This is a genomic window from Nocardia sp. NPDC004568, from assembly GCF_040609955.1.
Classification (GTDB): domain Bacteria; phylum Actinomycetota; class Actinomycetes; order Mycobacteriales; family Mycobacteriaceae; genus Nocardia.
The window spans coordinates 76,618-134,288 of sequence record NZ_JBEXLL010000009.1; the positions used below are offsets into that span (position 1 = coordinate 76,618).

The following is a 57,671-nucleotide window of genomic DNA, read 5'->3' on the forward strand; positions in this document are numbered from 1 at the left end:
ACCACGCAATTGCGTCTGCCCCGCCTCGAGCCGCGCCTGGCCGGCGCGCAGCTCCTGGACATCGCCGCGCAGCTTCCTCTGTCCGGCCTCGAGCCCTGCCTGCCCGGCGCGCAGCTCCTGGACATCGCCGCGCAGCTTCGTCTGTCCGGCCTCGAAACGGGCCTGGCCCGTCCGGAGATCCTGGACATCCGCGTGCAGACTGCCGAGTTCGCCGAGGACCGCATTGTGATTGCTGTCGATCCGAGCTCGAAGGGCTCGCAGCGATTCCGGCTCCCGATCCCGTTCGTTGATGATCTGCACGACCTGGGCCTCCAGGACAGCAAGGCGGTTCTCGATCGACATCTGGAGTGATCCTCTCGTTGGTCGGCAGTCTACCGATCGGCCGGTTATGTCAGGGTTCCGTCTGGTCTCACGGCACCGTTTCTTTCGGTGATCCGGCTGTTCGTCGGCCGGTGGCGCTTCATGACTCATCAGGACGCTTTCCCCCCTTGCGATAGTCGCCGCCCCCCACGCCGGGTTCCGGGCTCGCGATCTGTTTGCTGTAGCGATGCCATAAATCTGTTCCGGGCAACCGGACACCGGTTATCAGGTCCCCCCAACTATGCCGGTACCTTAACCAAACTTATTGTCAGAAGCCATTTTTCGCCATTACTCAATTGCGACACCCGAACGCGTGCGGTATGGTTGCCAGCAACGAAGGGGAGTAGCCCCCAATCACGCGGTCGACATACTGACCCGCCGCTCGTCGGTGGGTCCGGTCGTGTGAACCGGTCCTTCCGGTGGGCGAGACCTTCGGCCGAACAGCAATTTCGTTGTCGGCCGGAGGCGAACCCGTTTCCGGCCGGCGGATCGGGAGCATTCGTCAGATGATCGCCACCGTCGGGCTCGCCATCGGCATCGTTTTTCTGGCCGAATTGGGTGACAAGTCCCAGCTCATGGCCCTGACGTTCGCCCTGCGCTACCGCTGGTGGGTGGTGCTGGGCGGGATTGCCACCGCCACCGCCGCGGTGCACGTCATATCGGTCGCCATCGGGCATTTCCTCGGCGCGGCACTGCCCACCACCGCCATCGCCGCGGTGGCATCGATCACATTCCTCGCCGTGGGCCTGTGGACATTGCGCGAGCTGATCAGCGGTGCGGACGACGACGAGGAACCTGCCCCGTCACGGTTCGCCACCACGGCGCCCTTCTTGGTCGTGCTCTCGGCCTTCCTGCTGGCCGAACTCGGTGACCGCACCATGTTCGCCACCGCGGCGCTGGCCACCGACAACAACTGGGCGGCGGTCTGGCTGGGTTCGACGATCGGCATGGTCGCCGCCGATGCCCTGGCCATCGCCGCGGGCATCCTGGTGGGCAAACACCTGCCCGAACGCGCCATCGGCTTCGGGTCCGGGTTGCTCTTCCTGTTCATCGGCGCGCTCACCGGCATGAACACCGCGTTCCCCGAACTCGCGCTCGCCGGCGCGGCCGGTATCGCCCTGCTCGTACCGGCCGCGGCGGCTCTCGCACTCCGGCTGCTGTGGACGCGCCGTGCGGCCGCGGATCGACTCGCCGCCGGGGCCGCCGATACCGAGATTCCGCAGCGCCGGACCTAGGTCCTTTACTGAGTACGATCTTGCCGATCAGCGCAAGGGGACCGTCCACGAACTCTCCGCACGCACCGGTTAGGGTGCAATTGACGTTAGGCCAACTGGCTTGTCACGAACGAGAGGACCATCGTGGAGATTTCGGGTTCCGCCGCCATCGTCACCGGGGGCGCGTCCGGTCTGGGCGCCGCCACCGCCAAGCGTTTCGCCGATCTGGGCGCCACCGTCTTCGGGCTCGATGTCCCGCAGTCGATCGAGCGCGCCGGCGACAATGTCCCCGACGGGGTCACCCTGCTCGCCGCCGATGTCACCAGCCATGACGAGGTCGCCGCCGCTGTCGCCAAGGTGGTCGAATCGGGTACGCCGCTGCGTATCGTGGTCAACTGCGCCGGAGTCGGCTGGGCCGGGCGCATCCTGTCCAAGAACGGACCGCACGATCTGGAGCTGTTCCGCACCGTCATCACCGTGAACCTGCTCGGCACCTTCAACGTGATGCGCCTGGCCGCCGATGCCATCGCCAAGACCGATGCCGTGGACGAAGCCGGGCAGCGCGGTGTCGTCATCAACACCGCGTCGGTGGCCGCGTTCGAGGGCCAGATCGGCCAGATCGCGTACTCGGCGTCCAAGGGCGGCGTGCACGGTATGACCGTGCCGGCCGCCCGTGACCTCGCGCAGTTCGGTATCCGGGTCAACACCATCGCCCCCGGCATCATCGACACCCCCATGCTGGCCGGTGTCACCGAGGAATACCGGCAGGGCCTCGAGGCCGGTGTGCCGTTCCCGTCCCGGCTGGGCCGGCCGGACGAGTACGCCCAGCTCTCGCAGTACATCGTCGAACACGACTACCTCAACGGCGAGACCATTCGCATGGACGGCGCGCTGCGCATGGCGCCGCGGTAGTCCTCGGCTGTACAACGACGCCCGCTGTCCCGGAAATCCGGGGCGGCGGGCGTTCGTTCTCCGGGTGCGCGTACCGAATGCGGGTCAGCCGGCGCTGCCGGTCGGTGGGCGCTGCCGGTCGGCCAAGCGCGCCCGCCATGCATCGCAGACCGCACGGTCTGCCGACTCCCGGTCGTTGCCGTCGACACGGCAGCCCGCGCGCGTGTACCCCTCGCGGTCGAACCCGCGGCGATCGTAACCCCACAGGTCGTAGCCGTCACGGTCGTACCCGGCCCGGTCGCGCCCGAAACTGTCGAGCCCGTCCTCGTCGTAGCCGTCACGGTCGTAGCCGAAAAAGTCGAACCCGTCCTCGTCGTAGCCGTCACGGTCGTAGCCGGAATGGTTGAACCCGTCCTTGTCGTAACCGCTGCGGTCGCGACCGAACCGGTCGTAGCCGTCCTTGTCGTAACCGTCCTTGTCGTAGCCGAAGGTGTCGTTGTCCTCGGAGACAGGAGCGAAATGTGTCGTGATCCGGCCGGCACCCGTTTCCGCCGACGCCGGTATCGCCACCAGCGCGGGTGTGGCGATCAGCGCGCCGAGCAACGCGATCCGAAGCGAGGTGTGGCGCAATCCGCGGCGCGCCGCACTGGTGGTCGACATGATCGGTCTCCTATCCGGAACACGGTTCGCGTGTCCCGGACGATCAATCGCCCACAACCCTTGACGCATTACAAACCGCAGGTGAGGATGCCGGTGAAAACCTATGCGGCCAAGGCTGTTCGACGTTGCGCCCGGCAGCGCGCCGCGCTGCCGACCCGCGCCGTACACGCCCGGGCGGCGCACAACCCTTACCGGTAGCCGACCCCGAGATACGCGGTGGTGGTCAGCGGGCTGCCCGGCCGGTAATGCTCGGTCAGGTAGGAGCGCATGGCTTCGATACGCTCGGCCATCGCTCGGTCGCCGATACTGCGCCGCATCAACTCCAGGGGCGCGATACCGCGGGTGAGGCGGTCGAGCAGTGCGTCGGCATCGGCGAAGACCATCTCCACCGTATGTGGCACCACGGAGACCCGTTCGAACCCCGCCGCGCGCATCTCACGCTCGAATACCCCGGGATTCTCCAAACTTTCGGGGTTCGGCGCCGGTGGACGGATATCCGGATCGGCGGAGCCGAGCGCACGCCACGACATCTGCATCCAGGTCGACCGGTCGGCAGGCGCCCAACTCGACACCACCGCGACCCCGCCGGGCCGCAATACCCGGAAGAGTTCGGCGAAATCCGCGCGGCCGGTCCGGGAAGAACATCAGCCCGAACATGGAGAACGCGGCGTCGAATTTCGGCGTCGGCGAACGGCAACTACCTCAGCGCGTACCGGGAGACCGCGACAGCGGCCACGGTCTCCCCGCACAGCCGGGCGTCCGCCGTCCGCGCTCGCCTACTGCCGTAAACGCTCCGCGGACGGAAGAAGCCCGGCCGAACCCCTCAGAGCGTACGCGTCAGCCGGTCGGCGAGAATCTGCGCGAATTTGGCCGGATCCTTCAGTTCCCCGCCCTCGGCCAGCACCGCCGTGCCGTACAGGAGTTCGGCGGTCTCGATGAGTTCGGGAACCTTACCCGCGTCGGCGTCGTCCTTGCGGGTGTCGTAGGCGTCGCGCAGACCGGTCACCAGCGGATGGGTGGGGTTGAGTTCGAGGATCCGCTTGAACTGCGGCAGTTCCTGACCCGACGCCCGGTACATCCGCTCCAGCATCGGAGTCATATCGAACACGTCACCCACCAGGCAGACGGGCGAACTGGTCAGGCGCGAACTCAGGCGGACTTCCTTGACGCTGTCCTCGAGGGTTTTGCCCAGCCAGGTCAGCACCTCGGCGAAATCCTTGTCCTGCTGTTCGCGCAGGGCCTCGGATTCCTTCTTCTCCTCCTCCGTCTCCAGATCCACCTCGCCCTTGGCGATCGACTGGAAGGGCTTACCGTCGAAATCGGTGACCGAGCCGACCCACATCTCGTCCACCGGATCGGTGAGGATCAGCACTTCGCGGTCCTTGGCGCGGAATGCCTCCAGATGCGGCGACTTCTCCACCTGCTCCCGGGATTCACCGGTCATGTAGTAGATGGCGTCCTGCCCCTCGGGCATCCGTTCCACGTACTGCGCCAGCGTGGTCGCCTCGGTGTCGGAGTGGGTGGAGGCGAAGGACGACACCTCCAGGATGGTTTCCCGGTTGTCGAAGTCGGAGAGCAGGCCCTCCTTGAGCACCCGCCCGAATTCCTGCCAGAAGGTGCGGTACTTCGCCTGGTCCTCGGCGCCCTGCAGATCCTTGACGCTGCTCAGCACCTTCTTGACCAGACGTTTGCGGATCATCTGGATCTGCCGGTCCTGCTGCAGGATCTCCCGGGACACGTTGAGCGAGAGGTCCTGCGCGTCGACCACACCCTTGACGAAGCGCAGATACTCGGGCATCAGCTCTTCGCAGTTGTCCATGATGAACACGCGCTTCACGTAGAGCTGCACACCGCGTTTGTGTTCGCGGGTGAACAGATCGAACGGCGCCTGCGAGGGCAGGAACAACAGCGCCTGATACTCGAACGTGCCCTCGGCCTTGAGCGGGATGATCTCCAGCGGCTCATCCCAGGCGTGGCTGACGTGCTTGTAGAACTCCTGGTATTCCTCGTCGGAGACTTCGCTGCGCGGGCGGGTCCAGAGGGCCTTCATCGAGTTGAGCGTCTGCTCCTCGACGACGGTTTTCTCCTCCTTCTCCTCACCCTCGCCCTCGGTGACCGTGCGCTCGACCTGCGTCCGGATGGGCCAGGCGATGAAATCGGAGTACTTCTTGACGATCTCGCGGAGTTTGTATTCCTGGGTGTAGTCGAAGAGATGATCCTCGGGGTCCGCCGGCTTCAGGTGCAGCGTGACGGCGGTCCCCTGCGGGGCCTCGTCGAGGGTTTCGATGGTGTAGGTGCCGGATCCGGCGGTCGATTCCCAGCGGGTGCCGGTGGTCTCGCCCGCCCGGCGGGTGGTGAGCGCCACCTTGTCGGCGACCATGAAGGTCGAGTAGAAGCCGATACCGAACTGGCCGATCAGCTCCCCGGCAGCGGCCTCGGATTTCGCCTCGTTCAATTTCCGGCGCACCTCGGCGGTACCGGATTTGGCGAGGGTACCGATCAGGTCCACCACCTCGGCACGGGACATGCCGATGCCGTTGTCCCGGACGGTGAGGATCCGCTGATCCCTGTCGACCTCCAACTCGATGTGCAGGTCGTCGGTGTCTACGTGCAGATCCTTGTCCCGGTAGGACTCCAGCCGCAGCTTGTCCAGCGCGTCGGAAGCGTTCGAGATCAGCTCCCGCAGGAACGTGTCTTTGTTGGAGTAGACCGAGTGGATCATCAGCTCGAGCAGCTGATGGGTCTCGGCCTGGAACTCGAGTTGTTCGACGTGCTCTGTCACGCTGGCCAATGGTAATCAAGCCTGTGCGGCACTCGTCCACAGGCCGGGCTGTGTTCCGGGCGGCGCGGCGAAGTCGCTCAGCGCGGGGACCTCGCGTTCGGCGCTGCGCTCCCGCGGTACGCGGGGGTTCATCCACTCGCGCAGCACCGCGGTGGCCCGGACATCGTCCTCGTTGTACTCCAGCAACCGGGTGCGCTGGGTGAGGTCGGGCTCGGCGTCGTAACCGACGGCACGCCGATACCAGCTCATCGACGCCTCCCCGCCCGCCTCGGGATCGCGCCAGGCGAAACCGGCCACGGGTGCGATCTTCTTGAGTCCCTTACCGCTCGGGCAGATGAACTGATCGGTGACCGCCTGGAACATATCGACCCATTGGATCGAATCGACGAACTCGGTGACCTGGGCTTCGGTCGGCACCCCGGGACGCCCGGCGAACCGCCGCGCCGACTCGTAGAGCCATTTGTCCTCGGCGCTGCGCGAATAGCAGTACGCGGCGAAGGTCTTCCCGGCGGTCAGGGCCTGGGCCCTGACCTCCATCAGCCAGGTCCAGAATTCGCCGAAGGAGCGGCCCTCGTCCTCGGTGGGTAGCGGATCCCAGGTGACGAACGCCCGGTACCGGCCGTCGAGCAGGGTCCCCCACAGGTAGGCGCCCTCCTCCTGGTAGCTCTCCAGATCGACGTCCACCTCGACATCGGCCCGGCGCACCCAGACCTGGTCGAACCGGCGCACCAGCGGTGCCTGCACCAGCCATGCCCGGGCGGTGACCACGGCTTCCTCGAACGGCCCGTGCTGCCAGTCCTCGGGTTCGGGCCCCGACCAGGCGGCCAGTTCGTCGATGGTCCGCACCCCGTGCCCGCGCAACACCTCCGCGCGCGAGCCCGGCGCCACCACGCTCACGTCGCGATGCTCGTTCAACCAGGCCTGGCACCCGCCCTCGGCGCCCCGGGTCCACCAGATGCACTGACGGCATTCGGGCACCTTCGACGGCACGGTTTCCAGCTGCCCACGCACGACCGCGATCCGGTCGGCGAAACGGCTGTCGTAGTCGGGGAGGATCGCCGTCAGGTCGTGGACGAGGATCCGGTCGAAATGGAAACCGATGACCCCGCCGACCCGGGCGGCCGGCGCCAGCCCGTGACGCTCCAGCATCCGGTACACATGGGCCAGCCGCTGCTGGTCGCGGGGTTGCTGGCGGAGTTTGCGGGCGCGGTCCGGGACCGGATTCCAGGAGAACAGATCCGAGGTCGACGGGTGGAACTCGGCCGGATCGGGTCGGCGCGGGTCGGTCACCTTGTGGTTGACCACGATGACCGGGATATAGCCGCTGCTGCGCTCGTCGCGCAGCAGGATCTCGGCGCCACCGCGGCGCCCGGTATCGGGCTCCTGCGGCAGCAGACCACCCCAGATCCGGGGCGCTCCCGCCGCGCAGGCACGCAACGTGGCCTCGGCACGCGCGCTCGCCGGCAGTGCCGGGTCGATGATCACCCAGCCCTCGGGGTCGGCCGCGACCAGCGTGTCGCGGACCCGTTCGCGATGGGCCTGCGCCGCCGCACGGCGCTGCTGCACCCCCGTGTCCTCGCGCACCTCGGCGAGCACCTCCGGGTGCGCGGCATCCATTCCGAGCCGGTGCCGGCAGCCGATCAGACCCCGGGCGTCGAGGAACGCGAGCCGCCCCGCCCCGGCGGTGCCCCGCCCGGTGGGCGCGACGGACTCCCGCCGCTCACGATCGGCGTGGGAGGGGTCTTCGCTGTCGACACTGCCCGGTTGCACGCAAGCAGTATGGTCCCTGGCCCCGACAGTCCACCCAATCGAGCATGCGGGAACAGCGCCGCCGCACCGTCGCGGGCAGCGTCTCTCGCCGTCGCGGCCGGTAACCCGATAGGGTGTCGGCGAACCGTGTGACACGGGTGGACGGTGCGGTTTTCCGTGTCGTATCGCCGTAGCGAACCAGCATTACGGAGGGCCTTCGATGGGGTTGTTCACCAAGCGCAAACGGCGGCCGAGTCGGCGGGCCGAGGCCAAGGCTCTCAAGCACAAGGCCGCCATGGAGGCAAAGCTCGGCGCCAAGAACGATCGGAAACGCCAACGGGCGGAAGCCCGTTCCCAGCGCAAGGTCGCCAAGGCGCAGGTCGCCACCCTGCAGGCCGAGGAGAAGGCGGCCCTCAAAGCGGCCGCACGGGCGGAACGGGATCCGTTCGGCCCGGCCCAGATCAGGAAGTACATCGGGGTGGCACGGGTGCTGGTTCCGGTGCTCGCCCCACTGGCCTACCGCGGCGCGACGTATCTGCGCGGACAGCTCGACGCGCGCCGCGCCAGGCAACTCGGAGTGGGGGTGAGCCAGCTCGGCGACTACGCCGGGCACGGTGGCCGGCTACAGGCACGGATCGGCAATACCGAAGCCGCGCTGGACAAGATCGCGGACGGGCGGTCCGGTAAGGACACCCAGCAGTTCGTCGCCGACGCCCGTGACCGGCTCGACGCGCTCACCGCCGCCGTCCGCACCGCCGACCAGCTGCCCGCCGGGCGGCGGCGGTCGGTGTACGCGTCGATCACCACCGAGCTGTCCCGGATCGAGGCGGACGTCCTCGCTCGTCTCGGCGTCGCCTGACCCCGGCCTGTCATCGAGTGGGTCTCCCGGCCCGATTCCCGGGCCGGATGCGCGGGCTGTGGACCGGTCCGCGACCATGGACACAGCCCTGCCCACTTCCTCGACCAGCCGGGCCCGGTGTGGTCGGCCGAATCCGAAAGCCCGCGATGCCCAGCGCGTACCCGATCCCCGCACCACTGCGGGGCTGTGTGGTGGGCGCGACTACCGCGATCCTGGCCGTCGCCGCGCACGGCGTCGCGGGCGGCGGGTACCCGACCTCCGCCGGAACGGCGTTACTCCTGCTGACCGCTCTGGTGACCGGTGCGGCGGCCGGTTCGATCCTCGGCGGATCGGGCCGGTTCCGGGCCGGCCCGGGCACCCTGATCGCTCTCGCGGTGGGGCAGTTCGCCGGGCACTGGGCGCTGACCGGCCTCACCGGCCACCACGACACCCCCGGCGACACCGCCCCGGAAGCTCTCCCGGGGTCGACCATGATCGCCTTCCACCTGCTCGCCGTCGCGGTCTGCGCGCTGGCGATCACCGCGGCCGAACGCCTCTACCGTTGCGCCTCCTCGGCCCTGCGTGCGCTGCTCGAACCGCCACGCCCGGCCCCGGGCCGACCCCGAGTCCATACCGCCACGACCGGCCAGGTCACGGTCCACCGCTCTCCATGGGGAGGGCGGGGTCCGCGCGCACCACCCGCGCGCACCGACCCCGCGATCCCTTCCCTCGGAGAGAAAGCTTCCAATACATGTCCCACGGGATCTCCCCCGTCCTGCGTCGTGGTCTGACCGCGACCTTCGCCGCGGGTTTCGTACTGGCCGCGGCCGGTACCGCCACCGCGCACGTGAGCGTTTCCGCACCCGACGCCGAACCCGGGCACGGCGCGGTCGCCACCTTCAGCGTCCCGACCGAATCGGATACCGCCGCCACCACCTCGGTGCGGATCACCGTGCCCGGGTTCTCCACCGCGCGTACCGAGCCGGTGCCCGGCTGGACCGTGAAAATCGACCGGAACGACAAGGATCAGGTCACCGCCGTCACCTGGACCGCCGACCCCGGCTCCCCCGGTATCCGGCCGGGCGAATTCCAGCGCTTCGCGGTATCGCTGGGGCCGTTCCCCGACTCGGAGTCGGTCGCTTTCCCGGCCGAGCAGACCTACAGCGACGGCACCGTCGTGCGCTGGAACGAACCCGGCGACCACGATTCGGTCGAACACCCCGCGCCCGTCGTTACGCTGTCCGGTGCCGAAGCCCATCACGGTGACCACGGTGACCACGGTGACGAGGCGGCCGCCGCGCCCGCCGACAACGACGAGGACACCACCGCTCGCTGGCTGGGCGGTCTGGGACTGGCGCTGGGCGCACTGGCGCTGGGCGCCGGCGTCGGCGCGGTGGTCCGGAGCCGGCGATGAACCACCGCACGACCCGATGGGGCGGCCGCTTCGCGCTGGTCGCCACCCTGCTCATGGTGACCTTGGGCGCACTGGCCGGACCCGCCGCGGCCCATTCCGCGGTGGTGGGCAGCGACCCCGCGGACGGCGCGACCGTCGAGGTGGGGCCGCAGCGCGCCACCATCACCTTCAACGAACCCCTGCAGCCCGACTTCCCGGCCATGACCGTGGTGGGCCCGGACGGCAACCTGTGGTCCAAAGGTGAGCCGGTCGTCGACGGCAGGACTCTCAGCGTCGAGGTCGGCGAACTCGGCCCGGCCGGTGAATACCGGATGGCTTTCCGGGTCACCTCGGCCGACGGTCACGTGGTCAACGGTGAACGCGCTTTCACGCTGAGCAAGGCGGGTGACGGCACCCCGGGCCCGGCCGCGAACACCCGCGGCGCGAGCGGTGGCTCGGACGGCGGGATTCCGGTCTGGGTGTACATCGTGGGTGCGATAGTCCTGTTCGGCGGCGGTCTCGCCTTCGCACTGTTCGGCTCGAACCTGGGCAAGGGCAAGAACCAGCGGTGAGAAGCGCTCTCCCGAGCGGAACCGACGACCGGTTCACGCTCGGCCTCGTGATACCGGCGGGCCTGCTCGGGGTGCTGCTGGCGTGGGCACTCGCCGGGGTTCCGGCGGCCTCGGCCGTGCGTTACTGCGCCGATATCGCGGGTGCCGCGGTGCTCGGCCTGGCGGCCCTGCCCCGGCTGGCCGACCGGATCGAGCTCCCCTGGCGGATGGTGGCGGTCCTGGCCGGTCTGTGGTGCTGCCTGGAATTCGTCACCCTGGTCTTCGCCGCCGGCGAGGTGGTCGGTTCCGGGGTGACCGCCCTGAGCCCGGCCGATTTCGGCACCTACCTGACGCGGATCAGCGCGGGCCAGATCGGGCTGGCCATCCTGCTGGCCACCGGGGCGATCGCGGTGTACGCCGCGGTCGCCTTCCGGCGGCCCGGTCAGCGCACCCCGGACCTGGTGCTGGTGTTCGCCGCCGTCAGCGTGACCCTGCGGCCGATCACCGGACATATGTCGCAGCAAGTGGCCGGTTCGGTACTGGCCGGAGTACACGCGCTGGCGGCGTCGACCTGGCTGGGCCTGCTGCTGGCACTGGCCCTGGTGGTGCGTGGACGCCGCGGGTGGGCCGACGCACTGCCCAGGTACTCGGCGGTCGCGCTGCCCATGATCGCCGCCGTGGCGCTGACCGGCGTGATCAACGGCCTGGTGCGCCTGGGCGGTATCACGCCGTTCTTCACCACGGGTTACGGCCGGATCATGCTCGCCAAGACGGCGCTGCTGGCGGTCCTGCTGGCGTTGGGCTGGTGGTGGCGGCGGAGCTGGGTGGTCGCGGCGGCCCGGCACCAGATGTCGGCGGCGGGCTCGCTGCGGCGGGCGGTGATGGAGGTTGCGGTGATGGCGGTGGTGTTCGGGCTGGCAGCGTCCCTGGCCATCACGGGATAGCCTTGGGTGCATGGCTGCCGGTGCCCCGAATATGTTCCAGCGGATGGGGTACATCTGTGGTCGCGCCTTGCCCGCCGAGTACTCCGACTGGGTGCTGAACGACCTCACCGGACCGGGCGCGACCCGCCGCTATCTGGTGCGGATGCTGATGCCGCTGGTGCTGGTGCTGCTGTTGTTCCTGCTGGTTCCCGGCCCGCTGTGGATAGGAGCGTCGATGATGGCGCTGCTCCTGCTGCCGCTGATCTACTTCACCGTGGCGCTGACCTACGTCTTCCGGCGCAACAGGCTGGCCAAGCACGGCCTGGACCCGGCGCTGGCGGACGCCGACGTCCGCCGCCGGGCCGAACGCGAGCGCGCCGCCTACGAACGACGGCACGGCCGGGGCTGAGCGAAGCCCGATTCACCCTGGTGAGCGATATCACACGGGCATAGCCTGGAGCTATGGACAAGCCGACCTTCAAACAACGGATCGCCTACGATCTCGGCGGCGAACTGCCCGCGGAGCTGCACCCGTGGGTGGTCCAGGACGTCGTCGGCCGCGGGGCGATGGAGCGCTACCTGATCCGCTTCGTCGGTCCGATCATCCCCTTCTTCGTGCTGATCCTGCTGTTCCCGGGACCCATGACACTCAAGCTGGGCCTGATCGTCATGATGATCGTTCCGCTGATCATCTTCACGATCGCGCTGACCTACGTGTGGCGGCGGTACCGGCTGGTCCAGCACGGGTTGGACCCGGACCTGGTCGACCACGAGAAATGCAAGGACTGCGACCGTGAGATATACAATCTGCGCTATCGCCGGCAGAGCCACGACGCGCGAATGATGGAACCCGGTCCCGGGGGCTGATGGGCGTCGCCGGTACGCACCCGGCACAATCGGAAACGTGACCGAATCAGAGCAGCAGGTGGCCACCGCGGATCTCGCCGACGAGATCGGGCCCGATATCCGCAGTTGTGACACCCAGTTCATCCAGTTCGGCGGCCGCCAGGTCTTCTCCGGCCGGATCACCACGATCCGCTGCTTCCAGGACAACCTGCTGGTGAAACAGACACTCGGCGAACCCGGCGCGGGGCAGGTCCTGGTCGTCGACGGCGGCGCGAGCGTACACACCGCGCTGGTGGGCGATATCATCGCCGGCCGCGGCGTCGACAACGGCTGGGCCGGGGTCGTGGTGAACGGGGCGGTTCGCGACTCCGCGATCCTGCGAACCCTCGGTATCGGCGTGAAGGCGCTGGGCACCAACCCCCGCAAGAGCACCCAGACCGGGAGCGGCGAGAAGAACGTCCCGGTCGAGTTCGGTGGCGTCACCTTCGTTCCCGGCGAAATGCTCTACAGCGACCACGACGGAATCGTGGTCCGCGCCGAGTCCTGATCGCCGCCGCCCGACGCCGGCCGGGACGGGGCCTAGCCGCCGCTCACTCTGGCGGAGTGGCCGGCGATGGCGACCACATCCCCCACCTGCAACTGCCGTCCGCGGCGCAATTCGACCTCGTCGTTCACGCGCACCAGACCGGCCGCTATCACGGTTTTGGCCTCCGACCCGGATTCGATCATATTGGCCAGTTTCAGGAACTGCCCGAGCCGTATAGCGCCGTCGTCGATCGGCACATCGATGGGATCCGACATGGGTTCATGCTTACTCCCCCGGTCACGGCGCTTTCCGACCGGCCCCGCACAGCCGCCGGACAGATGACACCGGACACGGAACAACAAGACATTTCCGGCATTTCACGACTACCGCGCGCGCCACGCCCGGGACCCGGTTTCCCATATCGGCCAACCGCGCCCGCGCACAGGGAAATACATGCGTTTCCGACGCGATATACCACTAACACGCCGGGCCACAGCCATGATCCGGTGATTCCTGGCGGCAGACTGGAGCCGTGATATCCACGCAGGAACCGCGCGACCCCGCACCACCCGGCCCATCCGGCACACCCGGGCGGGTCGTGGCGATACCGCGTGTCGCGACGCTGGTGACGGGTGTCCTCACGGCCGCCTGCCTACTGTGGAGTCTTTCCCCGGCACTGTCGGCGGCGCTCGCCGGCGTCCGCCACTACCTGGACCGCTACTACCTGTACGCGCCCGATACGAACCTGCTGTGGGCCGGGCTGACCGGATTGCTGACGATCGGGCTGGTCGGGCGCAAGCGAATCGCCTGGTGGGCGCTGGTGCTCTATCTGGCGAGCTGGATCCCGGCGAACCTGGCCGAACTCGGGCGCGCGCACGACCGGCATGCCGCGGTGGCCGCGCTCGTCCACCTGGTCGCGCTGACCGTACTGATCCTGAGCCGCGCGGAATTCGCCGCCCGCGTCCGTCCCTGCGCGCTGCGCCCGGCCGCGGTGACCCTGGCCGCCGGCCTGCCGATCGCAGCCGTGGCCGGGTGGGGCGTGGTCCAGGTGCTGCCGGGAACACTGCCGTCCACCGCGCAGCGCGCGATATGGGTGGTCACCGACCTCACCGTGCGCCTGATACCCGGTTCACCGGAAACCGCGGGCATACCGTCTTTTCCGGCCCAGTTCCTGGTCGGGCTCTTCGGCGCCCTGGCGTTCGGGGCGAGCGCCGTGGTCCTGCGCCGCACCCACCGCACCGAGTACGCGATCACCGACGCCGACGAGTCGGCGCTGCGCGAACTGCTGGCGGGAGCGGATCCCGCCGGCTCTATCGACTATTTCGCGACCCGCCGGGACCGCACCCTGATCTTCACGCCGAACGGCAGAGCGGCCATCGGCTATCGAGTGGAGTACGGGATCTGCCTTGCCCTCGGCGATCCGATCGGCGCGCGCGACTCGTGGCCGCAGGCGATCGAGACATGGCAACGCCACGCCCGTACTTTCGGCTGGCGGGTCGCGGTGATCGGAGCGAGCGAATCCGCCGTACCCGTCTACCAGCGCGCTGGGCTCACCGCGGTGGCCGCCGGCGCGGAGGCCGTCCTCGACACCCGCGGCTTCTCGCTGGCCGCGCCGGAACTGGCGCCGGTACGGCAGTCGGTCACCCGGCTCCGCAAAGAAGGTGTGACAGTGCGGATCCGCCGGCACCGCGATATCGGGACCGCCGAACTCGCCGGGCTCACGGTACGTGCCGAGAACTGGCGGCACAGCGAGACCGAACGCGGTTATCCGCTGCCGCTGGGCCGGCTCGGCGACCGACGCGACGGTGACTGCCTGCTGGTGGAGGCCGTCGACGCCGACGACCGGGTGCTGGGGATACTGTCTCTGGTGCCCTGGGGAAAGTCCGGTGCCACAGTGGAATTGTTGCGTCGCGCGCCGGGCAGCACCACAGAGACGACCGACCTGCTGATCGCGGAACTGGCACTGCGCACCGAACAGCACGGTGTCCACCAGGTTTCGCTGAGTTTCACCCTGTTCCGGTCGGTGTTCGAGGCGGCGGCACGCGAGTACGTACCGGCGACATCCCGGAAGCGCGCGGCCGCGCTACACACCGCGGCCGGGTTCCTGCGCGGCGCCCGCACCCTGCCGCTGGCGTTCTCGCGCTGGTGGCAGCTGGCCCAGCTGCACCGCGCGAGTATGCGGTACCAGCCGCGCTGGGATCCCCGGTATGTGCTGTGCGATTCCGCGCGCGACCTGCCATGGATCGCCATCGCCGCGGCGCGCGCCGAAGGTCTACTGGCCCGGGCAGGCGGTAGGCCCACGGCCTTCACGCATACCGGCCGCCACCGCGCCGCACCGGAACATCCGGTCCCGGTACGCGCCGGCACGAATACCGGGCCGGCGGCGGGTGAATCGGAGCCGATCGTCATCCAGCGCCCCGAACAGGTACGGGTGCGCACCGAGAAGCTGGACCGGCTCGCCGCCGCGAATATCGACCCCTATCCCCTGCCGTTCCCGCCGACACATACGGTGGCCGCCGCCCGCCGGACACCGCGCGGCACGACGGTGCGCGTCTCGGGGCGGTTGCTGCGCCGCCGTGACTACGGCGGCGTGATCTTCGCGGTGGTCCGGGACTGGACCGGGGATATCCAGCTGCTGCTCGACCGCGACCGGCTCGGCCGGCAACGCCTCGACGAATTCGGTGAACTCGTAGACCTCGGGGATCTGGTGTCGGTCAGCGGTCAGCTGGGATACAGCCGACGCGGTGAACTCTCCCTGCTGGTCGCGGATTGGCGGATGCTCGGCAAATGCTTGCACCCGCTCCCCGACAAATGGCGCGGCCTCCACGACCCCGAGGTCCGTATGCGGCGCGGCTACCTGGATCTCATGATCGACCGGGAAGCGCGCGACCTGCTGGCCCGGCGCAGTGCCGTGCTGCGGGCCCTGCGCGATGCCCTGCACGATTGCGGGTTCCTGGAGGTCACCACGCCGGTACTGCAGCACAGCCCCGGCGGCGCGGCCGCCCGGAGTCTGCGCACCCGTATCGATACCGACAACACCGATCTGCATCTGCGGGCCGCTCCGGAGCCGGCGCTGAAACGATTGTGTGTCGGCGGTGTCGAGAAACTGTTCGAAGTGGGCCCGGGTTTCCGCAACACCCGCGCCGATACCCGCCACCTGCCCGAGTACACCGTGCTGGAGGCCTACGAGGCGCACAGTGACCATCGGCGCATGATGACGCTGTGCCGGCAGCTGGTGCAGCAGGCCGCACTGGCCGCCAACGATTCGATGACAGCCATGCGGCCGACCCCGGACGGTTCGCTGCACGCGATGGACATCTCCGGCGAATGGCGGGTGCGGTCGGTGTACGAGGCGCTGTCGGCGGAGGTCGGTGTGGATATCACGCCCCGTACCTCCCTCTCGGACCTGCGGGAGCTGTGCGAGAAGGCCGATATCGTCCAGCAACCCGGCTGGGACGAGGGCCGCACGGTCTACGCCCTCTATGAACGACTGGTGGTGGAGGCCACCGGGGAACCCACTTTCTACACCGATTTCCCGAGCTCGGTATCGCCGCTGGCCCGCCCGGCCCGCCGCGACCCCGCCCTGGCCGAACGCTGGGATCTGGTGGCGTGGGGCGTGGAACTCGGGTCGGGGTGCAGCGAGCTCACCGACCCGGTGGAACAGCGGCGGCGCCTGGCCGCCCAGTCCCGGCTCGCGGCCGACGGCGGACAGGCGGCCATGGAACTCGACGAGGAATTCCTGTGCGCTCTGGAACACGCCATGCCGCCGACCGGCGGTCTCGGGCTCGGCGTGGACCGGGTGATCATGCTGCTGACCGGGCGCGCGCTCCGGGAGACCCAGCCGTTCCCCTTGGTCAGGCCCCGATGACGAGGCGCCTCCCCAGTACAGGTCGTTTGGAATGTTTCCAGCCTGCTCCCAGGGGAACTACGGTGTAGTGACTTCGGCCCCGGGAGGAGGGGCCTTCCTTCGGAACGGGGTTAGATTTGAGTTACGTGGACCTGCTCACCCACGCCGGTCAGGTGGACTATTCGGCGTGGGCCGACACCGATACGCTGGCGTCCGCGGTCGAGTTCACCGCCCGCAAGCGGAGCAAGGGCAAAGGTGGCGGCTTCGGCCTGTTCGGCCTCATCTGCTGCGTGCTCGTGGTGGCGATCATCGTCGGTGTCATCCTGCTGGCCCGTAAGAAGAAGAACGACAACAATTCCTCGGGCCAGTTCCCCCAGCCCGGCCAGCCTCCGCAGGGTTACCCGCAGCAGGGCGGCTACCCGTCGCAAGGTGGATACCCGCAGCAGGGCGGTTACCCCTCCGACCCGAACTATCCCAATCCTCCGCAGGGCGGCCAGCCGCCGTATCCGCCCACCTGGCAGTAATCCGCTCGCACCCAGGGCCCGGTTCGCCGCGATCACGGCGCGAACCGGGCCCTGCCGCGTTGCGTGACCGCCGAAGCGTCCACCATCACCGACCTCGACCGGCTCGGCGTTCTCGACCGGCTCGGGGCCACGGAGTTCTCGAGCGGCCGGCGGGGCACCACCTCGCTGCCGATCCGCGGGTCCGATGCGGCAGAGTGGACCCGTGCAATTGATACTCGTTCGCCATGGCCAGCCGCTCCGGGTCGACAATGCCGGGCAGGCGGCCGACCCCGGCCTGGCGCCCATCGGCGCGGAACAGGCCGAACGGGTACCGGCAGCCCTGGAACCCCACCGCATCGTCCGGGTGATCAGCAGCCCGCAACGCCGGGCCCGCGAAACCGCCGCGCCGACGGCCGCGAAGCTCGGGCTGGACGTGGACATCATGGAGGACCTGGCCGAATACGATCGGGACCTGCCCTCCTATATCCCGATCGAGGACGCGAAGGTGGAGTTCCGGGACGCCTACGACCGGATCAAGGCCGGGCAGCTACCGGTACAGATCGATGCCGACGCCTTCCGCCACCGGGTGCACGACGCGATCACCGAGATCGCCTCCACCACCCCCGCCGCCGACACCGTGGTGGTGTTCGCGCACGGCGGCGTCATCAATGTCACTCTGCAGGACATTCTCGGTCTGGCCCGGCCGCTGACCTTCCCGATCGACTACTGCTCGATCACCCGGGTCCTGTTCTCCCGGACCGGTCGCCGCACCGCGGCGACCGTGAACGAGAACGGACACGTCTGGGAATTGCTGCCCCGCAATATTTCCGGCTGATCAGGCCATTCCGGCGATCCAGTTGTGCATCCACGACAGCGCCGTCTGGCCGCCGCCGACCTTGTAGCTGCCGTAGGCGACATGCGACTCGGACCGGTAGAAGGTGTCGAGATCCTTGACCCGCTGTTCGTTGGCGCCGCGGGTCAGCTGGGCCTGCAGCGTGGGCAATCCACCCTTGGAGATCAGATCGCTCACGATGGCGCCGACCTCCAGCTGGTAACGCCAGATATTGGCCGGGTTCGCGTCGGAGCTCTGCGCGAGGAAACCGGCGAACCGGGTGACGAAATCGTCGGATGCCGTGGCGCAGTAGAGGTCGTCGGGAATGCACACCGTGCGGGTGCGGTCGCTGACCCAGCCGAATCCACCGACCCGGGGGCCCCCGGCACCGGCGCCCGGCGCGGGCGGGCCGACCTGGATATCACCGGGCGCCCGCCGCGGATCGGAGATCAGCCCGACGCCCGCGATGCTCTCCGGTCGGATCGCACCGAGCCCGGTACCGATCTCCGCGGCGAGATCACCGGCGGCGTCCGCGCCCTGGCTGTAACCCACCAGCGCGACCTTGGTGCCGCCGCAGCGCTGCAGCATATTCGTGATCATGCCGCGCGCATTGGACACGGCCTCTTTCTTGGAGTCGCCGTAGATATCGCCTTCCCACGGAAAAGCAGTTGCCGCGTAGGTGACATAGTCGACCTTCGCCGAGGACGGTAGGCCATTGGTCACCCGGGCGAGCATGCCCGGAGTGGGGCGTTTGTCGTGGCCGGTTTCCCAGGTCCCCGGAATCGCCACCACGTACAGACTCGGGCATCCGGGGTCGGCCGAGGCCACCGATCCTCCGAAGACCAATCCCGACGCAACCGCCGCACAGGCACTCAGCGCCGCGGCAACCCTTTTCAACTGCATTCTGCTCCAGTCAACCCTGGCCCCTGATCGGGACGCTCCCGTTAAGCCATCGCCAAGATGCTGAACCCGGTCGATGACACCGATGTGTGTAACAGGTGAACAACAGACACGCGGTCACAATTACACGATCGGATCACGATCTCGTACCGAGACACACCGGAGATAACAATAGAGCGACGATCTTGGTATCGCCAGCCCACTCCCCCGCCGAGCACCGGATACGACCGGTCGCCGGAAATCACCGGAAATGCTGCGCGCCGAATTCCACCCACGCGCGAAATACGTCGGCGCGGTGGCCCCGGAGAAACCCGGGAACACCGCGCCGTAGCGTATTCATCTGTGCCGGAGCGCCTCCGGCTCGGCGGTTACGGACCGCCGCGCCGCGGTCAGCGCTGAGCGACAGCGGTCGGCGGGATCGGCGCGGGCAGCGCCGTCTCGCCTTCCAGGTACCGGTCCACCGACGAGGCGGCGGCCCGGCCCTCGGCGATCGCCCAGACGATCAGGGACTGACCGCGCCCCATATCACCGGCGACGAACACACCGGGGATATTGGTGGCCCAGTTCTTGTCCCGTTGGACATTGCCGCGTTGGTCGTAACCGACACCGAGGTCGGTGAGCAGACCCGGCTTGTCGGGGCCGACGAAGCCCATGGCCAGCAGCACCAGATCGGCCTCGAGGGTGAAATCGGTCCCCTCGACCTTCTCGAACCGGCCGTTGACCATCGTGACCTCGTGCGCGTCGAGCCCGGTGACCTTGCCATCCGCGCCGACGAAACGTTCGGTGTTCACCGAGAACACCCGCTCGCCGCCCTCTTCGTGCGCCGAGGACACCCGGTACATGAGCGGGTAGGTCGGCCACGGGGTGGACCCGGCCCGTTCCTCCGGCGGCCGCGGCATGATCTCGAACTGGTGCACGCTGGCCGCGCCCTGCCGGTGCGAGGTGCCCAGGCAGTCGGCTCCGGTGTCACCGCCGCCGATGATGACGACCTTCTTACCGTGCGCGTGGATCGGCGGCAGACCTTTGTCGTCGGTCACCGGGTCGCCGTGCTGGACCCGGTTGGCCCACGGCAGGAATTCCATGGCCTGGTGGATACCGTCGAGTTCCCGGCCCGGGATGGGCAGGTCACGCGCCTGGGTGGCGCCACCGGCGAGGACCACCGCGTCGAACTTCTCGCGCAGCTCGTCTGCGGTGATATCGACACCGACATCGACGCCGGCCTTGAAGATGGTGCCCTCGGCCTCCATCTGCGCCAGGCGGCGATCGATGAAGCGCTTCTCCATCTTGAATTCCGGGATGCCGTACCGCATCAGACCACCGATGCGGTCGGCCCGCTCGAACACGGTCACGGTGTGACCGGCCCGAGTGAGCTGCTGTGCGGCCGCCAGACCCGCCGGGCCGGACCCCACGACCGCGACCTTCTTGCCGGTCAGCCGGGTCGGGTAGACCGGCGCGACCCAGCCCTCGTCGAAGGCGTTCTCGATGATCTCGACCTCGACCTGCTTGATGGTCACCGGGTCCTGGTTGATCCCGAGCACGCAGGACGCCTCACACGGCGCCGGGCACAGCCGCCCGGTGAACTCCGGGAAGTTGTTGGTCGCGTGCAGCCGGTCGATACCCTCGCGCCAGCGGTCCTTGTAGACCAGGTCGTTCCATTCGGGAATCAGGTTCCCCAGCGGGCAGCCGTTGTGACAGAAGGGAATACCGCAGTCCATACAGCGGCTGGCCTGCCGCTGCAGGGTCTCGTGCGGAAAACCCTCCTGGTAGACCTCTTTCCAGTCCATCAGGCGCAGCGGCACCGGACGGCGGGCGGGTAGCTCCCGGGACGTGTGCTTCAGAAATCCTTGGGTGTCACCCACGAGCGGCCCCCGAATGGTCACAGCGCCTCATCGACGCCCTCTGCGGAATTTTCTTACTGGCCACGAGCGGCCTCGAATAGTCACAGCGCCTCATCGACGCCGCCTGCGGAATTTTCTCACTAGCCACGAGCGGCCTCCATGATCGCCTCGTCGACGTCCTTACCGCTCTTCTCGGCCTCGGAGATAGCGAGCAGCACCTTCTTGTACTCGCGCGGCATGACCTTTACAAAGTGGTTGACCTGCTGGGACCAATCGCCCAGGATCCGTTCGGCCACCGCCGAGCCGGTCTGCTCGCGGTGCTGGCCGATGATGTCGCGCAGCCAGGTGAAATCGTCACCGGACAGCGGTTCGATGGCTTCGGCCTGTTCCGGGTTGACCCGGCCGGCGAAGGTGCCGTCGGGGTCGTAGACGAACGCCAGGCCACCCGACATACCGGCGCCGAAGTTGCGTCCGGTATCGCCCAGGATGACGACCCGCCCGCCGGTCATGTACTCGCAGGCGTGGTCACCGACGCCCTCGACCACCGCGGTGGCCCCGGAGTTGCGCACGGCGAACCGTTCGCCGACCACACCGTTGATGAACGCCTGGCCGCTGGTCGCGCCGAACAGGATCACGTTGCCGGCGATGATGTTCTCCTCGGCCCGGAAATCGGCCGGGGCGTTGGGCGCCGGGCGGACCACCAGATGGCCACCCGAAAGACCCTTGCCGACATAGTCGTTGGCGTCGCCCTGCACCCGCAGGGTGATACCGGCGGGAACGAACGCGCCGAAGCTGTTACCGGCCGAGCCGGTGAGCGTGATGTCGATGGTGTCGTCGGGCAGACCGGCACCACCGTAGAGCTTGGTCACCTCGTGGCCGAGCATGGTGCCGACCGTGCGGTTCACGTTCGTGATCTTGGTGTCGATCCGGACCGGCTTGCCGAATTCGAGCGCGTCGCGGCTCTGCGCGATGAGCTCGTTGTCCAGCGCCTTGTCCAGGCCGTGGTCCTGTTCCTTGGTCCGGCGGCGGTCCTGGAACATGAACGCCGTCTCGACATCGTCGAGGATGGGCGACAGATCCAGTTTGCTCGCCTTCCAGTGCCGCTTGGCCTTGCCGGTATCGAGCAGATCGACCCGGCCGATGGCCTCGTCCAGGGTGCGGAAACCCAGTTCGGCCAGCAGTTCCCGGACTTCCTCCGCGATGTACATGAAGAAGTTCACGACGAACTCGGCCTTACCGGTGAAGCGTTCCCGCAGCACCGGGTTCTGGGTTGCCACGCCGACCGGGCAGGTGTCGAGGTGGCAGACACGCATCATGATGCAGCCCGAGACCACCAGCGGCGCGGTCGCGAAACCGTACTCCTCGGCGCCCAGCAGGGCAGCGATCATCACATCGCGGCCGGTCTTCATCTGACCGTCGACCTGCACCACGATCCGGTCGCGCAGACCGTTGAGCAGCAGGGTCTGCTGGGTTTCGGCCAAGCCGAGCTCCCAGGGTCCACCGGCGTGCTTGAGCGAGGTCAGCGGGGAGGCGCCGGTACCGCCGTCGTGGCCGGAGATGAGCACCACATCGGCGTGCGCCTTGGACACACCCGCCGCGACCGTGCCGACGCCCGGCTCGGCGACCAGCTTCACATGGATCCGCGCCTGCGGATTCGCGTTCTTCAGATCGTGGATGAGCTGCGCCAGATCCTCGATCGAGTAGATGTCGTGGTGCGGCGGCGGCGAGATCAAGCCGACACCCGGGGTGGAGTGGCGGACCTCGGCGACCCACGGGTACACCTTGTGCGCGGGCAGCTGGCCGCCCTCACCGGGCTTCGCGCCCTGGGCCATCTTGATCTGGATATCGGTGCAGTTGGTCAGGTAGTGCGCCGTGACGCCGAAGCGTCCCGAGGCCACCTGCTTGATCGCGCTGCGCCGCCAGTCGCCGTTGTCCTCCGGTTCGAAGCGGGCCGGCGATTCACCGCCCTCACCGGAGTTGGAGCGGCCGCCGAGGCGGTTCATGGCGATGGCCAGGGTTTCGTGGGCCTCGGCCGAGATGGAGCCATAGCTCATGGCGCCGGTGGAGAAGCGCTTCACGATCTCGCCGGCGGGCTCGACCTCCTCGATCGGAATCGGGGAGCGCGCGCCCTTCTTGAACTCGAACAGGCCACGCAGCGAGGCCAGCCGCTCGGACTGGTCGTCGACCAGCTTGGTGTACTCCTTGAAGATCGAGTACTGACCGCTGCGGGTGGCGTGCTGCAGTTTGAACACGGTGTCCGGGTTGAAGAGGTGGTATTCGCCCTCACGCCGCCACTGGTACTCACCGCCCACCTCGAGCTCGCGGTGGGCGCGCTCGTTGCGGTTCTCCAGGAAGGCCACGGCGTGCCGGGTCGCCACATCGGTGGCGAGCTCGTCCAGCCCGATTCCGTCCAGGTGCGAGCGCAGACCGGTGAAGTACTCGTCCACCAGTTCCTGCGACAGGCCGATCACCTGGAACAGCTGGGCGCCGTTGTAGGAGGCGACAGTGGAGATGCCCATCTTGGACATCACCTTCAGCACGCCCTTGCTGGCGGCCTTGTTGTAGTTCGCGACGGCCTTGCGATAGTCGGCGGGCAGGTCGCCGGTGCTGCCGGGAATCTCCAGCGCGCCACGCTCGAGCATGTCCTCGATCGACTCGAAGGCCATGTAGGGGTTGATCGCGGCGGCACCGAAACCGACCAGCGTGGCCATATGGTGCACCTCGCGGGCGTCACCGGCCTCGACCACCAGGCCCACCATGGTGCGGGTGCGTTCCCGGACCAGATGGTGATGCACCGACGCGGTGAGCAGCAGCGACGGGATCGGCGCGAGCTTCTCGTTGGATTCGCGGTCGGACAGCACGATGATCCGGGCGCCACCGTCGATGGCGGCCGAGACCTGGGTGTTGATCGCGTTCAGCGCCCGGCGCAGACCTTCGCCCCCGGCCGCGACCTCGTACAGGCCGCGCACGACCACCGAGCGCAGACCGGGCTGGCTGCCGTCGTCGTTGATGTGGACCAGCTTCGCCAGTTCGTCGTTGTCGATGATCGGCTGCTGGATCACGATCTGCCGGCAGGACTCCGGGCTCGGGTGCAGCAGATCGGACTCCGGGCCGATATGGCGGCGCAGGCTGGTGACGACCTCTTCGCGGATGGCGTCCAGCGGCGGGTTGGTGACCTGCGCGAACTGCTGGGAGAAGTAGTCGAACAGCAGCCGCGGGCGCGCCGAGAGCACCGCGATCGGGGTGTCGGTCCCCATCGAACCCAGCGCTTCGGCGCCGGTCCTGGCCATCGGCGAGATCAGCAGGTTCAGTTCCTCGGTGGTGTACCCGAAGATCTGCTGGCGGATCAGCACGCGATCGTGCGACATGTGGACATGCGGCCGGTCCGGGAGGTCGGACAGATGCTTGATGCCCTCGTCGAGCCATTCCCGGTAGGGATGTTCGGCGGCCAGCTGCGCCTTGATCTCGTCGTCGCCGACGATCCGGCCCTGAGCGGTGTCCACCAGGAACATGCGGCCGGGCTGCAGGCGGATCTTGCGAACGACCTTGGACTGGTCGATATCGAGGACGCCGACCTCGGAGGCCATGACCACCAGACCGTCGTCGGTGACCCAGACCCGGCTCGGGCGCAGACCGTTGCGGTCCAGAACGGCGCCGATGACAGTGCCGTCGGTGAAGCACACCGACGCGGGGCCGTCCCACGGCTCCATCAGCATCGAGTGGTACTCGTAGAACGCCCGGCGTTCCGGGTCCATGTTCTCGTTGCGTTCCCAGGCTTCGGGAATCATCATCAGCACCGCGTGCGGCAGGCTGCGGCCACCGAGGTGGAGCAACTCCAGGACCTCGTCGAAACGCGCGGTATCGCTGGCGCCCGGGGTACAGACGGGGAAGATCTTGTCCAGCCGGTTCTTGCCGGCCGCGTCCTTGCCGAAGATGTCCGAACGCAGCAGCGCCTCACGCGCCCGCATCCAGTTCTCGTTACCGGCGACAGTGTTGATCTCACCGTTGTGCGCCACCCGGCGGAACGGGTGAGCCAGGGGCCAGGACGGGAAAGTGTTGGTGGAGAACCGGGAGTGCACGATGCCCAGGGCGCTCTCCACCCGGTCATCCTGCAGGTCCAGGTAGAAGGCCCGCAGCTGCGGGGTGGTGAACATGCCCTTGTAGACGAAGGTCTGGCCGGACAGGCTCGGGAAGTACACCGACTCCCTGCCCACCGCACCCTCGCCGGCACCCGCGCGACCGAGTTCGTGCTCGACCCGCTTGCGCACGACATAGGCGCGCCGTTCGAGATCCATCCCGGACAGCGGTTCGGCCGAATCGGCGGGCGAACCGATGAACACCTGCCGGAACAGCGGCATGGCATCACGCGACAGCGCGCCGAGCGACGATTCGTCGATCGGTACCTCGCGCCAGCCCAGGACCGTCAGGCCCTCTTCCTTGACGATCTTCTCGACGCCGTAGCAAGCGCGCGCGGCTTCGCGGCGGGCCTGCGGCAGGAAGGCGATACCGGTGGCGTAGGAGCCCTCCGGCGGCAGGTCGAAGTCGACGACCGCCCGGAAGAACCGGTCGGGTACCTGGATGAGGATGCCCGCGCCGTCACCGGAGTTCGGCTCGGCGCCCGCGGCACCGCGGTGCTCCAGATTCAACAGGGCCGTAATAGCCTTGTCGACGATGTCACGACTGCGGCGGCCGTGCATATCACCGACGAAGGCGACACCGCAGGCGTCGTGTTCGTTCGCCGGGTCGTAGAGCCCGATGGGTCCGGGGGACCTGTGGCCAGGTAGTTGCGTCATGCCTCTGCCTTCGAGAAAGTCGACCTCGACGTGGTGCGGCCTTTGCGAGAACGCCCTGTCGAACGCCGGTACTGTCGAACGCTCCCTGCTTGGACTGCGTTCGTACGTTGGCCGACACCAGCCGCGCTGATGGTGTTCGGCGTGCAGTCACGTCTGAAGTTTTTCCACCTGTCGCCGCTGTGCGCAGGTACCCGCCGGTAACGAAACGCTTACGCGTTCGGAACCCGGGAGCGGGATTTCGCCCGCTAGGCTGGCCTGATCGGTGGTCGCCCGAGCATGCCCTTCGGCCGGACATGGGTATGTGCGGCGTAAGAGCAAACGATAAGCCAGGTCCGGGACCCAACCAACCAAGGTTGCCCTAATAATCGGATCTAGCTGGGCTTCTTCATTCGTTCCTCCACATATGCGCGTTTTCTAGTGTAAAGCAGCTTTCCGGGGCGAATCGATCCCGGATCGGCCCTCCGAACAGCGGCGATCCATCGATTCAGAGCCTTCCGCGATGCCGCGCCGCATCCGCCGAACCCACGCTCACCTGCATCGAAGATGAATTCCCGACAGCGCCGGAAGGCAAACCCACCAGCCTGCGGCTAACTGTTGCGCACGCCGGTGAGATGTTCGTGACAGCGTCGTGACGAGCACAGAACATGATCCGACCGTTCGGCCTGTTTTTGCCGAAAGCACTCTCAGCACATGATCAGCAAACCACTCCTCGAGTGGTTTACGACACACTTTTCCGACCGGCGCGTGCATCGCTTCTGTTGCGCGAGCGAGGGTTTCGGGGGCGCCGGCGGTACGGCCGGGAGGCCGCCCGGGAAGCGGTCACCGTATGCTGCGCGACACCCTTGTGAAGATCCCCACACCCGATCGCCAAGGGTCGATGGCAGGCGTGTGTCCTGTCACGCTGAGACAACGAATCGATGACAGCTGCAGAGGATATGGGCCCCATGAGCGTCACCGGCATGTTCATCCGGCTCGGCGGCGGCCAGCCCACCGAGACCGCCGAGGGATACGAGCGCACGGGCTATACCGTCACCGGAGCGGGTGTGGCGCTGTTCGCCCTCGTCACCGGCGCGGTCACCGCCTCCGCCATGAGCGCCGCCGATCAACCACCTGCCGCCGTCGCCGCCATCGCCCTGATGGCCGGAATTCTCACCGGCCTGCTGGGCCGGGCGCTGGCCGGGGCCGAACCCACCGCCCCCCTCGACCGGCCCGCGGGGACCCTCGATCTGCCGGCCGTCGCCGCGCGGGTGGGTATCGCGCTGCTGACCGGCGTGGTGGTGGCCGAGATGGCGGTGACCGTACTGTTCGGCGGCACCGTGGACCGGATACTCGACGACCGCGCCGCGGCCGCGGCCGCCGCGGCCCCCGCCGTCCGTACCGCTCAGGACGAACTGGATCGTGCGGTCGCCGACCGGACCGCGCTGGACGGGACCATCGCGGCCGCCGCCGCGGATATCGACAGCGCCCTGATCGTCGCCCGGTGCGAGTTCAATCCGACTCCGCAGTGCCCGCAGACCAAGATCACCGGAGTGCCGGGTCGTGGCCCGGAGGCGCAGACCGCCGAGGCGATGCTCGACGATGCCCGCGCCGCGCTGAGCACCGCGCAGAACCGCGTGATCCCGCTGGACCAGCGCGTAACCGACGCCCGCCTGGCCCTGCACGACGCGCAGGCCGCCGCCGACGGTGACCGCGGGTTCGGTGCGCGGTGGTCGGCGGCACACGATTACACCATCGGTGAGCTGGGTGCCCTGGGACTACGTGCGCTGACCTGGCTGCTCTTCGGCCTGCTCGCGCTGCTGCCCCTGATTCTGCGCTGGTGGCGCGGTGAGACCCCACAGGAACGGCGACGGGCCGCCGACGCCGTACGCGACCGCGCCGAACGCGCCGCCGACGCGGCGATCGCCGAGAAGGAGGCCCGGGTCCGGGCCGATACCGCCGCCGTCTGGCTCGAAGCGCAGCTCACCGCGGCCGAACTGGTGGCCGAGGCCGACACCACCATCGACCGTGAACGTCAGCGCACCCGGGTCATCGCCGCGCTCGGCGGCCTGGAGATCGGGGTCACCGAACGCGACCCCGAACCCGCCGTACCGGCCGCGGCCGGTAATGCCGCGTTGCCGCCGGGAAGCGACGGAACGGACCTGCCGATACCACTCGGCAAGGAGATCGCGGTCCGCCCGCCGGCGGGTCTGGAACTGCCGATCATCGGTACCGTTCCGTTCACCGATACGGCCGCCCGCTGGATCCGCCCACTCGTCCCGGGCTTCGTCGGCTCGGCCATCGACACCGCCATCGACACCGCGAGCCGGCCGCTGCGCACCGCCCGCCAGGTGCTCACCGAAGCCGAAGAGATCACCTTCACGCTGCGCCGGGCACGGAAGGTCAGCGTGGACAGCGGTATCGAGGATTCGCCCGCCGTCCGTGACCGTTCGGTCGGACGCCGCGGCGACCCGGTGGACGCGGATATCACTCTGGGTGCGGATGCCATCGTTTCCGCCACGACCCATCTCGAGCCGACGACGACCGCCGCGCTGCCCCCGGGTAACGAACGAAAGACCCCCGCGCCTCGTGAACTGCCGCCGGGCAGTTGATCACCGCGGCCCGGGCGCGCGACCCGCGACCCACCGCGTCGGCAGACCCGACGCCGCCTTCGCTCCGGACGTGCGCGGACCGCACCGGCGCCCATTAGACTCGGCCGCGTGCAGCCTGCCGCTGATACGGCCGGTCCCGTCGGGGCGGGAATACATCCGGAAGGTCGAGCCCCGGTAGCGACGGTGCCGATCCGCCCGCTGAGTTTCCGGGAACTGCTCGACGCGCCCTTCGCTCTTCTGCAGGCCGATATCCGGACGCTGGCGGGAGGTGCCGCGGCGCTGCTGGTGGCCGGGGAACTCGTGGTGGCCGGCTCTATCGGGCTGGTCTCCCATCTGACCGACGGTTCGGATACGGGCACTGCCCTCGCCGCGCTGTTCGCGACGCTCGGTAGCGCCTGGATCGTCCGGCTGGTCCTGCGCGGTGTCACGGTCACCACCGGCCTTGCCCGGGTCGGCCGGACACCGATCGGGCTGCGCGAAAGTCTGCGCCGCACCGCCGGCAAGGTCGGTCCGCTGCTGCTCACCCAGCTCTCGTTCACCACCATCGGCATCGCGGTCCTCGGTATCAGCGCTCTGCTTTTCCCGTTCACCTTCTTCGGTGGCCTGCTCTGGTTCGTGGTCGCCTACCCCTGTTGCCTGCTCTGGCTGGCGTGGCTGCGCGCGCGTCATCTCGCGGCCGTGCCGGTGCTGTTCGCCGAGGGCGCGGGCGCCGGTACCGCACTGTCGCGGTCGGGCGCGCTGGTCGCGAACCTGCGTGCCCGCCGCGCCGGGCTCTGGCTCTGCCAGCGACTGCTCTTCACCCTGCTCATGGCGCCGCTGCTGGGCGTCGTACTGTTCGTCGGCGATATCTCGGGCACCCACCGGTGGGCGTTCCTGGTGCTGGTCACCCTCGCCGGGCTGCTGCTCGCGGCCTTCACCGAGATCGTGGAGTCCAGCGCCCGGGTGGCCGGTTACCTGGATCTGCGCTGCCGGCGTGAGGGCGCGGATATCCGGATTCCCGACGGAGGTGACCGGTGACCGATCCGTCCCGGTCCGTGCCGGAGCCGCCCCGGCTGGATGCCGCCGCGGTCCATTCGGCCGCCGCCGAACACGCGGCCGCGCACGGTGACTTCGATACCGCGTTCCGCGAACGTTTCCGGGCGTTGCTGCGCGGGCTGGAACAGCGCGGACTGCTCGAGGTGCGCCGATCGCGGACAGCCCGCGAGACCTCGCACGAAGCCGCGGCGCGCCTGCCCGCGGGAGTCTCCGGGGAATTGCCGTCCGCCGCCCGATCCTTCGACGAGGTCGTCTACGGCGGCCGCCGGGCCGAGGAGGAGGAATACCGCCGGCTGACGCTGGCAGACCGGTTCTCCGCGACCGCGCCGCCCCCGCCGGCCGAGCCGACCGATATCGAGCCGGTCCGCCGCCGACCGCGGTGGAGACCGGGTTCCGGCGAGTGGCCGGCGGTATTGCGTAATTCGCGCTTCTGGGCCGGGCTGGCCGCGGCGGCCTTGGTCCTGCTGGTGCTGTACGCGGTCCTGCAGGGCTGCTCCGGGCCCAGCGCGCCACGCGCCCCGGACGCGCCGCCGATCGATCCGCCACCGATGGACCCGCCGCCCAACGGCGACTACGACCCGGATCTGCCCCGGCCCACCGGCGAGGACTCGCTCTTCGAGCGAACCCCCGACTGGCTGGCTTTCGGAGGGTTGCAGTTCCTGATCGCCGCCGTCCTGCTGGTGTGGTGGCGGGCGCGGCGCCGGGGCACGGTGGTCGGCGAACCACGGCCGGTGGAGGTCGCGGCCGATGAACTGCTGGCCGGACAGGCGGGGCTCTACCGCCGCTCCGGTGATCACGCGCATATCGCGGGTGTGTTGCGCGCCGCGACCGTGCGCAGACTGCGTCGCGTGCTCGGCGCCGGGATGTCCCCGGAGGAACTGACGGTGGCGGTCGCCGCGCGGATCGGCGCCGACCCGGCCACCGTGGCGGCGGCCCTCTACGGACCGGTGCCGGACACACCGGCTCTGCGACTCGTTGCCGCGCAACTCGAATGGATCGAAGCGGAGGTCGGATGACCAGCATTGACACCGACAAGACCGGTACCGGAGGCGTCATCGCCCCCACTCCCGCCGAGGCGGCCGCCGCTTTCGCGGCGCTGCGCACCGAGATCGGCAAGGCGGTCGTGGGTAACGACAACGCCGTCATGTATCTGGTGCTGGCGCTGCTGTGCCGCGGCCACGTACTGCTGGAAGGGGTCCCCGGTGTGGCGAAGACCCTGCTGGTCCGGGCCCTGGCCACCGCCCTCGACCTACAGCACGCCCGGGTCCAGTTCACTCCCGACCTTATGCCTGCCGATGTCACCGGATCGCAGATCTACGATCCGCATTCGGCCGAGTTCACCTTCCGCGACGGTCCGGTGTTCACCAATCTGCTGCTGGCCGACGAGATCAACCGCACCCCGCCGAAAACCCAGTCGGCGCTGCTGGAATCCATGGAGGAACGCCAGGTCTCGGTCGACGGTGCGCCCCGGCAGCTGCCCGATCCCTTCGTCGTGGTCGCCACCCAGAACCCCATCGAGCAGGAGGGCACCTATCCGCTGCCCGAGGCACAGCTGGACCGGTTCCTGTTCAAGGTCGATATCCATCTCCCCGACCGCGACGACGAGTTCCGTGTACTGCAGCGCCACGCCGAGGGATTCGACCCCCGTGACCTCCGCGCGGCCGGGTTGCGTCCGGTGGCCGGGCCGGCGCATCTCGCCGCCGCCCGCTCCGCGATCGCCGGGATCACGGTCCGCCCGGAGATCCTCGCCTATATCGTCGATCTGTGCCGCGCCACCCGGACGGCGGCGGCGGTCCAGCACGGTGCGTCCACCCGCGGCGCCACCGCACTCATGTCCGCGGCGCGGGCGCTGGCCTGGCTGAACGGCCGGGGTTTCGTGACGCCCGACGATGTGAAAACCGTTGCCGTGGCTGCCCTGCGCCATCGGCTGCAACTGCGCCCCGAAGCCGAGCTGGACGGAGTCACCGGCGAACAGGTGATGGCTTCGCTGCTGTTGTCCATCCCGGTCCCGGTGTAGCTCGTGATCGTCACCGGCCGGCTGGTCACCGTCGCTGCCGCCGCGGCACTGGCGGTCATGGTGCTGGCTCCGTCCTGGGCCGCGGTCGCGGTGGCCAGTGCGCTGCTACTCGCGCTCGCCGTGACCGACCGCTCGCTGGCCGCGCGGAGCGCGGAACTGACGCTGCACCGGCCCGAATTGTCGGTGCTGCGCCTCGGCGCGCACACCGAGGTCGAGCTGACGCTGACCAACACCGGATCCCGCACAGTGCGCGGTCTGCTCTGGGACGACTGGCCCGACAGCGCCCGCGCCACCGAACGCGAACACCGGCTCACGGTCCCCCCGTCCGGTCGGATCCGGCTGCGCACCACCCTCTCCCCCATCCACCGCGGCGATCGCGCCGCCGGCCCGGTGACGCTGCGCCTGTGGGGACCGCTGGGGCTGGCCGGGTATCAGTTCCACCGCACCGCCCCGGCCCGGGTCCGCGCCCTGCCCCCGTTCCGCAGTGAACGACTCCTCGCCGCCAAGGTGAAACAGCTGCACCATCTGGAAGGCCGCAACCTGGCCGATGTCCGCGGCCAAGGCACCGAGTTCGACTCCTTCCGCGAATACGTACCGGGCGACGATGTCCGCACCATCGACTGGCGGGCCACCGCGCGAGCCACCGATGTCCTCGTCCGCACCTGGCGCCCGGAACGCAACCGGCAGGTCCTCATGCTCCTGAACACCGGCCGGATCAGCGCGGGCCGGGTGGGTACGGGCACCCGCCTGGAGACCTCGATCGAGGCGGCCCTCCTGCTGGGCGGCCTGGCCGCGGCCGGCGGCGATATGGTCGGCCTGCTCGCCTACGACCGGGCAGTGCGCGCCGAGGTACCCACCGGTGTCGGCCGTGGCATCCGGCCCAAACTCATGCACGCCCTGGCCGGCGTCACCCCCGCGCTGGTCGACACCGACGCCGACGGGCTGGTCCGGGCCGCTGTCCAGCGGGCCCGGCGGCGCAGCCTGATCGTCTGGTTCACCGGTCTGGACGGCGCCGCGGTCACCGAGAACCTGCTTCCGGTACTTCCGGTCCTGGCAGAGCGGCATCGGGTGCTGATCGTGTCGGTCACCGATCCCGATATCGCCGCCGCGGCCGCCGACCGCGGCAGTCCGGCCGCGCTGTACCGGGCGGCCGCCGCCGAATCGCGGATCGCCGAGCACGCGATACTGCAGGAATCGCTGCGCCGGATGGGGATCTCCGTGGTCGCCGCGGCCGGGCCCGAGCTGCCCGGGGCCCTGGCCGACGAGTATCTGGAGCTCAAACGCTCCGCGGCTCTCTGACGCAGGCCACTCGCGCCCCGGACGGCCTCGACCTCAGGGCGCGGGAGCGAACGACACGGGCGGCAAGGCGAACACCACCGGCGGTGGAGGGGCCGGTAGGGCGCGACGCTGACGTTCGGCGATCACACTGCCGAGAATCTGCACCGGCGGGTACCCGCGCGGCGGCGCGACCCGGAGCCGGGCACACACCGCATGGACGAGTGCCTGTCCGAGTTCGTGCTGCGCCACCGGGGTCAGCGAGTCGATCCGGGTCAGGTACTGCCGTACGGCGAGGGCCAGATCCTCGGGGAGGGCCGCGAGATCCAGTTCGGCCGACCAGCCGGTGAGCCATACCGGCGGGACGGCCAGCGCGGGTACCGACAGTCGCTGCTGTATATGCACCACCACGGTTCCCGCGAGCACATCACCCACCCGGCGCGCGTGCGGCGAGCACATCGAGCTCACCACCGCGATCCCACCGAAGAGCCCGAGCATCCAGAAATCCACGATCGCGCCGGTGAGACCCCGGGTCAGGGCGTGCCGGAAATCGACCGGGCCGCCGTCGGCACGCACCACCCGCAGGCCCAGAGCCAGTTTCCCGGGGTGGCGCCGCGCAACAGGGTCTCGAACGCGACCGGATAGCCGACGAGCACGGTGACCAGCGCGACCAGCGTCAGGGTGGTGAACCACGGGTCGGTGTCGTCGCCGCGGACGAGCAGCAGCGCGCCGGTGAACAGTACGATCCCGAGCACGGCCTGCAGGATCAGGTCGAGTACGAACGCCGCCGCACGGGTCGGCACCCGGGCGACCGGCAGTTCGATCGCCACGGCTTCGCCCGTTGTGAATTCGGCCATATCGCATAGCATTCTTTCACGGCGGCCGGTTTCCGGCCCTGCACCGGTGAACCGAGTGCGGCCGGCATCATCCGGTTCGCCGAGTACGCGCCGTCACCGCCGTGGTGCGCGGTTCTCGGCGGGCACGGATGCGGCGGCGGTACAGGCGGGAGCGGGAGGCGAGCCCATGGACGTGGACGCGTACAGCGCGAGGAACCGGCACCTGTGGACCCGGCTGGACATGTTGTCCCGTAAACGCAGCCTCACCGGGGCCGAAACCGACGAGTTGGTACAGCTGTACCGGCGTACCTCGCAGCAGTTGGCCCGGTTGCAGACCCACAGTCCCGAACCGGAACTGGTGGCCGGGCTCAGCGCGGTGATCGCCCGGGCCCGCGGCCGGATCGTCGGCAGCGCACCGAACACCCGGACCGAGATCATCCGGTTCGTCACCCACGGTTTTCCCGCCGCGGTGTATCGGGCACTGGGCTGGTGGCTCGCCGTCGCCGTGACGTTCCTCGGGGTGGCGGCCGGTTTCGCGGCCTGGATCGCGAACGACCCGTCTGCTCGGAAAACGCTCGGCCTGCACAGTGATACCGGCGCACTGACCGCGCCCGGCGGTGCCTTCGAGACCTATTACACCGAGCATTCCAACGACGCGTTCGCCGCATTGGTCTGGACCAACAATGCGTGGGTCTCGGCGCTGGCCCTCTTCCTGGGCGTGCTCATCGTGCCCGTGCTCTACCTACTGTTCATGAATGCCCTGAATATCGGCATTACCGCGGGGTTGATGGCCGAGGCCGGCCGGCTGGAGTCGTTCTTCGGATTCCTGCTTCCGCACGGGATGCTGGAGCTGACAGCCATTTTCATCGCGGGCGGCGCGGGACTGAAACTCGGCTGGACGCTGATCGATCCGGGCCGTCTCAGTCGGGGTGAAGCGGTCGCCCAGCAAGGTCGCGTCACCGCCACCATCGCCCTCGGTTTGGTGCCGACTTTGCTGGTAGCCGGACTTCTGGAGGGGTTCGTGACGCCGAGCGCACTGCCCACACCGGCCCGTATCGCCATCGGACTCGCCGCGGACGCGGCCTTTCTCGCCTACATCTTCATCGCCGGCGGCCGCGCCACCCGGCTCCCGAGTCGATGACGACAGAAGTAGCGGTAGCGCAACTTTCGCGGTAACGGGTAGACAACCTCGGGCACACGGCGCTCGACCGTGTTTTGCGAGGTCGCAGCAACGCGACTCGAATGACCTGCGTGGATTCCCCCATTTGAATTCCGCTGGCCGCAGCGAGTCGCCGCTCTAGCTGCGGCCAGCGTTACCGTCGACTCTACACAATCGTTATCCCTACGCAACCCGCTGCGGCTCAGGTCACAGGTACGTGTCGCAGTTCGGCAAACATCCAGAAACCCTCACCGTTACCATAATCCAGCTAACTTCCAGCAGGCCACGCCGGACTTGCAGCGGTGCTTTCATTTGCAAGTACATTTGGTTTTTACTGGTCACGGACATATCCGTAACCGTAGTTACACACAACCGGAAGCGAGTTCGCCGCGCGGTTCACCAGAACCGCCGGTAACTCGTCCATTCCCGCCCGACCTGCGCATTCGCGCCTTGTTAACACGTTTGCCCGCTATGCGATACGAAGGAAAAATACCCAGAGTTGGTTTAGCGCATACAAACCCGCCACACCCCCCGTACAGGCACCCGGTAAACACCCCGCGGTAGTTAACCAAGCCGGTTCCGGGACGTGAACTGGGTCACCGGAGCCGCCCGGTGAGGCAACCCTCAGCAGCGCCGCCGCAATCGAAAAGTTCTTGTGTGACCTTGGTCTCATTAAGGCATACCCGGAGACGGCGCGCAGTTCGCGCCCGCGTGGGAAGCCGCGGCCGCCCCGCCTGGACCTGCCGAAACAGCAACCGGCACACGCCGCGTCGATACTCCACGGAATAAAAAGGCCGCAGCGGCGGTCGCGACTCGCGCGAGCACCGTTGCGGCCCAGGAACATCGTGAGATCACATGAGCGCGCCGCCGTCGACCCGGATCTCGGTGCCGGTGATGTAGCGACCGTCATCGGAACCGACCATCGCCACGACCCCGGCGATATCTTCCGGCGTACCCAGCGCACCACCGTTCAGCCAACCGGTCAGCCGGGCGAACAGGGTCCAGTCCGCGTCCTCCGGCTGTTCGGTGATGGATTCGGTGGTGATCCCGCTCATGATTCCGGCCGGGACGATATTGACCGCCCGCAATCCCTGCTTCGCGTACTCCAGACCGATGGCGTGGGTGAAAGAGGCGACACCTCCCTTGGAGGCGGCGTAGGCGGCCAGATAGGGCGCCGACTGGAAGGCCGAGGTCGACGACAGGTTGATCACCACACCCCGCCCGGATTCCAGCAGGGGCGGCAGCAGTGCCTGGGTCATCAGGAAGGTACCCGTGAGATTCACGGTGATGACCCGGTTCCACTCGTCGAGCGGCATCTCGTGGGTACGGGCCGGCTTCAGGATGCCCGCGCAGTTGACGAGCACATCCAATCCGCCGAGGGTTTCCAGCGCCGTCCGGGCGGCCGCGCGTACCGACTCGATATCCGCGATGTTCACCACCACGGTGCCGAGCCGGCCGGCCACGTCGCCGGCCTTCTCCACCGTGGCCGCCAATCCGGGCTCGTTGATATCGGCGGCGACGAGCTGGGCTCCCTCGTCCAGCAGTCGCAGAGCGACGCCCTGGCCGATCCCCGATCCCGCACCTGTCACCAGCACTCGACGGCCTTCATATCTCCGCATGGCAAGAATTAGAACAGGTTCGGATAAGGAGTCAACGGGTTCTGCGGATTTTCCGGCATGTTTCTGGAACGCGTTCTAGGAGATCGCGCGCGTCATGACGGATCGATCATGACCAACACCACACATCGATTTCCCGGAACAGCGCACCGGCACGGTCCGGGACTCCACGACACAAAAAGAAGAAGCCGTGGACTCGGAGGATCCACGGCTTCTTTTCTGTGGGCGAAGGGGGACTTGAACCCCCACGTCCCGAAGGACACTGGCACCTGAAGCCAGCGCGTCTGCCATTCCGCCACTCGCCCGAGCGACGGTCAGACACTAGCACGGAGATGTCCAGGAGGCGAAATCCCCTGGTCACGAGCTTTTCGAACCGTCCGCTGACCAGGGTTCGAGGGTCAGGGAACGCCGGGAAGGGAACTCCGGCACCGTTCCGGTAGTTACAGGTACAGCGGAACGTGGATATCATGCAGAGAACGTGCTCGTAGAACGACACGCCGTATTCGCGTGTCGTCGTAAAGAATGAGGAGAGACTCACCGAAGGGAGGGCCCGAATGGGGATCGTCTCGCGTTTCGAGCGTCGCCTACAGGGCGCAGTCGGTGACGTCTTCGCCAGAGTCTTCGGCGGGAACGTCGTTCCTCAGGAGGTCGAGGCAGCGCTGCAGCGTGAGGCCGCCGACAACGTCCGAGATGTCGGCGGCGGGCATCTGCTCGCACCCAACAGCTATGTGATCACCATCAACTCGTCGGACCACCGGCAGCTCGACGCCGATCACGACCTCACAACCCGTGCTTTCGCCAAACATCTGCAGGATTACATCCGTGAGCAAGGCTGGCAGACCTATGGCGAAGTACACGTGGCGTTCGAGGCATCCCCTACGCTGCACACCGGAATGTTCAGGACGAGTGGTCGCGTCGACCCCGACGCCGGCCGCGGAGCCGCACCGGCTCACCGCCCCGAACCGCTACAACGACCCGCTAACCCGCAACCAGGAGCTGGCCCCATGACGCAGAACTCTGGCTACGACCCGAGCCGTGAGCACGCGGAGTCCGATCCACGTAATCGCGGGTACGCTCCCGGACCCGCGGGACGCGGGCCGCAGAACGGCGCGTACCCCGAGGACTACGGTCCCGGCGCGCCCTACGGCGGCGGCCCGGATTATCAGAACGGCTACGACTACCAGCAGGGCGGCGCCGCCTACGAGCAGCAGGCCTACGGCGCCCAGCAGGGTGGTGGTTACGACCAGGGTTATGCCCAGCAGGGCGGCTACGACCAGCAGGGCTACGCACAACCCGGCTACGACCAGGGTTACGACCAGCAGGGCTACGGCCAGCAGCAGCCCGGCTACGACCAGGGCGGCTACCAGGGCCAGCCCGGATACGACCAGGGTTATCAGGGCCAGCAGGGTTACGAGCAGGGCTACGACCAGCAGGGTTATGCCCAGCAGGGCGGCTACGACCAGCAGGGCTACGCACAACCCGGCTACGACCAGGGTTACGACCAGCAGGGCTACGGCCAGCAGCAGCCCGGCTACGACCAGGGGTACGACCAGCAGGGCCAGGGCTACGGCCAGCAGCAGGGCCAGGGCTATCCCCCGCAGGCCCAGCAGGGTGGTTACGGCGCACCGGGCGGGTACGCGCCGGCGCCCGGTCCCGGTTTCTCCGCCACCCTCGCGCTCGACGACGGCAGCGGCCGGACCTACCAGCTCCGGGAAGGCAGCAACATCATCGGCCGCGGGCAGGACGCGCACTTCCGCCTCCCCGACACCGGTGTCTCCCGGCGCCATATCGAGGTGCGCTGGGACGGCCAGACCGCGATGCTGTCCGATCTCGGTTCCACCAACGGCACCCTGGTGAACGGGTCTCCCGTACAGGACTGGCAACTCGCCGACGGCGACGTCATCCGTGCGGGGCACTCCGAGATCCTCATCCGTATCGTCTGATGCCGTAGGCTCGCCGTGCGGATCACGAGGTGGCTCTCGCATAATGGGGCGGCCTAATCGTGATCGGTATCGTCCGACGGCCCTATGATGTGCCAACACACGCGCGGCACCGCACTGCGGTCCGCGGGGACGAGCATCGCAGTGGGGTGGGTCCCACCACGCCTGCGGCACCGACACACGGTCGAAGAGGAGGTGGAGCGCCGTGCAGGGATTGATCTTGCAGTTGACCCGTGCCGGGTTCCTCCTGCTGTTGTGGCTGTTCGTGTGGGCAATCCTGCGTACCCTCCGCAGCGATATCTACGCGGCCTCGGGCAAGCGACTCCAGAACCGGGGCCCTCGTGGTGCCGCGGTACTGCCGTCCATGCGCCGGGGCCAGAAGGGCGCCAAATATCTTGTGGTGACTCAAGGTTCTCTCGCCGGTACCCGCATAACGCTCGGTACCCAACCGGTGCTGATCGGCCGTGCGGACGATTCCACGCTGGTGCTCACCGATGATTACGCCTCCACCCGACATGCCCGGCTGTCCCTACGCGGTGACGACTGGTACGTCGAAGACCTCGGCTCGACCAACGGTACCTACCTGGATCGCGCCAAAGTCACCACCGCAGTCCGCGTTCCGCTCGGCACACCTGTCCGGGTCGGCAAGACAGTGATCGAGCTCCGATCGTGACACTAGTTCTCCGCTACGCAGCGCGCAGCGACCGCGGCCTCGTCCGCGCAAACAACGAAGATTCCGTCTACGCCGGCGCCCGTCTGCTGGCCCTTGCCGACGGCATGGGTGGGCACGCGGCCGGTGAAGTGGCGTCGCAACTGATGATCGCCGCGCTGGCGCATCTCGACGACGACGAACCCGGCGAGGATCTGCTCGGCAAACTGAACCGGGCCACGCACGCCGGTAACGCCGCCATCGCCGAGCAGGTCGAGGAAGAGCCCGAACTCGACGGTATGGGCACCACGCTCACCGCCATCCTGTTCGCCGGCAAGAAACTCGGCATGGTCCATATCGGTGACTCGCGCGCCTATATGCTGCGCGACGGCGAACTGGCCCAGATCACCCGCGACGATACGTTCGTCCAGTCGCTGGTGGACGAGGGCCGGATCACCGCGGAACAGGCCCACACTCATCCGCAGCGCTCATTGATCATGCGCGCGCTCACCGGTAACGAGATCGAGCCGACGCTGGTGATGCGCGAGGCCCGGGCCGGGGACCGCTACCTGCTCTGCTCGGACGGTCTGTCCGATGTGGTGAGCGATGAGACCATCGCCAACACCATGCGTGAGGGCACTACCGACGAATGCGCGGACCGGCTCATCGAGCTCGCCCTGCGCAGCGGCGGACCGGACAATGTGACCGTCGTGGTCGCCGATGTCATCGACCTCGACTACGGCCAGAGTCATCCGATCGTGGCGGGCGCCGCGTCCGGTGAAGCCGAGGACAACCCGCCGCCGAACACCGCGGCCGGGCGAGCCGCCGCCATGCGGCCACCGGCCGCCGCTCCGCGCCGGGCCGCCGGCGAGCCCGAGCCGCAGCCGAAGAAGTCCCACAAACTGCGCTGGCTGCTGCTGGCGGTCGCGCTCGTGCTCGCGGTCGTGGTCGGCCTGGTCGTCGGATACAAGATGATCCGCACCAACTACTACGTCGGGGCGGACAACGACAGTGTCGTGGTCATGCAGGGACTGCCCGGGTCGATCCTGGGCTACTCGATCCACGATGTGAACCTGGTCGGCTGTGTCACCGCCAAGGGCGAGCTGAGTCTCGTCGAGAGCGGTACCGCCCTGCCGCAGGGCTGCCAGGTCCTGAAGGTCAGCGACCTGGAACAGACCGGCCGAGACCAGGTCGAGCGCGGGCTGCCGCCCGGCACCCTGGACAAGGCCCGTGAGCAGATGGCCGTTCTGGCCGACCGTGAGCTGCTGCCGGTGTGCAAGAAGAACGCCTCGGCCGCGCAACCGGGTGTGGTCACCACCACCCCCGCCCCGGCTCCCACGCCGGCGCCGCCCGCCCCGGCGCCGACTGACGCGGCCACCCCCGCGCCGGTCAACCAGCCGCCCGCGCCCGGCGCCAACGGTGAGAACCCCGCGCCGCCCGCGCCTCCGACCACTACCGTCCCGGCTCCGACGACCACCGCTCAGCCCCAGATCGCCGGGGAGAACTGCCGGGTGACGGACTGATGTCCGCACCGGCACCACCGTCCGCCGGGGCTTTTCCGAGTCCCCCGGGCGGTTTCGCTCCGGCGCCGTCGCCGACGACCCGGCGCAATACCGAGCTCGCGCTGCTCGGATTCGCGGCACTGATCACCACCGCCGCACTGGCACTGGTGGAAGCGAGCCAGGAAGAATCGCTGACCTGGGATATCGCCAAGCTCGGCCTGGCCTATCTCGGCCTCTTCGCCGTCGCGCACCTGGCGGTGCGCCGGTTCGCGCCCTACACCGACCCGCTGTTGCTGCCGATCGTGGCGTTGCTCAACGGTATCGGCCTGGTGCTGATCCACCGGCTCGATCTGGCCGATCAGCAGACCGCCGCCTACAACTCCTGGGAGATCCCCTCCCCCGACGCCAACCAGCAGATCCTGTGGACCGCGCTGGGCATCGTCTTGTTCGTCGGGATCCTGCTCGTGCTGCGGGACTACCGCACGCTGGCCAAATACGCCTACACCCTCGGTCTCGTCGGATTGGTGGCACTGGCGATCCCGGCGATCCTGCCCAGTTCGCTGTCCGAGGTGAACGGCGCGAAGATCTGGATCCGGCTGCCCGGCCTCAGCCTGCAGCCCGGTGAGTTCGCGAAGATCCTGTTGATCATCTTCTTCGCTTCGGTACTGGTCTCCAAGCGTGAACTGTTCACCGCGGCCGGGCGGCACTTCCTCGGCATGGAATTCCCGCGGGCCCGCGATATGGGCCCGATCCTGGCCGTGTGGATCGTGTGCATCGGTGTGCTGGTGTTCGAGAAGGACCTCGGCACCTCGCTGCTGATCTTCAGCACGGTCCTGGTGATGCTCTACATCGCCACCGAACGCGTGGGCTGGCTCCTCATCGGCGGTGGACTGCTCGCCCTCGGTTTCGTATTCGCCTACCAGATGTTCGGCCACGTCCGGGTGCGGGTGGAGACCTGGCTGCACCCGTTCGACGACTACAACAACACCGGCTACCAGATCGTGCAGTCGCTGTTCGGCCTGGCCACCGGCGGCCTGGCGGGTACCGGCCTGGGCGCCGGGCGGCCGTCGCAGGTGCCGTTCGCCAAGACCGACTTCATCGTGACGACCATCGGTGAGGAGCTCGGCCTCATCGGCCTGACCGCGATCCTGATCCTGTTCCTGGTACTGGTGCTGCGCGGTATGCGCACCGCGCTGGCGATCCGGGACAGTTTCGGGAAACTGCTCGCGGCCGGGCTCTCGTTCACCATCGCCATCCAGGTCTTCGTGGTGGTGGGCGGCGTGACCAAGCTGATCCCGCTGACCGGTCTCACCACGCCTTTCGTGTCGTACGGCGGTTCCTCGCTGCTGGCGAACTACATACTGATCGCCCTCCTCATCAAGATCTCCGACGCGGCTCGCGAACCCGCGCCGGCCCGCCGCCGCGAACCCGCCCCGGCGCCGCTGGCGGAAGCGCAGACAGTGATGGTGTCACGACGGCAAGGGGGTCTGCAGCGTTGAACACACCATTACGCCGCGTCGCCATGGCGGTCATGGTTATGATCGTCGCCCTGCTGCTCAACGCGACGTACGTGCAGGTCATCAAGGCCGACGACTACCGCGCCGACCCTCGTAACTCGCGGGTGCTGCTGGACGAGTACTCCCGCCAGCGCGGCCAGATCTCGGCCGGCGGCACTGTGCTGGCCAGTTCGGTGTCCACCGACGACCGCTACAAATACCTGCGCGTCTACCCGACCGATCCGCAGGCCTACGCCCCGGTCACCGGTTTCTACTCCATGCAGTACGGCAGCACCGGGCTGGAGCGGTCCGAGGATCCGGTACTCAACGGTTCGGACGCCCAGCTCTTCGGCAGCCGGCTGGTCGACCTGGTCTCCGGTCGGGACCCGCGCGGCGGCAATGTCGTCACCACCATCGATCCGGTGATGCAGCAGGTCGCCTACGACGAACTCACCAGCAAGGGCTACACCGGCTCGGTGGTGGCGATCGAACCCAGCACCGGCAAGATCCTGACCATGGTGTCCACCCCCAGCTACGACCCGAACGTGCTGACCGGGCACGACGGCGCCCAGGGCACCCAGGCCTGGGAGGACCTCAGCGCCGACGAGAACCAGCCGATGCTCAATCGGGCGATCTCGCAGACCTACCCGCCCGGTTCCACCTTCAAGGTGGTCGTCACGGCGGCCGCGCTGTCCAACGGGAAGGCGAATCCGCAGTCCCAGTTCACCGCGGCGCCCAACATCACCCTGCCGGGCACGAGCACGACCCTGGAGAACTACAACGGCTCGACCTGCGGGTCCGGTGCCACCGCCACCCTCTACGAGGCGTTCCGGCGGTCGTGCAACACCGCGTTCGTGGAACTCGGCGTCGATGTCGGGGCGGCGGCACTGGAAGACGAGGCCGCCGCGTTCGGTATCGGACCGCACCGCGGGATCCCGATGCCGGTCGCCGAGAGCACCGTGGGCAGCATCCCGGACAACGCCGCGCTCGCGCAGAGCAGCATCGGCCAGCGTGATGTCGCGCTCACCCCGCTCGACAACGCCGTGATCGCCGCTACCGTGGCCAACGGCGGTGTCCGGATGGAGCCCTACCTGGTCGACCAGTTGCAGAACCCCGATCTGAGCGAACTGTCCACCACCGAGCCGGTCTCGGTCGGCCAGGCGGTGAGCGCCGAGGTAGCGTCTACGCTGACCGACCTGATGGTCGCCTCGGAGGAGAACACCGCGGGCAGCGGCGGAACGTCATACCGGATCGCGTCGAAGACCGGTACGGCCGAGCACGGCGCCGATCCACGGAACACTCCGCCGCATGCCTGGTACATAGCCTTCGCACCCGCCGAGAACCCGAAGATCGCCATCGCGGTCATCGTGGAGAACGGCGGTGACCGCGCGCTGGCGGCAACAGGTGGGTCGGTCGCCGCGCCGGTCGCCCGGGCGGTGCTGGACGCAGGTCTGCGAGGTCGCTGAACGAGATGGATGTGCGAGTGAATCTGCGGGGAACCCGATGCTGACAAACGGCGCGTTGATCGCGGACCGCTACCGGCTGCAGCGGCTGATCGCCACCGGTGGTATGGGCCAGGTCTGGGAAGCCCTGGACACCCGGTTGGATCGCCGGGTCGCCGTCAAGGTGCTGAAATCGGAGTTCTCCGCGGATCCGACCTTCCGGCACCGGTTCCGTACCGAGGCCAAGACCACCGCGCAGCTGAACCATTCCGGTATCGCCGGGATCTACGACTACGGCGAGACCTACGACCCCCAGGGCGGCGAGACCGCCTACCTGGTGATGGAACTGGTCCAGGGCGAGCCGCTCAACACCGTGCTGAACCGGCTGGGCCGGCTGTCGGTGGCCCAGGGCCTGGACCTGCTGGAGCAGACCGGGCGCGCGCTCCAGGTCGCGCATCTGGCCGGCGTGGTGCACCGTGACGTGAAACCGGGAAATATCCTGGTCACCCCGACCGGCCAGGTGAAGATCACCGATTTCGGTATCGCCAAGGCAGTCGATGCCTCGCCGGTCACCAAGACCGGCATGGTGATGGGAACCGCGCAGTACATCGCGCCCGAACAGGCTGTCGGTGAGGACGCTACCGCGGCCAGCGATGTGTACTCCCTCGGTGTCGTGGGATACGAGGCGCTGGCGGGCCAGCGGCCGTTCACCGGAGACGGTGCGCTCACCGTCGCGATGAAACACGTCCGCGAAGTACCACCGCCGATGCCCACCGACCTACCGCCGAATGTGCGAGAACTGGTCGAGATCACCCTGGCCAAGGACCCGGCCCAGCGGTACGCCGACGGCGGTGAGTTCGCCGAGGCGGTCGCCGCGGTGCGCTCGGGCCGCCGTCCGCCGCCGCCCCGCAATCTCCCCGTGGCCGGGCCCACCAGTGTGATCGCTGCTCCGCAGCCGGGTTACGACGAGACCGCGACCGTCCGATACAACACCCCGCCCGCCGCCATGGCCGGGCCGACGACCTCGATCGACCGCGGCATGCACGACCCGGGCGACGACGACTACCGCGACGACGCGGGCGGCGGCATCCTCAACAAGAACCAGAAGTGGATGATCGCGCTGGGTATCGGTGCACTGCTACTCGGCGGTGCCGTGCTGTGGCTGCTGTTCGGCGGTGACACCAACCCGGAGGGAACTCCGGTGGAGACCTCGTCGACGTCGCCCACCCCCCGCCCGCTGCCCCCTCCGGTCACCACCACTTATGAGGTGACCGAACCCCCGGTCTGGACCCCGACCGAGGAGCCCACCACCACCGCGCCGCCGGTCACGACCACCACCACACCGCCGCCGGCCTCGACCACGACGACACAGCCGCCGACCACCACCACGGCGACTCCGAGCACCACCGAGACCACCGCCAGCGAAGAGACCACCGACGAGGAAGAGGAGACGACCACGCGTCGCCGCCCGCCGGTCCCCGATATCGATATCCCCTTCACGGGAGACCATCTCGGAAACACCGATAATCCGCAAGGACAGCCATGACGACCCCGAAGAATCTCTCCTCGCGCTACGAGCTGGGCGAGATCATCGGGTTCGGCGGTATGTCCGAAGTCCATAAAGCACGCGACCTGCGCCTCAACCGCGATGTCGCCATCAAGGTGCTGCGCGCCGATCTGGCCCGGGACCCCACGTTCTATCTGCGGTTCAAACGTGAAGCGCAGAACGCCGCGGCACTGAACCATCCGGCCATCGTGGCGGTCTACGACACCGGCGAGGCCGAGATCGACGGCGGGCCACTGCCGTTCATCGTGATGGAGTACGTGGACGGTGACACGTTGCGCGATATCGTGCGCAACGAGGGACCGCTGCCGCCCCGGCGCGCGATGGAGGTCGTCGCCGATGTCTGCGCGGCGCTCGATTTCAGCCACAAGGCCGGCATCGTGCACCGCGATATGAAACCCGCCAACATCATGATCAACCGCGCGGGTGCGGTGAAGGTGATGGATTTCGGCATCGCCCGTGCGATCGCGGATGCCGCCAATCCGATGACCGCCACCGCGGCCGTGATCGGCACCGCGCAGTATCTGTCGCCGGAGCAGGCGCGCGGCGAGACGGTGGACGCCCGCTCCGATGTCTACTCGGTCGGGTGTGTGCTGTTCGAAATCCTCACCGGGCAGCCCCCGTTCACCGGTGACTCCCCGGTGGCCGTCGCGTACCAGCACGTCCGGGAGGATCCCCGGTTGCCCTCGCTCGTCTACGAGGGGGTGCCGCGGGAACTGGATTCGGTCGTGCTCGAGGCAATGGCCAAGAATCCGGCCAACCGCTATCAGAGCGCGGCGGAGATGCGCGCCGATCTGATCCGGGTGCTGGGCGGTCAGAAACCCGGCGCCCCGATGGTGATGACCGACGAGGACCGCACCACCATGCTCGGCCCCGCGGACGGTTCCGGCCGTGGCTACCGCGGTGGCGACGAGGACGACGGCTACGACGACTACGGGCACGATTCGGGGGGCCGTTCCCGCCGGACGGCCTATATCGCCGCGGGGGTCGTCGCCGCGCTCGTGGCGGCCTTCGGGCTGTTCTGGATGTTGCTCGGCCCGGGTAGCAGACCGGATCAGGTGGCGGTCCCGGATCTGTCCGACACCTCCGCCACCGAGGCCCAGAAGAAGCTCGATTCGCTCGGCTTCGATGTGGCGGTCCAGGAGAAGCCCGACGGCAAGATCATTGCCGGCAATGTCATCGCCACCCAGCCGCTGGGCGGCTCACGCGCCGACGAGGGCAGCACCATCACCGTGCAGGTGTCCACCGGCCCGCAGCAGGTGCCGGTTCCCCGGCTCACCGGCCTGTCGCAGCAGGACGCCGAACAGGAACTCAACAACGTCGGACTCCAGGCCGACCCGAATGTCAAACGGGAACCGTCCAGCGCGCAGGACAAGGACAAGGTGATCGGGCAGGATCCTTCGCCCGGTATCGAGATGGACGCGGGCAGCCGGATCACCCTGACCATCGGCACCGGTCCCAAACAGGTTCGCGTCACGGAGGTGGTCGGCCAGCTGATCGACGTGGCCCAGCCCAACCTCGAGGGCGCCGGATTCAAGATCGTGATCGAGCAGGTCCAGTCGGCTCGGCCGCGCGGCGAGGTCCTCTCCACCAGCCCGGCCGGTGGGTCGACCGCCGACGAGGGCTCCACGATCACGGTGCAGGTGGCGCAGAGCGACCGGATCGCGATGCCGAACCTGGTCGGGCTCACCACCGCGGAGGTCGTGGACAAACTGCGGGAGAGCGGCTGGCAGGGCAGCGCGAACCAGGTCCGCCAGATCACGCAGATCACGCTGAACTCCGATCAGGCCGGCAAGGTGCTCAGCCAGCAACCCTCCGCCGGGACCACGGTGCCGTCGTCGACGACGGTGACGGTCAATACCGGCGTGATGCCGCTGGGCCCGCCCTGATCCGCTGCCGGGCCCGGCCCGGTGATTCGGCAGGAGACAGAAACCGGGCGGCCGTGAATCGGCCGCCCGGTTTCGTATGTCAGACGGCCAACGAGGCGACTTCCGCTTCCAGCATCTGCACCAACCCCTCGTCCGGGCGCTCGCCGCAGACCTCCAGCCAGTTGGCCAGCATCCGGTGCCCACCCTGGGTGAGGACCGATTCCGGATGGAACTGCACACCGTGGATCGGCAGTTCGTGATGGCGCAGGGCCATCACGATTCCGGACTCGGTGCGGCCGATGACGTCGAATTCGGGCGGAAGCGTCTTCTCCACCACGGTGAGCGAGTGGTAGCGGGTGGCGGTGAACGGATCGGGCAGCCCGGCCAGGACGCCGGTGCCGATATGGAATACCGAACTGGTCTTCCCGTGCAGCAACTCCGGAGCCCGGGTCACCGTGGCACCGAAGGCAGCGCCGATGGCCTGATGGCCGAGGCAGACGCCCAGCAGCGGGGTGCTCCGCTCGGCACAGGCACGTACCAGGTCGATACTGGCGCCCGCACGGTCCGGGGTGCCGGGACCGGGGCTGATCAGGATTCCGTCGAATTCGCCGGCCACGGCCGTGGGGTCCGCCAGCTCCGGGTCGTCGTTACGCCAGACCACTGCCTCGACGCCGAGCTGGCCCAGATACTGGACCAGGTTGAACACGAAGCTGTCGTAGTTGTCGACGACCAGTACACGCATGCTCAAAGATTACGTGTTCGCAGGCCGGGATACTCGTTCCGGCCGGCGATTGCGCCGCCCCGGCCACGCGGACTGTGCGGCCGCTGGGCATCACACCGATTACCTGGTGGGATAGCCTTGGAACACGACCTGCACGCTGAACACGAGGACATCATGCCCAAGTCGAAGGTCCGGAAGAAGACCGACTACACGATCAACCCCGCCAGCCGTACGCCGGTGAAGGTGAAAGCAGCCGGTCCGTCGCCTGTCTGGTACGTGACCATCATGCTGGGCTTCATGCTCGCGGGCCTGGTATGGCTGCTGGTCTACTACCTCGCGGCCGATCAGATCAGCTGGATGAGCAACCTCAATGCCTGGAACTTCCTGATCGGATTCGGGCTGATGGTGGTGGGTCTGATCATGACCATGCGGTGGCGGTAGCGGGCGACACACCGGGATTACACATGTGTAATTAATGCACACCTGTGGATAACTCTGTGGATAACCCTCAACCTCAGCTGGAGAGGACACCCGCGTGCAGCCCGAGCGCACCGAACCCCGTCTTGCCTGGACAACGCCCCTGCCCGCGTTGATCGCGGCGGCGGGCGGCGGGGTGATCCTCGCTGTCGCGGCGGTCCTGACGACCGAGCTGCCCGGCAAATTCCTGCTCGGAGTGGCCGCGCTGGTACTGCTGGGACTCGCCGCGCTCGGCGTACGGCAGCGACCACGGCTCTCCGTGGTACGCGGCGAGAACCCGCGTCTGGTGCTGCGTACGCTCACCGGCGTCACCGAGTACACCCGTGATCAGATCCTGCGGGCCCGCGTGGTCGGCTACCGCCGCCTGGGCCGGAAATCGCCGATGCTGGAGATCGACGTGAACCATCTGGGGGCCGAACGGCTGTTGATCTTCGGCCGCTGGGATCTGGGTACGAGCCCGGAGGAGGTCTACGACGCGGTGCGGACGGAAATGCGGTTGCACGGCGACTCCGCGCACTGAGCGCCCGGCCGGCCACGCCGATAGTCGCCCGAGTTCCGCGCCGAATGTTTCACGTTGAACATGCGGATCCGGGAGCCTGGCCGGGATCGCCGAATTGCCCGCCCGCTCAGCGCAGCTGAACCGCCGCGAGCGCTATCACCGCCACCGCCACCATCGTCAGGGCCGCCAGCGCGAGCACCCCGACCAGCCGCGCCCGTTCCGGCGTCCGAACCCGTATCCAGGCGGGCAGGAACATGACACCGAGTGTCGCGAGGGTGCCCGCGGCCAGTCCGCCCAGGTGTCCCCACAGCGAGATACCCGGCAGCGAGAAGCTGATGAACACATTGATCGCGATCAGGATCAACATATTGTTCGGGTTCTGCCGCAAACGGATCAGCACGACGGTGATCGCACCGAACAACCCGTACACCGCGCCCGAAGCTCCGGCCGTGAGACTGTCCTGGGCCAGCAGCATCACCGCGGCCGATCCGCCGAGCAGCGAAATAAGGTACACAGCCAGGTAGCGGGCCCTGCCGAGCACCAGTTCTATATCGCGGCCGACGATATACAGCGCGAACATGTTCAGCAGCAGGTGGATGAGACCGTAGTGCAGAAACCCGGAACCGATCACCCGGAACCAGTCGCCGCCGGCCACGGCCGGCGGGTACATGACCCAATCCACGAACAGCGCCGAGCCGCGTTCGTTCTCCATCACGCTGCGTGACTGCGCCGCGGTCACGGCGTAGACCACGACATTCAGCGCGATCAACGTGTAGGTGACGAACGGGATCGAACTGCGGGCCGCGGCCGAACCCGATACGGTGCGCACCTGCGGCGTACCGCGCTGATCGGCGCGCAGACAATCGACACAGTGTTGGCCGACCGAGGCCGGGCGCAGGCATTCCGGGCACGCCGGACGGCCGCAGCGGGTACAGGACAGGCCGGTCGGGCGGTCGGTGTGCCGGACACACACCCGGTCCGGCGTCGGGGGCTGCTGCGGGTTCACCAGAGACTCCGTTTCGTCGCTGGAGTTGTTTCGCCGCGCGCTCCCGGCCTGGCCGGGCGTGTCGTACTCACCCGCCCATCGTGCCATGCGAGCCCGCGCCCCGTAGCTCGCCGGTTCTGCGCTCGGTGTCGAGGACAATGCCCTGACCTGCCGGTCTGCGTTATCCGCCGCGCTGTGCCAGAGTTGAGCCATGAGCTCGAGGCCACTGCGTCCATCCAGTCGTTCGCGCTACCGGTTGCTGGCCGCCGCCGCGGTGACCGCGGCGGGTGGTACCGCGTGGCTGGTGCGCAGTAAGCGCCCGCAACCTCCCGAGCCGGCCCCGGCGCCGCCCCGGATCGGCTATACACGCAACGGCGCCGCGGTGACCCCGGACGAGTCCGAAGCCCCCGCGGACTGACCCGTGCTCAGCGGCTGACGGTCTTGCGGTATTGCCGCAGCGCCAGCGGTACGAAGACGGCCAGGATGATGACCACCCAGATCAGGGTGGTCGCCACCGGATGCCGCATCGACCAGGCCGTCGATTCCGCGGTGAGCGGGGCGGCATTGCCGAACAGTTCCCGGGAGGCCTGAGTGAGCGCCGATACCGGATTCCATTCAGCGAAAACGCGCAGCGGAGTCGGCAGTTCATCCATCGGCACGAAGGTGTTGGCCAAGAAGGTGAGCGGGAAGATCACCATGAAACTGGCGTTGTTGAACACCTCGGGCGTACGGACGATCAGGCCGACCACGGCCATGATCCAGGAGATCGCGTAGGCGAACAGCAGCAGCAGGACGTAGGCCAGGACCGCGTCCACGACCGACCCGCGGATCCGCCAGCCGACCACCAACCCGGTCACCGACATGACCACCAGGCTGACCACATTGATCACCACGTCGCTGACCGTGCGCCCGATCAGCACCGAGGACGGGGCCATGGGCAGCGAGCGGAAACGATCGATGATGCCCTTCTGCATATCCTCGGCCAGGCTGAGTCCGGTGAACGTGGACCCGAACACCACCGTCTGCACGAAGATGCCCGCTATCAGGAATTCCCGGTAGCCGCCCTCCATCCCGGGCACCTTGATGGCGGTACCGAAGATGTAGGCGAAAAGCAGGACGAACATGATCGGCGAGAGGGTGCTGAAGATCAGCACGTCGGGCACTCGCTTTATCTTGATCACATTGCGCTTGGTGACGGTCAGACTGTCGCTGACCACCATGGACAGCCGCTCGACCACGGTGGGGTTCTCCCCGATATCGCCGACGCTCGCCAGCGCGGTCATCTGCTTCTTCCTTCCATCGCCTCGATTGCTTCCTCCGCGCGTACCGCAGCGACTCCGCCGGAAGGCTCCGTCGCGGCGGAGCCTCCGGTGCGGCCGTCTCCATCGGTGTCTCCGGCCTGCTCGTATTCGCCGGTGTCGACCGTGGTTTCCTCGGCTTCGTGCCCGGTGAGCGTGAGGAACACATCGTCGAGCGAGGGCCGCCGCAATCCGACGTCCTGGATCTTCACGCCCTCGTCGCTCAGTTTTCCGATGGCGGCGACCAGTGCCTGGGAACCGTCACTGACCGGGACCACCAGTCGGCGCAGCCCGGGTTCGACGTGGATATCGCCGTCGGCCAACGGCACCAGCGCCCGCTGGGCCACAGCCAGATTGTCGGGGTGATCGACGGTCAGCTCGATCCGGTCGCCACCGACCATGCTCTTCAGTTCGTCGGCGGTGCCGCGGGCGATCACCTGGCCCCGGTCGATGACCGCGATGGCATCCGCGAGGCGGTCGGCCTCTTCCATGTACTGGGTCGTCAGCAACAGGGTGGTTCCACCGGCGACGAGTTCTTCGATGACGTCCCAGAGATCCAGCCGGGCCCGCGGATCCAGGCCCGTGGTGGGTTCGTCCAGGAACAGCACCGGCGGATTGGCCACCAGCGCTCCGGCCAGGTCGAGCCGGCGACGCATACCGCCGGAATAGCCGCGGACCGGCCGGTCGGCGGCATCACTGAGGCGGAACCTCTCCAGCAGCTCGCGCGCGCGTTCTTTGCTGCGTCGCGTGCCCATGTGGTACAGCCGCCCGACCATCTCCAGGTTTTCGAAACCGGTCAGATACTCGTCGACAGCCGCGTACTGACCAGAGGCCCCGATCCGTGAGCGCAGCGCCCGCGGGCGGGCGAGTACATCGATCCCGGCGACAGTAGCCCGGCCGGCGTCGGGCACCAGCAGAGTGGTGAGCACTCGTACGGTGGTGGTCTTGCCGGCCCCGTTCGGTCCCAGTAGAGCGGTGACCGTGCCTTCGGGCACAGTCAGATCCAGACCGTCGAGTGCGCGCACTCGGCGGCCGTAGTGTTTGACGAGACCCTCGGCGACTATTGCGTCGGGCATGATTCTCCTGAACTGAGTGTTCGACAAGGACAAGTCGTATATCGCCGGCGGCTGGCCACCGACCTCAGGCGCTTCGGCCACCGGCCGCTACTGTGCAGTATCGTCGCGGCCACGCAGGTTTTCATCCGATTTATCCGGTTCTCCGGGCGTCCTCCCCGCATCACCGAGGGCCGTGCGCCGGCCCGGATTGCGACGGCTTCCCTATCCATCACTCGCGAGATCGCGCCCAGCACACTGCTCGACTCGGTCGGCGCGGTCGCTCGATCCGGCTTGGGAGCACGACGGTGAAGGTGGCCGTGCGCACGGTCACAGTGCACGACGGCATAGTGACAGCGGGGTCCGACAAGTCGCCCCGTGCGGCACTCGACGAGAGCCCGCACGTCCCCGTGTTCCGCTGGGCGGAATACGCCGGTTTGATAGATCGATTCCGTTGGCCCGCAAGCGGTTCGGACCGGCACACGCACAGCACACCGACCTCGGAATCCCACTGTGACCTGTACCGAAAAAAGTTCGAAACTCTTGGGCCCCTTATGCGCGCATTTCCGCGAAATCGCGTAGGATCGGTTGCGTCGGCCCCTCCCCCCCGGGCCGACCTTACGCGGGCCTCGGCTAACTCCCCCCCTTCGCCGAGGCCCGCTCTCATATCCGCGTTCCGTCGTCCCCGTACAACCGGACCGGGCTCTCCCTCACCACGTGAACCGCGTTCCGCTCCGCGGACGCCTATCGCGCACCGCTGCGCACTCCCGCCCTCGGACCGCGCGGGTGCCGCATGCCTCTTTGGCGCAATAGTGAGAGGCTTGGAGTATCATCGTCTCATCAGATCGATGCAGTAGATCAAGGGAGATCCGCATGACCGCGTCCGTCGCAGCCACCGACACGCACGCTCCGGTGGAGCGCCGTCCCTTCGGTCCTGGTTCCCGGACCTGGGAGGAAACCGGCCTCATCACCTTCTCGCTCACCGCGGGATCGGCCTTCCTCCTGCAGACCATGGAACCCACCATCTCCGCGGTGGTCGATGCCCACTCCACCTTCCGCACCGACCCGATCGGCCGCGCGGTGCGCAGCCTCTCGGCGGTGATGATGTGGACCTACGGCGGGGAGGAATCGCTGGGCGAGACCGACCGGCTACGCAAGATGCACGCCACCCTCAACACCACCGACGCCAATGGTGTCCGGCACACCGCACTGTCCAGCGGCCCGTGGGCCTGGGTGCTGCACACCGGCACTTTCGCCTTCTCCGAGAACGCCGAGTACTTCTCGAAACGTCCGCTCACCGCGGCGGAGAAAGAGGATTACTACCGCGAAGCCCTGCAGTTGATGCGCAACTTCTCGGTGCCGCCCAAGGAACTGCCGGCGACCTACGCCGATTTCGAGAAGTTCTTCGCCGACCAGGTGGAGAACCATCTCGAAGCCACCCAGACCTCGAAGGACTATCTGAAGGTCATCCGGAAGATCGCCCCGCCCACGCAGTTGCCGCGGGCTCTGCGCCCGGTATGGCGGGTGCTGACGGATCCGTTCGGACGGATGCAGTACTTCGTCACCGTGGGCACCACACCGGAGGCGGCCCGACGCAAACTCGGTCTCACCTGGAGCGAATCCGACGAACGCACACTGCGGATCCTCGGCTGGTTCCTCGCCCGGCTGGTGCCGCTGCTGCCGGAGCGTCTGCGGTACTTCCCCATCGCCTACGAGGCCCGCAGGCTCGAGCGCGACAAGGCGCGACTGCGCAAGGTCATCGACCTGCGGCCGCTCTGAGCCGGCCGTAACGGCCCCGGAACCCGCCGGGCCGGGGGCTGTTCGCGGTATCGATACACTGCGCCTCGGACGAGTAGGAACTGATCATGACCGGGACGATGTCGATTCCCAGCTACGAGCAGGTGGTGGCGTTGCCCCGCGAACTGGGTCCGCTCACGGTCCCGGAGGCCTACCGCGACGAGAACGACCATATGAACGTCACGCATTACTTCTCGCTGTGCGTATCGGCCGCGACCGCGGTCTTCGAGCGGGCCGGCATCACCGACGAATACCGCGCCACCCGGGGCGCCGGTTTCTTCACCGGCGAACATCACATCAGGTACTACTCCGAAAACCGGGTCGGCGAGCGGATTTCGGTCCACGTACGCGGAGTCGACCGTTCGGACAAGGCCGTCCACGCCATGGCGCTACTGGTGAACGACACCACTCGGCGGCTCAGCGCCACGCTCGAGCTCATCGCCGTTCACGTCGATCTGGGCAGCCGTACGGCCGCGGCCTTCGCCTCCGATACCGCGGCCGCCCTCGACCGGGAACTGGCGCTCGCCGCGGTGGCCTGGCCGGCGCCGATCTGTGGCGCCATGCGAGTCCGGCGCTAACGTCGGCTACCGCCGCCCGGGGCGGTCTCGGGCAGCCCGGTGCCCGCCTCGGGCCGGACCGTCACCGCCTCGTGGCCACGGGGCCGGGCCGTGCTGACGAACAGCACCGGCTGGCCCGCGTGCAGAGTGCGGTAGCCGTCGGTCTCTATGCACCGGTATTCGACGAACACCTGATCGGTTCCGTCGTCCGGTTTGATGTAGCCGAAGCCCTTCTCCGAGTCGAACCAGAAGACCCGCCCGCGTCTCCAGTCCGATCCGTCGATCCCGGGCCCGCTGAAATCCGTAGCAGGCATTACCAGGTCTTCTCCCTCGTCTCTGCAGGGTCGACACCACCAAAGCTACGCCCCGCCACCGCGAACGTCACGACCGCGCCCCGGACACTACTGTCTTCCCGGTGACCGAACCCTCTTTTCTCGCTCGTACGCGCGCCGGTTACGACGCGATCGCCACTGCCTACGCCGAGCACGCCGCCGGCGAAATGCAGAGAAGGTATTGGGATCGAGCGGTTCTCACCGCCTTCGCCGAGTCGGTCGGCGATTCGGGTCCGGTGGCAGATATCGGGACCGGCCCCGGCCGGATCGCCGGATTCCTGGCCACGCTGGGGGTGCGCGTGCACGGTATCGATCTGTCCCCGGCGATGGTGGAAGTAGCGCGGAACGCCTTCCCGGAGATCGGTTTCGAGGTGGGGACGATGACCGCGCTCGAATTGCCCGACGAGAGCCGGGCGGGTGTGGTGGCCTGGTATTCGCTCATCCACATCCCGCCGACCGAACGCAAAGCTGTGCTGGGCGAGTTCCGGCGGATTCTGCGCCCCGGCGGCAGACTGCTGCTGGCCTTCCAGTCCGGCACCGATGTCCTGCATCTGGACGAGGGCTACGGCCGGCCCATCGACCTGGACTTCCACCGAATCGCGGCCGACGAGCTCGCCGACTCCCTCATGGCGGACGGATTCACCGTCGATTTCCGGATCGAGCGCCGGGCGGAGGAGGGGGAGAGAACGTCCCAGGCCTACCTGATGGCGACCCGCTCGAGTTGATCGGACCAGTATTTCTATCAGAACGATACTTCTACATATCATTTTGATAGATATCAGATTGATCGATTCGGCCCGAGAGGCCCGCCGAGTGTGTCCTCGGTCGCTACATCATCATGATGGTTGACGACATCATTACGATAGACAACGCTGGTCAGGTGGTGATCAAGAAGAACCCGCTCGGCCCCACGGGCGATACTGTGCGTGCGAACGTCCTTCGGTATCGCAACCGGATGAACCTCGGCTATGCCGATCTGGCGCGCAGGCTCGAGGCCATCGGCAGGCCGATTCCGGTCCTCGGTCTGTCCCGGATCGAGCGGGGTGAGCGCCGGGTGGACGTGGACGATCTCCTCGCCCTCGCCGTCGCGCTCGGCATCTCACCGACCAGTCTGCTGCTACCGGATACCTCCACGGCGGGCGAGCCGGTGTCGGCCACCGGGATCGACGGCACGGCAGCCGATCTGCTGGGCTGGCTCCGCTTGTACACGCCCTCGGCGCATATCGGTAAACCGGCCGGCGAGCGATTCGTCCGCGACGCCATCCGGTTCATCGCGGACGCCCGGCCGCGCTGGGATATCGAAAGCCTGACCCTGGAGCAGCTTCCGGGCGTGGACCATCTGGAGTACGCCGCCGCGATCACGGAGAAGGCGCGGCTGGCGAATCCGGCCCCGGAGACCGGCCCCCGTGGGTAGCGGCGGGAGGCCGGGCCCGGCCGGAACCTACGCGGAGTCGCCGCCACCCATCAGTTCGAAAATGGGCACCGGACGGCCGGCCTGTTCGCTCGCACTCCGCGCGCGGCGCCACAGTCCCTGTGCCGCACGGGAAAGAGTGGCATCGACACCGGCCTCGGTACTGGCATCGATGACGTGCTGCGCGCCCGCGTCCATCATCTTGTAGGAAGCGAGATCACCCCAGCCGCCGGCCTTCGCCGCCGCGGCGTACTCGGTCATGAAGAACGGGTAGGCCTCGCTCGATCGCACTGCGTACGGCAGGAACTGATCGATATCGACGCCGGAGCGGTCGATCACAGCGAGCGCCTGGTTGTAGGCGAGCATCCACGGATGGAAGACGGTCAGCAGCGCCTGATAGAAGACCTGCGCCAGGCCGTCGTCCACCCCGACGTATTCCTGCGGGCTCAGCGGCCGCAGAAGTTCGGCATGGGCGTCGAAGACCTCTCGCGGACCGCTGTAGAACACGTAGGAGGCCGGGTGCGCGATATTGTCGCCCGCGGACATGAAACCGCCGGAGAGGAATTCGGCACCCCGCTCACGTACCCACGCCGCTCCCTTCCGCGCATTGTCGGGCGAATCCGAGGACAGGTTGGCGATCACCCTGCCGGGCAGGCTGCCGGCTGCCGGACCCAGTACGTCGTACATTGCCGCGTAATGGGTCAGGCTGAGCACGGTCACCTCGTTGGCTTCCAGTGCTTCGGCCACGCTCGCGGCCCGTTTCGCGCCTTCGGCCACCATTGCGTCGGCCTTGTCGCCGCTGCGATTCCAGACGGTGACCTCGATTCCGGCGGCGAGGAACGCTCGCACCATCGCCCGGCCCATCGGTCCCAGCCCGATGACGCTGACGGACCGGATCTTCTCCTGAGACATTCGATGTCCTTCTCGGTAGTGGTTCAGCTGGTTGCGGCGCCGATACCGATGCTGGTCACACGGGTAGAGTCGGACAAGAGCGCACCTGCGGCTGCGGTTGCTTACCGCGAGGTCCGTAACGAGGTCAGGAGGAGAAGGTGGCCGACGTGAGTGACGCGGATCACGAGGTATGCGGAATGTCGCTGGCCATCGACCTGGTCGGGGGTAAGTGGAAACTGCACCTGATGTGGGTTCTCGGCGCGAGCCCGCAGCGGTTCGGGCAGATCCGCCGGACGTTGACGGGGGTGAGCGAGAAAGTGCTGACCGAGAATCTGCGTCAGCTCGAGGCCGGCGGCGTGGTCCGCCGGGAGGTGTACGCGGAGGTGCCGCCGCGAGTCGAATACTCGCTGACCCCGCTCGGCGAGGAACTCGCGCAGGCCCTGCGCCCGCTCGAGGAATGGGGAGACAGGCACCGCGGCCATCTGGCCGCAGTCGCCTGCTGATCGCCGGAAGTGGAGCCTAGGGGAATCGAACCCCTAACCCCTGCCTTGCAAAGGCAGTGCTCTGCCAATTGAGCTAAGGCCCCGGGCAGCCGTGCGGCCTGGGCCGCGAGTCGCCTGCGAAACACTAGCGTTCCGGCACGGATACCGTCAAACAAGGATACCCGCGACCGCCGCTCAGCGCCGCAGGGCGCCGGTCGCCTCGAACTCCGCTTCCCGGCCCTGCATCTGCTCGCGATACCAGTTCTCCCGGTGCCAGAGCATGATCCGCTCGTGCGCCCGGCCGAACGGCGGGATCCGGCGAAGGAATTCCACGGCCGTGACCAGCGGGATCCTGGCGACGGGGACGAGCACCCACGGGAAGGCCGCCGGCATCCGATAGCGGCGCCGGGTGGTGGGCAGCATGTAGAGGGCCGCATAGGCCGAGTTGATCCGATAGTTGTAGTGCGCCCGCAGCCGGGCGATTCCACGCTGCTCCGGACGGGGGGCGAACGCCGCGGGGTAGGACTCGATGAGTTCGGCCCCCTGCGCACCGGAGTCGTACGCTCGGGCGACCATCGTCATCGCCATCACGCGCAGCGTGTCGGCCACGGTCTCCGGGTGCCAGGTCAGCCGGACACCCAGCAGGTAACCCATGTACTTCTGGAAGTGCAGGAGCGCCCGGAACTCCGCGGGGGTGGTCTGGTATCCCAGTGCCCAGAGCCCCAGGCCGGGGATC

General features: G+C 68.0%; 51 protein-coding genes, 2 tRNA genes and 1 pseudogene (1 of these 54 running past the window's edge). 35 read left to right on the forward strand and 19 right to left on the reverse strand.

The window, feature by feature from the left end; all coding sequences use genetic code 11:
* From ABZV91_RS07195 to ABZV91_RS07205, 3 genes are all read left to right on the forward strand, one after another.
* The coding region (locus ABZV91_RS07195; RefSeq protein WP_355236748.1) for a hypothetical protein at positions 1–351 on the forward strand (351 nt) is incomplete at its 5' end.
* Between the two features lie 515 nt (positions 352–866).
* On the forward strand, positions 867–1,595 hold the full coding sequence (locus ABZV91_RS07200; RefSeq protein WP_355236751.1) for a TMEM165/GDT1 family protein: 729 nt from the start codon (positions 867–869) through the stop codon (positions 1,593–1,595).
* 123 nt (positions 1,596–1,718) lie between these two features.
* Positions 1,719–2,486 carry an SDR family NAD(P)-dependent oxidoreductase gene (locus tag ABZV91_RS07205; RefSeq protein ID WP_030524392.1) on the forward strand — a complete coding sequence of 256 codons (768 nt, stop codon included), beginning with the start codon at positions 1,719–1,721 and terminating at the stop codon, positions 2,484–2,486.
* An 84-nt stretch (positions 2,487–2,570) separates the two neighbouring features.
* On the opposite strand, the gene ABZV91_RS07210 is transcribed toward ABZV91_RS07205, so the two are convergent.
* The 4 genes from ABZV91_RS07210 to ABZV91_RS07225 form a co-directional block, all read right to left on the reverse strand.
* The gene (locus ABZV91_RS07210) at positions 2,571–3,125 is read right to left on the reverse strand and encodes a hypothetical protein (protein WP_355236754.1); all 555 of its coding nucleotides are present in this window, start codon (positions 3,123–3,125) and stop codon (positions 2,571–2,573) included.
* A 188-nt stretch (positions 3,126–3,313) separates the two neighbouring features.
* On the reverse strand, positions 3,314–3,655 hold the full coding sequence (locus ABZV91_RS07215) for a hypothetical protein (protein WP_355236757.1): 342 nt from the start codon (positions 3,653–3,655) through the stop codon (positions 3,314–3,316).
* Between the two features lie 293 nt (positions 3,656–3,948).
* Entirely contained in the window at positions 3,949–5,907 is a 1,959-nt protein-coding gene (gene htpG / locus ABZV91_RS07220) for a molecular chaperone HtpG (protein ID WP_355236760.1), read from the reverse strand.
* A gap of 15 nt (positions 5,908–5,922) precedes the next feature.
* The gene (locus ABZV91_RS07225) at positions 5,923–7,551 is read right to left on the reverse strand and encodes a TM0106 family RecB-like putative nuclease (protein WP_355236900.1); all 1,629 of its coding nucleotides are present in this window, start codon (positions 7,549–7,551) and stop codon (positions 5,923–5,925) included.
* 325 nt (positions 7,552–7,876) lie between these two features.
* Between ABZV91_RS07225 and ABZV91_RS07230 the strand changes: the two genes are divergently transcribed.
* The 8 genes from ABZV91_RS07230 (at position 7,877) to rraA (ending at position 12,754) form a co-directional block, all read left to right on the forward strand.
* Entirely contained in the window at positions 7,877–8,515 is a 639-nt protein-coding gene (locus ABZV91_RS07230; protein WP_355236763.1) for a DUF6474 family protein, read from the forward strand.
* A gap of 146 nt (positions 8,516–8,661) precedes the next feature.
* Positions 8,662–9,285, forward strand: coding sequence for a hypothetical protein (locus ABZV91_RS07235; protein WP_355236766.1), 624 nt, complete (start codon positions 8,662–8,664; stop codon positions 9,283–9,285).
* A complete protein-coding gene (locus ABZV91_RS07240; protein ID WP_355236769.1) occupies positions 9,246–9,908 on the forward strand; it encodes a YcnI family protein in 663 nt (220 codons plus the stop codon). Before ABZV91_RS07235 ends, ABZV91_RS07240 begins: the two co-directional genes overlap by 40 nt.
* A 53-nt stretch (positions 9,909–9,961) precedes the next feature.
* Entirely contained in the window at positions 9,962–10,459 is a 498-nt protein-coding gene (locus tag ABZV91_RS07245) for a copper resistance CopC family protein (protein ID WP_355236903.1), read from the forward strand.
* Positions 10,456–11,382 carry a CopD family protein gene (locus tag ABZV91_RS07250; protein WP_355236772.1) on the forward strand — a complete coding sequence of 309 codons (927 nt, stop codon included), beginning with the start codon at positions 10,456–10,458 and terminating at the stop codon, positions 11,380–11,382. Before ABZV91_RS07245 ends, ABZV91_RS07250 begins: the two co-directional genes overlap by 4 nt.
* A gap of 10 nt (positions 11,383–11,392) precedes the next feature.
* A complete protein-coding gene (locus tag ABZV91_RS07255; protein ID WP_355236775.1) occupies positions 11,393–11,770 on the forward strand; it encodes a DUF5313 family protein in 378 nt (125 codons plus the stop codon).
* 53 nt (positions 11,771–11,823) lie between these two features.
* On the forward strand, positions 11,824–12,228 hold the full coding sequence (locus ABZV91_RS07260) for a DUF5313 family protein (RefSeq protein ID WP_355236778.1): 405 nt from the start codon (positions 11,824–11,826) through the stop codon (positions 12,226–12,228).
* Between the two features lie 37 nt (positions 12,229–12,265).
* A complete protein-coding gene (rraA, locus tag ABZV91_RS07265) occupies positions 12,266–12,754 on the forward strand; it encodes a ribonuclease E activity regulator RraA (protein ID WP_355236780.1) in 489 nt (162 codons plus the stop codon).
* 32 nt (positions 12,755–12,786) lie between these two features.
* On the opposite strand, the gene ABZV91_RS07270 is transcribed toward rraA, so the two are convergent.
* Positions 12,787–13,008: an RNA-binding S4 domain-containing protein gene (locus tag ABZV91_RS07270; protein ID WP_355236783.1), complete on the reverse strand. Its 222-nt coding sequence runs from the start codon at positions 13,006–13,008 to the stop codon at positions 12,787–12,789.
* Positions 13,009–13,265: 257 nt separating this feature from the next.
* On the opposite strand from ABZV91_RS07270, the gene lysX reads away from it, so the two are divergent.
* The 3 genes from lysX to ABZV91_RS07285 all read left to right on the forward strand — a co-directional run bounded on the left by lysX (position 13,266) and on the right by ABZV91_RS07285 (position 17,918).
* The gene (lysX, locus tag ABZV91_RS07275; RefSeq protein ID WP_355236786.1) at positions 13,266–16,601 is read left to right on the forward strand and encodes a bifunctional lysylphosphatidylglycerol synthetase/lysine--tRNA ligase LysX; all 3,336 of its coding nucleotides are present in this window, start codon (positions 13,266–13,268) and stop codon (positions 16,599–16,601) included.
* A gap of 116 nt (positions 16,602–16,717) precedes the next feature.
* Entirely contained in the window at positions 16,718–17,104 is a 387-nt protein-coding gene (locus ABZV91_RS07280) for a hypothetical protein (RefSeq protein ID WP_355236789.1), read from the forward strand.
* Between the two features lie 202 nt (positions 17,105–17,306).
* Positions 17,307–17,918, forward strand: a complete 612-nt coding sequence (locus tag ABZV91_RS07285) for a histidine phosphatase family protein (RefSeq protein WP_355236792.1) — start codon at positions 17,307–17,309, stop codon at positions 17,916–17,918.
* Here ABZV91_RS07285 and ABZV91_RS07290 read toward each other — a convergent pair whose 3' ends face one another.
* The 3 genes from ABZV91_RS07290 to gltB all read right to left on the reverse strand — a co-directional run bounded on the left by ABZV91_RS07290 (position 17,919) and on the right by gltB (position 25,446).
* Positions 17,919–18,818: a cutinase family protein gene (locus ABZV91_RS07290; RefSeq protein ID WP_355236795.1), complete on the reverse strand. Its 900-nt coding sequence runs from the start codon at positions 18,816–18,818 to the stop codon at positions 17,919–17,921.
* Positions 18,819–19,204: 386 nt separating this feature from the next.
* Positions 19,205–20,674, reverse strand: a complete 1,470-nt coding sequence (locus tag ABZV91_RS07295) for a glutamate synthase subunit beta (protein ID WP_355236906.1) — start codon at positions 20,672–20,674, stop codon at positions 19,205–19,207.
* 119 nt (positions 20,675–20,793) lie between these two features.
* The gene (gltB, locus tag ABZV91_RS07300; protein WP_355236797.1) at positions 20,794–25,446 is read right to left on the reverse strand and encodes a glutamate synthase large subunit; all 4,653 of its coding nucleotides are present in this window, start codon (positions 25,444–25,446) and stop codon (positions 20,794–20,796) included.
* A 917-nt stretch (positions 25,447–26,363) separates the two neighbouring features.
* Here gltB and ABZV91_RS07305 point away from each other — a divergent pair.
* The 5 genes from ABZV91_RS07305 to ABZV91_RS07325 all read left to right on the forward strand — a co-directional run bounded on the left by ABZV91_RS07305 (position 26,364) and on the right by ABZV91_RS07325 (position 32,385).
* Positions 26,364–28,034, forward strand: coding sequence for a DUF4407 domain-containing protein (locus ABZV91_RS07305; RefSeq protein WP_355236800.1), 1,671 nt, complete (start codon positions 26,364–26,366; stop codon positions 28,032–28,034).
* Positions 28,035–28,142: 108 nt separating this feature from the next.
* A complete protein-coding gene (locus ABZV91_RS07310; RefSeq protein WP_355236803.1) occupies positions 28,143–29,051 on the forward strand; it encodes a hypothetical protein in 909 nt (302 codons plus the stop codon).
* Entirely contained in the window at positions 29,048–30,085 is a 1,038-nt protein-coding gene (locus tag ABZV91_RS07315) for a DUF4129 domain-containing protein (RefSeq protein ID WP_355236805.1), read from the forward strand. The genes ABZV91_RS07310 and ABZV91_RS07315 overlap by 4 nt, the downstream gene beginning before the upstream one ends.
* Positions 30,082–31,086 (forward strand): MoxR family ATPase, encoded by a 1,005-nt coding sequence (locus ABZV91_RS07320; protein WP_355236808.1) that lies wholly within the window; start codon positions 30,082–30,084, stop codon positions 31,084–31,086. Before ABZV91_RS07315 ends, ABZV91_RS07320 begins: the two co-directional genes overlap by 4 nt.
* A 3-nt stretch (positions 31,087–31,089) precedes the next feature.
* Positions 31,090–32,385 (forward strand): DUF58 domain-containing protein, encoded by a 1,296-nt coding sequence (locus tag ABZV91_RS07325; protein WP_355236811.1) that lies wholly within the window; start codon positions 31,090–31,092, stop codon positions 32,383–32,385.
* A 33-nt stretch (positions 32,386–32,418) separates the two neighbouring features.
* Here the strand turns inward: ABZV91_RS07325 and ABZV91_RS07330 are convergent.
* Positions 32,419–33,230 (reverse strand): annotated as a pseudogene (locus ABZV91_RS07330) (RDD family protein).
* 154 nt (positions 33,231–33,384) lie between these two features.
* Here ABZV91_RS07330 and ABZV91_RS07335 point away from each other — a divergent pair.
* Positions 33,385–34,338: a stage II sporulation protein M gene (locus ABZV91_RS07335; protein WP_355236814.1), complete on the forward strand. Its 954-nt coding sequence runs from the start codon at positions 33,385–33,387 to the stop codon at positions 34,336–34,338.
* Between the two features lie 869 nt (positions 34,339–35,207).
* Here the strand turns inward: ABZV91_RS07335 and ABZV91_RS07340 are convergent.
* Entirely contained in the window at positions 35,208–35,975 is a 768-nt protein-coding gene (locus tag ABZV91_RS07340; RefSeq protein WP_355236817.1) for an SDR family NAD(P)-dependent oxidoreductase, read from the reverse strand.
* A gap of 219 nt (positions 35,976–36,194) precedes the next feature.
* Positions 36,195–36,277 (reverse strand) — tRNA-Leu (locus ABZV91_RS07345).
* 249 nt (positions 36,278–36,526) lie between these two features.
* Between ABZV91_RS07345 and ABZV91_RS07350 the strand changes: the two genes are divergently transcribed.
* From ABZV91_RS07350 to pknB, 7 genes are all read left to right on the forward strand, one after another.
* Entirely contained in the window at positions 36,527–37,915 is a 1,389-nt protein-coding gene (locus ABZV91_RS07350; RefSeq protein WP_355236820.1) for an FhaA domain-containing protein, read from the forward strand.
* Between the two features lie 202 nt (positions 37,916–38,117).
* A complete protein-coding gene (locus ABZV91_RS07355; protein ID WP_039821324.1) occupies positions 38,118–38,585 on the forward strand; it encodes an FHA domain-containing protein in 468 nt (155 codons plus the stop codon).
* On the forward strand, positions 38,582–40,084 hold the full coding sequence (locus ABZV91_RS07360) for a PP2C family serine/threonine-protein phosphatase (protein WP_355236823.1): 1,503 nt from the start codon (positions 38,582–38,584) through the stop codon (positions 40,082–40,084). Before ABZV91_RS07355 ends, ABZV91_RS07360 begins: the two co-directional genes overlap by 4 nt.
* A complete protein-coding gene (locus ABZV91_RS07365; protein WP_355236825.1) occupies positions 40,084–41,562 on the forward strand; it encodes an FtsW/RodA/SpoVE family cell cycle protein in 1,479 nt (492 codons plus the stop codon). The genes ABZV91_RS07360 and ABZV91_RS07365 overlap by 1 nt, the downstream gene beginning before the upstream one ends.
* A complete protein-coding gene (locus tag ABZV91_RS07370) occupies positions 41,559–43,025 on the forward strand; it encodes a penicillin-binding protein 2 (protein WP_355236828.1) in 1,467 nt (488 codons plus the stop codon). Before ABZV91_RS07365 ends, ABZV91_RS07370 begins: the two co-directional genes overlap by 4 nt.
* 37 nt (positions 43,026–43,062) lie before the next feature.
* Positions 43,063–44,547 carry a serine/threonine-protein kinase gene (locus ABZV91_RS07375; protein WP_355236831.1) on the forward strand — a complete coding sequence of 495 codons (1,485 nt, stop codon included), beginning with the start codon at positions 43,063–43,065 and terminating at the stop codon, positions 44,545–44,547.
* Entirely contained in the window at positions 44,544–46,454 is a 1,911-nt protein-coding gene (pknB, locus tag ABZV91_RS07380; RefSeq protein ID WP_355236834.1) for a Stk1 family PASTA domain-containing Ser/Thr kinase, read from the forward strand. The genes ABZV91_RS07375 and pknB overlap by 4 nt, the downstream gene beginning before the upstream one ends.
* Positions 46,455–46,533: 79 nt before the next feature.
* Here pknB and ABZV91_RS07385 read toward each other — a convergent pair whose 3' ends face one another.
* Positions 46,534–47,175 (reverse strand): aminodeoxychorismate/anthranilate synthase component II, encoded by a 642-nt coding sequence (locus tag ABZV91_RS07385; RefSeq protein WP_355236837.1) that lies wholly within the window; start codon positions 47,173–47,175, stop codon positions 46,534–46,536.
* 153 nt (positions 47,176–47,328) lie between these two features.
* Between ABZV91_RS07385 and crgA the strand changes: the two genes are divergently transcribed.
* Both crgA and ABZV91_RS07395 read left to right on the forward strand, forming a co-directional pair.
* Positions 47,329–47,595 (forward strand): cell division protein CrgA, encoded by a 267-nt coding sequence (crgA, locus tag ABZV91_RS07390; RefSeq protein WP_030524428.1) that lies wholly within the window; start codon positions 47,329–47,331, stop codon positions 47,593–47,595.
* A 94-nt stretch (positions 47,596–47,689) separates the two neighbouring features.
* Positions 47,690–48,151, forward strand: coding sequence for a PH domain-containing protein (locus ABZV91_RS07395; protein WP_355236840.1), 462 nt, complete (start codon positions 47,690–47,692; stop codon positions 48,149–48,151).
* 106 nt (positions 48,152–48,257) lie between these two features.
* Here ABZV91_RS07395 and ABZV91_RS07400 read toward each other — a convergent pair whose 3' ends face one another.
* Complete coding sequence (locus ABZV91_RS07400; protein ID WP_355236843.1) at positions 48,258–49,136, reverse strand: rhomboid family intramembrane serine protease; 879 nt, start codon at positions 49,134–49,136, stop codon at positions 48,258–48,260.
* 190 nt (positions 49,137–49,326) lie between these two features.
* On the opposite strand from ABZV91_RS07400, the gene ABZV91_RS07405 reads away from it, so the two are divergent.
* Positions 49,327–49,533: a hypothetical protein gene (locus ABZV91_RS07405; protein WP_355236846.1), complete on the forward strand. Its 207-nt coding sequence runs from the start codon at positions 49,327–49,329 to the stop codon at positions 49,531–49,533.
* A 7-nt stretch (positions 49,534–49,540) separates the two neighbouring features.
* On the opposite strand, the gene ABZV91_RS07410 is transcribed toward ABZV91_RS07405, so the two are convergent.
* Positions 49,541–50,335 carry an ABC transporter permease gene (locus tag ABZV91_RS07410; protein ID WP_355236909.1) on the reverse strand — a complete coding sequence of 265 codons (795 nt, stop codon included), beginning with the start codon at positions 50,333–50,335 and terminating at the stop codon, positions 49,541–49,543.
* Positions 50,336–50,394: 59 nt separating this feature from the next.
* On the reverse strand, positions 50,395–51,489 hold the full coding sequence (locus ABZV91_RS07415) for an ATP-binding cassette domain-containing protein (protein ID WP_355236849.1): 1,095 nt from the start codon (positions 51,487–51,489) through the stop codon (positions 50,395–50,397).
* Positions 51,490–52,338: 849 nt separating this feature from the next.
* On the opposite strand from ABZV91_RS07415, the gene ABZV91_RS07420 reads away from it, so the two are divergent.
* Positions 52,339–53,244 (forward strand): oxygenase MpaB family protein, encoded by a 906-nt coding sequence (locus ABZV91_RS07420; RefSeq protein WP_355236852.1) that lies wholly within the window; start codon positions 52,339–52,341, stop codon positions 53,242–53,244.
* 86 nt (positions 53,245–53,330) lie between these two features.
* Positions 53,331–53,840: a thioesterase family protein gene (locus ABZV91_RS07425; RefSeq protein ID WP_355236855.1), complete on the forward strand. Its 510-nt coding sequence runs from the start codon at positions 53,331–53,333 to the stop codon at positions 53,838–53,840.
* Here the strand turns inward: ABZV91_RS07425 and ABZV91_RS07430 are convergent.
* A complete protein-coding gene (locus tag ABZV91_RS07430; protein WP_355236858.1) occupies positions 53,837–54,133 on the reverse strand; it encodes a cold shock domain-containing protein in 297 nt (98 codons plus the stop codon). The genes ABZV91_RS07425 and ABZV91_RS07430 overlap by 4 nt on opposite strands.
* Before the next feature lie 101 nt (positions 54,134–54,234).
* On the opposite strand from ABZV91_RS07430, the gene ABZV91_RS07435 reads away from it, so the two are divergent.
* Positions 54,235–54,876 carry a class I SAM-dependent methyltransferase gene (locus ABZV91_RS07435; protein ID WP_355236861.1) on the forward strand — a complete coding sequence of 214 codons (642 nt, stop codon included), beginning with the start codon at positions 54,235–54,237 and terminating at the stop codon, positions 54,874–54,876.
* 113 nt (positions 54,877–54,989) lie between these two features.
* Positions 54,990–55,565: a helix-turn-helix transcriptional regulator gene (locus ABZV91_RS07440; protein WP_355236863.1), complete on the forward strand. Its 576-nt coding sequence runs from the start codon at positions 54,990–54,992 to the stop codon at positions 55,563–55,565.
* Between the two features lie 27 nt (positions 55,566–55,592).
* On the opposite strand, the gene ABZV91_RS07445 is transcribed toward ABZV91_RS07440, so the two are convergent.
* Entirely contained in the window at positions 55,593–56,501 is a 909-nt protein-coding gene (locus ABZV91_RS07445) for an NAD(P)-binding domain-containing protein (RefSeq protein ID WP_355236912.1), read from the reverse strand.
* Between the two features lie 149 nt (positions 56,502–56,650).
* Between ABZV91_RS07445 and ABZV91_RS07450 the strand changes: the two genes are divergently transcribed.
* The gene (locus ABZV91_RS07450; protein ID WP_355236915.1) at positions 56,651–56,956 is read left to right on the forward strand and encodes a helix-turn-helix domain-containing protein; all 306 of its coding nucleotides are present in this window, start codon (positions 56,651–56,653) and stop codon (positions 56,954–56,956) included.
* 10 nt (positions 56,957–56,966) lie between these two features.
* Here the strand turns inward: ABZV91_RS07450 and ABZV91_RS07455 are convergent.
* A tRNA-Ala gene (locus tag ABZV91_RS07455) sits at positions 56,967–57,039 on the reverse strand.
* Between the two features lie 91 nt (positions 57,040–57,130).
* Positions 57,131–57,671, reverse strand: partial view of an oxygenase MpaB family protein gene (locus ABZV91_RS07460; RefSeq protein WP_355236866.1) — the final stretch only. It continues 737 nt past the right edge of the window; 541 of the gene's 1,278 nt are visible here — the last part of the coding sequence; the start codon falls outside the window, past its right edge; the stop codon is at positions 57,131–57,133.

Coding starts and splice junctions, on each gene's coding strand:
- ABZV91_RS07200 (WP_355236751.1), top strand. CDS start 867: ATGATCGCCACCGTCGGGCTCGCCATCGGCATCGTTTTTCTGGCCGAA.
- ABZV91_RS07210 (WP_355236754.1), bottom strand. CDS start 3,125: ATGTCGACCACCAGTGCGGCGCGCCGCGGATTGCGCCACACCTCGCTT.
- ABZV91_RS07215 (WP_355236757.1), bottom strand. CDS start 3,655: ATGTCGTGGCGTGCGCTCGGCTCCGCCGATCCGGATATCCGTCCACCG.
- ABZV91_RS07230 (WP_355236763.1), top strand. CDS start 7,877: ATGGGGTTGTTCACCAAGCGCAAACGGCGGCCGAGTCGGCGGGCCGAG.
- ABZV91_RS07235 (WP_355236766.1), top strand. CDS start 8,662: ATGCCCAGCGCGTACCCGATCCCCGCACCACTGCGGGGCTGTGTGGTG.
- ABZV91_RS07240 (WP_355236769.1), top strand. CDS start 9,246: ATGTCCCACGGGATCTCCCCCGTCCTGCGTCGTGGTCTGACCGCGACC.
- ABZV91_RS07245 (WP_355236903.1), top strand. CDS start 9,962: ATGGTGACCTTGGGCGCACTGGCCGGACCCGCCGCGGCCCATTCCGCG.
- ABZV91_RS07255 (WP_355236775.1), top strand. CDS start 11,393: ATGGCTGCCGGTGCCCCGAATATGTTCCAGCGGATGGGGTACATCTGT.
- ABZV91_RS07260 (WP_355236778.1), top strand. CDS start 11,824: ATGGACAAGCCGACCTTCAAACAACGGATCGCCTACGATCTCGGCGGC.
- ABZV91_RS07270 (WP_355236783.1), bottom strand. CDS start 13,008: ATGTCGGATCCCATCGATGTGCCGATCGACGACGGCGCTATACGGCTC.
- ABZV91_RS07290 (WP_355236795.1), bottom strand. CDS start 18,818: ATGCAGTTGAAAAGGGTTGCCGCGGCGCTGAGTGCCTGTGCGGCGGTT.
- gltB (WP_355236797.1), bottom strand. CDS start 25,446: ATGACGCAACTACCTGGCCACAGGTCCCCCGGACCCATCGGGCTCTAC.
- ABZV91_RS07305 (WP_355236800.1), top strand. CDS start 26,364: ATGACAGCTGCAGAGGATATGGGCCCCATGAGCGTCACCGGCATGTTC.
- ABZV91_RS07320 (WP_355236808.1), top strand. CDS start 30,082: ATGACCAGCATTGACACCGACAAGACCGGTACCGGAGGCGTCATCGCC.
- ABZV91_RS07335 (WP_355236814.1), top strand. CDS start 33,385: ATGGACGTGGACGCGTACAGCGCGAGGAACCGGCACCTGTGGACCCGG.
- ABZV91_RS07340 (WP_355236817.1), bottom strand. CDS start 35,975: ATGCGGAGATATGAAGGCCGTCGAGTGCTGGTGACAGGTGCGGGATCG.
- ABZV91_RS07350 (WP_355236820.1), top strand. CDS start 36,527: ATGGGGATCGTCTCGCGTTTCGAGCGTCGCCTACAGGGCGCAGTCGGT.
- ABZV91_RS07365 (WP_355236825.1), top strand. CDS start 40,084: ATGTCCGCACCGGCACCACCGTCCGCCGGGGCTTTTCCGAGTCCCCCG.
- ABZV91_RS07375 (WP_355236831.1), top strand. CDS start 43,063: ATGCTGACAAACGGCGCGTTGATCGCGGACCGCTACCGGCTGCAGCGG.
- pknB (WP_355236834.1), top strand. CDS start 44,544: ATGACGACCCCGAAGAATCTCTCCTCGCGCTACGAGCTGGGCGAGATC.
- ABZV91_RS07385 (WP_355236837.1), bottom strand. CDS start 47,175: ATGCGTGTACTGGTCGTCGACAACTACGACAGCTTCGTGTTCAACCTG.
- crgA (WP_030524428.1), top strand. CDS start 47,329: ATGCCCAAGTCGAAGGTCCGGAAGAAGACCGACTACACGATCAACCCC.
- ABZV91_RS07405 (WP_355236846.1), top strand. CDS start 49,327: ATGAGCTCGAGGCCACTGCGTCCATCCAGTCGTTCGCGCTACCGGTTG.
- ABZV91_RS07410 (WP_355236909.1), bottom strand. CDS start 50,335: ATGGTGGTCAGCGACAGTCTGACCGTCACCAAGCGCAATGTGATCAAG.
- ABZV91_RS07415 (WP_355236849.1), bottom strand. CDS start 51,489: ATGCCCGACGCAATAGTCGCCGAGGGTCTCGTCAAACACTACGGCCGC.
- ABZV91_RS07420 (WP_355236852.1), top strand. CDS start 52,339: ATGACCGCGTCCGTCGCAGCCACCGACACGCACGCTCCGGTGGAGCGC.
- ABZV91_RS07425 (WP_355236855.1), top strand. CDS start 53,331: ATGACCGGGACGATGTCGATTCCCAGCTACGAGCAGGTGGTGGCGTTG.
- ABZV91_RS07430 (WP_355236858.1), bottom strand. CDS start 54,133: ATGCCTGCTACGGATTTCAGCGGGCCCGGGATCGACGGATCGGACTGG.
- ABZV91_RS07440 (WP_355236863.1), top strand. CDS start 54,990: ATGATGGTTGACGACATCATTACGATAGACAACGCTGGTCAGGTGGTG.
- ABZV91_RS07450 (WP_355236915.1), top strand. CDS start 56,651: ATGTCGCTGGCCATCGACCTGGTCGGGGGTAAGTGGAAACTGCACCTG.